The organism is Dinoroseobacter sp. S375 (genome assembly GCF_049800775.1).
GTDB lineage: Bacteria > Pseudomonadota > Alphaproteobacteria > Rhodobacterales > Rhodobacteraceae > Dinoroseobacter.
The window spans coordinates 277397-334809 of record NZ_JBNAFR010000002.1 but is presented as its reverse complement, the minus strand read 5'-3'; the positions used below and the strand labels follow the sequence as shown (position 1 = coordinate 334809).

50 protein-coding genes and 2 tRNA genes (2 of these 52 running past the window's edge) are annotated in these 57413 nt (G+C 65.9%); 24 read left to right on the top strand and 28 right to left on the bottom strand.

Going from position 1 to position 57413, the window contains the following annotated elements; translation table 11 throughout:
* The 8 genes from goxB to ACP150_RS06475 all read right to left on the bottom strand — a co-directional run.
* On the bottom strand, positions 1–61 hold the 5' end (the start) of the coding sequence (gene goxB, locus ACP150_RS06510) for a glycine oxidase maturase GoxB (protein WP_424965752.1). 1022 nt of this gene lie to the left of the window's left edge; only the first 61 of its 1083 coding nucleotides appear in the window; its start codon is at positions 59–61; the stop codon falls past the left edge of the window.
* Positions 58–2085, bottom strand: a complete 2028-nt coding sequence (gene goxA, locus ACP150_RS06505; protein WP_424965751.1) for a CTQ-dependent glycine oxidase GoxA — start codon at positions 2083–2085, stop codon at positions 58–60. The genes goxB and goxA overlap by 4 nt, the downstream gene beginning before the upstream one ends.
* 91 nt (positions 2086–2176) lie before the next feature.
* A complete protein-coding gene (locus ACP150_RS06500; RefSeq protein ID WP_424965750.1) occupies positions 2177–3082 on the bottom strand; it encodes a sugar kinase in 906 nt (301 codons plus the stop codon).
* Positions 3082–4134 (bottom strand): L-idonate 5-dehydrogenase, encoded by a 1053-nt coding sequence (locus ACP150_RS06495; RefSeq protein WP_424965749.1) that lies wholly within the window; start codon positions 4132–4134, stop codon positions 3082–3084. Before ACP150_RS06495 ends, ACP150_RS06500 begins: the two co-directional genes overlap by 1 nt.
* A gap of 10 nt (positions 4135–4144) precedes the next feature.
* Entirely contained in the window at positions 4145–5422 is a 1278-nt protein-coding gene (locus tag ACP150_RS06490; protein WP_424965748.1) for a TRAP transporter large permease, read from the bottom strand.
* A gap of 2 nt (positions 5423–5424) precedes the next feature.
* On the bottom strand, positions 5425–5922 hold the full coding sequence (locus tag ACP150_RS06485; RefSeq protein ID WP_424965747.1) for a TRAP transporter small permease: 498 nt from the start codon (positions 5920–5922) through the stop codon (positions 5425–5427).
* A 116-nt stretch (positions 5923–6038) separates the two neighbouring features.
* Positions 6039–7016 (bottom strand): TRAP transporter substrate-binding protein, encoded by a 978-nt coding sequence (locus ACP150_RS06480; protein WP_424965746.1) that lies wholly within the window; start codon positions 7014–7016, stop codon positions 6039–6041.
* 20 nt (positions 7017–7036) lie between these two features.
* Positions 7037–7750 carry a GntR family transcriptional regulator gene (locus ACP150_RS06475; RefSeq protein ID WP_424965745.1) on the bottom strand — a complete coding sequence of 238 codons (714 nt, stop codon included), beginning with the start codon at positions 7748–7750 and terminating at the stop codon, positions 7037–7039.
* 113 nt (positions 7751–7863) lie between these two features.
* On the opposite strand from ACP150_RS06475, the gene uxuA reads away from it, so the two are divergent.
* Positions 7864–9075 (top strand): mannonate dehydratase, encoded by a 1212-nt coding sequence (gene uxuA, locus ACP150_RS06470; RefSeq protein WP_424965744.1) that lies wholly within the window; start codon positions 7864–7866, stop codon positions 9073–9075.
* Entirely contained in the window at positions 9068–10543 is a 1476-nt protein-coding gene (locus tag ACP150_RS06465; RefSeq protein ID WP_424965743.1) for a mannitol dehydrogenase family protein, read from the top strand. The genes uxuA and ACP150_RS06465 overlap by 8 nt, the downstream gene beginning before the upstream one ends.
* 3 nt (positions 10544–10546) lie before the next feature.
* Here ACP150_RS06465 and murD read toward each other — a convergent pair whose 3' ends face one another.
* The 10 genes from murD to ACP150_RS06415 form a co-directional block, all read right to left on the bottom strand.
* Positions 10547–11941 carry a UDP-N-acetylmuramoyl-L-alanine--D-glutamate ligase gene (murD, locus tag ACP150_RS06460; protein WP_424965742.1) on the bottom strand — a complete coding sequence of 465 codons (1395 nt, stop codon included), beginning with the start codon at positions 11939–11941 and terminating at the stop codon, positions 10547–10549.
* A 169-nt stretch (positions 11942–12110) separates the two neighbouring features.
* On the bottom strand, positions 12111–13196 hold the full coding sequence (gene mraY / locus ACP150_RS06455; protein WP_424965741.1) for a phospho-N-acetylmuramoyl-pentapeptide-transferase: 1086 nt from the start codon (positions 13194–13196) through the stop codon (positions 12111–12113).
* Positions 13197–14651 carry a UDP-N-acetylmuramoyl-tripeptide--D-alanyl-D-alanine ligase gene (locus ACP150_RS06450; RefSeq protein ID WP_424965740.1) on the bottom strand — a complete coding sequence of 485 codons (1455 nt, stop codon included), beginning with the start codon at positions 14649–14651 and terminating at the stop codon, positions 13197–13199.
* On the bottom strand, positions 14648–16153 hold the full coding sequence (locus ACP150_RS06445) for a UDP-N-acetylmuramoyl-L-alanyl-D-glutamate--2,6-diaminopimelate ligase (RefSeq protein ID WP_424965739.1): 1506 nt from the start codon (positions 16151–16153) through the stop codon (positions 14648–14650). Before ACP150_RS06445 ends, ACP150_RS06450 begins: the two co-directional genes overlap by 4 nt.
* A 16-nt stretch (positions 16154–16169) precedes the next feature.
* Positions 16170–17954 (bottom strand): peptidoglycan D,D-transpeptidase FtsI family protein, encoded by a 1785-nt coding sequence (locus ACP150_RS06440; RefSeq protein WP_424965737.1) that lies wholly within the window; start codon positions 17952–17954, stop codon positions 16170–16172.
* Positions 17951–18304: a cell division protein FtsL gene (gene ftsL, locus ACP150_RS06435; protein WP_424965736.1), complete on the bottom strand. Its 354-nt coding sequence runs from the start codon at positions 18302–18304 to the stop codon at positions 17951–17953. The genes ACP150_RS06440 and ftsL overlap by 4 nt, the downstream gene beginning before the upstream one ends.
* A complete protein-coding gene (gene rsmH, locus ACP150_RS06430; RefSeq protein ID WP_424965735.1) occupies positions 18301–19305 on the bottom strand; it encodes a 16S rRNA (cytosine(1402)-N(4))-methyltransferase RsmH in 1005 nt (334 codons plus the stop codon). Before rsmH ends, ftsL begins: the two co-directional genes overlap by 4 nt.
* 2 nt (positions 19306–19307) lie before the next feature.
* Positions 19308–19817 (bottom strand): division/cell wall cluster transcriptional repressor MraZ, encoded by a 510-nt coding sequence (gene mraZ, locus ACP150_RS06425; RefSeq protein ID WP_424965734.1) that lies wholly within the window; start codon positions 19815–19817, stop codon positions 19308–19310.
* 707 nt (positions 19818–20524) lie between these two features.
* Positions 20525–21622, bottom strand: a complete 1098-nt coding sequence (locus ACP150_RS06420) for an Mrp/NBP35 family ATP-binding protein (protein ID WP_424965733.1) — start codon at positions 21620–21622, stop codon at positions 20525–20527.
* A gap of 407 nt (positions 21623–22029) precedes the next feature.
* Entirely contained in the window at positions 22030–22482 is a 453-nt protein-coding gene (locus ACP150_RS06415) for an Lrp/AsnC family transcriptional regulator (protein ID WP_424965732.1), read from the bottom strand.
* Positions 22483–22554: 72 nt separating this feature from the next.
* Here ACP150_RS06415 and ACP150_RS06410 point away from each other — a divergent pair, with 72 nt between their 5' ends.
* Positions 22555–23151: a LysE family translocator gene (locus ACP150_RS06410; protein ID WP_424965731.1), complete on the top strand. Its 597-nt coding sequence runs from the start codon at positions 22555–22557 to the stop codon at positions 23149–23151.
* A 5-nt stretch (positions 23152–23156) separates the two neighbouring features.
* Here the strand turns inward: ACP150_RS06410 and ACP150_RS06405 are convergent, their stop codons facing one another.
* Entirely contained in the window at positions 23157–25547 is a 2391-nt protein-coding gene (locus tag ACP150_RS06405) for an ATP-dependent helicase (protein ID WP_424965730.1), read from the bottom strand.
* A gap of 101 nt (positions 25548–25648) precedes the next feature.
* Here ACP150_RS06405 and ACP150_RS06400 point away from each other — a divergent pair, with 101 nt between their 5' ends.
* The 5 genes from ACP150_RS06400 to ACP150_RS06380 all read left to right on the top strand — a co-directional run bounded on the left by ACP150_RS06400 (position 25649) and on the right by ACP150_RS06380 (position 32634).
* Positions 25649–26797, top strand: coding sequence for an alpha-hydroxy acid oxidase (locus tag ACP150_RS06400; RefSeq protein WP_424965729.1), 1149 nt, complete (start codon positions 25649–25651; stop codon positions 26795–26797).
* 61 nt (positions 26798–26858) lie between these two features.
* Positions 26859–30296, top strand: a complete 3438-nt coding sequence (locus ACP150_RS06395) for a pyruvate carboxylase (protein ID WP_424965728.1) — start codon at positions 26859–26861, stop codon at positions 30294–30296.
* A complete protein-coding gene (locus ACP150_RS06390) occupies positions 30296–30712 on the top strand; it encodes a VOC family protein (RefSeq protein WP_424965727.1) in 417 nt (138 codons plus the stop codon). Before ACP150_RS06395 ends, ACP150_RS06390 begins: the two co-directional genes overlap by 1 nt.
* 146 nt (positions 30713–30858) lie before the next feature.
* A complete protein-coding gene (locus tag ACP150_RS06385; protein ID WP_424965726.1) occupies positions 30859–32373 on the top strand; it encodes a DUF1254 domain-containing protein in 1515 nt (504 codons plus the stop codon).
* Positions 32374–32559: 186 nt separating this feature from the next.
* A tRNA-Gly gene (locus ACP150_RS06380) sits at positions 32560–32634 on the top strand.
* A 63-nt stretch (positions 32635–32697) separates the two neighbouring features.
* Here the strand turns inward: ACP150_RS06380 and ACP150_RS06375 are convergent.
* Complete coding sequence (locus tag ACP150_RS06375) at positions 32698–33723, bottom strand: hypothetical protein (RefSeq protein ID WP_424965725.1); 1026 nt, start codon at positions 33721–33723, stop codon at positions 32698–32700.
* Positions 33724–33835: 112 nt separating this feature from the next.
* Between ACP150_RS06375 and ACP150_RS06370 the strand changes: the two genes are divergently transcribed.
* A complete protein-coding gene (locus ACP150_RS06370) occupies positions 33836–34249 on the top strand; it encodes a hypothetical protein (protein ID WP_424965724.1) in 414 nt (137 codons plus the stop codon).
* Positions 34250–34256: 7 nt separating this feature from the next.
* Here the strand turns inward: ACP150_RS06370 and ACP150_RS06365 are convergent, their stop codons facing one another.
* Complete coding sequence (locus ACP150_RS06365) at positions 34257–37460, bottom strand: reductive dehalogenase (RefSeq protein WP_424965723.1); 3204 nt, start codon at positions 37458–37460, stop codon at positions 34257–34259.
* 185 nt (positions 37461–37645) lie between these two features.
* Positions 37646–37729: transfer RNA gene (locus tag ACP150_RS06360), tRNA-Tyr, on the bottom strand.
* 162 nt (positions 37730–37891) lie between these two features.
* Here ACP150_RS06360 and rlmB point away from each other — a divergent pair.
* From rlmB to ACP150_RS06340, 4 genes are all read left to right on the top strand, one after another.
* Positions 37892–38686 carry a 23S rRNA (guanosine(2251)-2'-O)-methyltransferase RlmB gene (gene rlmB, locus ACP150_RS06355; protein WP_424965722.1) on the top strand — a complete coding sequence of 265 codons (795 nt, stop codon included), beginning with the start codon at positions 37892–37894 and terminating at the stop codon, positions 38684–38686.
* Positions 38687–38753: 67 nt separating this feature from the next.
* Positions 38754–39107: a hypothetical protein gene (locus ACP150_RS06350; protein WP_424965721.1), complete on the top strand. Its 354-nt coding sequence runs from the start codon at positions 38754–38756 to the stop codon at positions 39105–39107.
* A gap of 88 nt (positions 39108–39195) precedes the next feature.
* Positions 39196–39651, top strand: coding sequence for a YHS domain-containing (seleno)protein (locus ACP150_RS06345; RefSeq protein ID WP_424965720.1), 456 nt, complete (start codon positions 39196–39198; stop codon positions 39649–39651).
* A gap of 295 nt (positions 39652–39946) precedes the next feature.
* Positions 39947–40420 (top strand): CoA-binding protein, encoded by a 474-nt coding sequence (locus tag ACP150_RS06340; protein ID WP_424965719.1) that lies wholly within the window; start codon positions 39947–39949, stop codon positions 40418–40420.
* Positions 40421–40495: 75 nt separating this feature from the next.
* On the opposite strand, the gene ACP150_RS06335 is transcribed toward ACP150_RS06340, so the two are convergent.
* Together ACP150_RS06335 and hisF are read right to left on the bottom strand one after the other, a co-directional pair.
* A complete protein-coding gene (locus ACP150_RS06335) occupies positions 40496–40804 on the bottom strand; it encodes a phosphoribosyl-ATP diphosphatase (RefSeq protein ID WP_424965718.1) in 309 nt (102 codons plus the stop codon).
* Positions 40801–41562: an imidazole glycerol phosphate synthase subunit HisF gene (gene hisF, locus ACP150_RS06330; RefSeq protein WP_424965717.1), complete on the bottom strand. Its 762-nt coding sequence runs from the start codon at positions 41560–41562 to the stop codon at positions 40801–40803. The genes ACP150_RS06335 and hisF overlap by 4 nt, the downstream gene beginning before the upstream one ends.
* A gap of 102 nt (positions 41563–41664) precedes the next feature.
* On the opposite strand from hisF, the gene ACP150_RS06325 reads away from it, so the two are divergent.
* Positions 41665–42786: a THUMP domain-containing class I SAM-dependent RNA methyltransferase gene (locus tag ACP150_RS06325; RefSeq protein WP_424965716.1), complete on the top strand. Its 1122-nt coding sequence runs from the start codon at positions 41665–41667 to the stop codon at positions 42784–42786.
* Positions 42787–42864: 78 nt separating this feature from the next.
* Here the strand turns inward: ACP150_RS06325 and hisA are convergent, their stop codons facing one another.
* Entirely contained in the window at positions 42865–43587 is a 723-nt protein-coding gene (gene hisA, locus ACP150_RS06320) for a 1-(5-phosphoribosyl)-5-[(5-phosphoribosylamino)methylideneamino]imidazole-4-carboxamide isomerase (protein WP_424965715.1), read from the bottom strand.
* A gap of 180 nt (positions 43588–43767) precedes the next feature.
* On the opposite strand from hisA, the gene ACP150_RS06315 reads away from it, so the two are divergent.
* A complete protein-coding gene (locus ACP150_RS06315; protein WP_424966025.1) occupies positions 43768–44136 on the top strand; it encodes a DUF2147 domain-containing protein in 369 nt (122 codons plus the stop codon).
* Between the two features lie 98 nt (positions 44137–44234).
* Here ACP150_RS06315 and hrpB read toward each other — a convergent pair whose 3' ends face one another.
* A complete protein-coding gene (gene hrpB / locus ACP150_RS06310) occupies positions 44235–46679 on the bottom strand; it encodes an ATP-dependent helicase HrpB (protein WP_424965714.1) in 2445 nt (814 codons plus the stop codon).
* Between the two features lie 90 nt (positions 46680–46769).
* Entirely contained in the window at positions 46770–47501 is a 732-nt protein-coding gene (locus ACP150_RS06305; RefSeq protein WP_424965713.1) for a DUF3108 domain-containing protein, read from the bottom strand.
* 170 nt (positions 47502–47671) lie between these two features.
* Here ACP150_RS06305 and meaB point away from each other — a divergent pair, with 170 nt between their 5' ends.
* From meaB to ACP150_RS06285, 4 genes are all read left to right on the top strand, one after another.
* The gene (gene meaB / locus ACP150_RS06300; RefSeq protein WP_424966024.1) at positions 47672–48679 is read left to right on the top strand and encodes a methylmalonyl Co-A mutase-associated GTPase MeaB; all 1008 of its coding nucleotides are present in this window, start codon (positions 47672–47674) and stop codon (positions 48677–48679) included.
* A gap of 164 nt (positions 48680–48843) precedes the next feature.
* Positions 48844–49131 (top strand): 50S ribosomal protein L28, encoded by a 288-nt coding sequence (gene rpmB, locus ACP150_RS06295; RefSeq protein WP_424965712.1) that lies wholly within the window; start codon positions 48844–48846, stop codon positions 49129–49131.
* Positions 49132–49348: 217 nt separating this feature from the next.
* Positions 49349–49705 carry a hypothetical protein gene (locus ACP150_RS06290; protein ID WP_424965711.1) on the top strand — a complete coding sequence of 119 codons (357 nt, stop codon included), beginning with the start codon at positions 49349–49351 and terminating at the stop codon, positions 49703–49705.
* 42 nt (positions 49706–49747) lie between these two features.
* Positions 49748–50251: a copper chaperone PCu(A)C gene (locus tag ACP150_RS06285; RefSeq protein ID WP_424965710.1), complete on the top strand. Its 504-nt coding sequence runs from the start codon at positions 49748–49750 to the stop codon at positions 50249–50251.
* A gap of 30 nt (positions 50252–50281) precedes the next feature.
* Here ACP150_RS06285 and ACP150_RS06280 read toward each other — a convergent pair whose 3' ends face one another.
* A complete protein-coding gene (locus ACP150_RS06280) occupies positions 50282–51037 on the bottom strand; it encodes an HpcH/HpaI aldolase family protein (RefSeq protein WP_424965709.1) in 756 nt (251 codons plus the stop codon).
* Positions 51038–51132: 95 nt separating this feature from the next.
* Here ACP150_RS06280 and ACP150_RS06275 point away from each other — a divergent pair, with 95 nt between their 5' ends.
* The 5 genes from ACP150_RS06275 to ACP150_RS06255 all read left to right on the top strand — a co-directional run.
* Positions 51133–52173: a ligase-associated DNA damage response exonuclease gene (locus ACP150_RS06275; protein WP_424965708.1), complete on the top strand. Its 1041-nt coding sequence runs from the start codon at positions 51133–51135 to the stop codon at positions 52171–52173.
* Complete coding sequence (locus tag ACP150_RS06270; RefSeq protein WP_424965707.1) at positions 52170–53081, top strand: alpha/beta hydrolase fold domain-containing protein; 912 nt, start codon at positions 52170–52172, stop codon at positions 53079–53081. Before ACP150_RS06275 ends, ACP150_RS06270 begins: the two co-directional genes overlap by 4 nt.
* A complete protein-coding gene (locus tag ACP150_RS06265; protein WP_424965706.1) occupies positions 53078–54670 on the top strand; it encodes an ATP-dependent DNA ligase in 1593 nt (530 codons plus the stop codon). The genes ACP150_RS06270 and ACP150_RS06265 overlap by 4 nt, the downstream gene beginning before the upstream one ends.
* A gap of 179 nt (positions 54671–54849) precedes the next feature.
* Positions 54850–55638, top strand: coding sequence for a hypothetical protein (locus ACP150_RS06260; RefSeq protein WP_424965705.1), 789 nt, complete (start codon positions 54850–54852; stop codon positions 55636–55638).
* A gap of 174 nt (positions 55639–55812) precedes the next feature.
* Positions 55813–57413, top strand: the 5' portion of a protein-coding gene (locus ACP150_RS06255) for a M3 family oligoendopeptidase (RefSeq protein ID WP_424965704.1). The gene runs 241 nt beyond the window's last position; the window shows 1601 of its 1842 coding nt (coding positions 1–1601); it begins with the start codon at positions 55813–55815; the stop codon falls past the right edge of the window.

Here is a 57413-nt window from a genome sequence, read left to right as displayed (position 1 = left end):
GACGCAGGGCCGCCGCCGCCCCGGCAAGCCCCCCGCCAATCACAGCGACCGGATGGATCAATTGGGCAGCATCCCCTGGCTCGGCGTCCAGTTGAACCGCGCCTCGAGGTTGTTGCCATGCTCCACCTCGACAAACACATCCCCCGAGGGCGACGGTTTGCGCAGGACAAAGCCCATCCGCTCCCACAGGGTGATCATGTTGGTGATCCCGTCCCAATAGCTGGCATTGGCGTGATAACCGATCCCGGCCACGCCGCGCGACCAGCTCACCCGGTTGGCAAAGAACTTGGCGCGGGCCTCGTCGGTCAGGGTCTCGTCCAGCCCGGCGGTGTAATAGGGCTCGGGCAACACATCGATGGGCAGGAGCGCCGGCCACCAGACCGCTGTCGGGAAGTTCTGCTGCATCAGCACCTGCTGACAACTGAACGCATCGCATTGCCAGGGCAGCCCCATCCAACGGGTCAGATCCCCGGGCATCTGTGGCCCGATCGCGGGCGGCGTGCCGTTGAACCCTTCGAAGGCGATCTCAGGGGTCAGCAACCGTCCGAGATCCTGGTTCAGGCTCGGCCGGTCCCCATGGGCAATGCGGAAGGGCTCGGCGGTCGTGTCGTAGTTGCGGGCATACATCTCCTTGAGGCGGAGGTAGTAGGTCAGCTCCACCCCCGGATGGAACGCGCCCCCTGAACAGGGCTCGAGCGCGGCCTGTGTCAGCGCACCGGGCTGCAGCGCCACCGGGATCTCGTCGAAGCTGCTGTAATCGGCGACCACATCCTCGGCGACCTGTCCGGTGTAATCATCGACAAAGTCCCCGGCCGCCCAGGCCCGCAGCATGTCGTATTGCAGCTTGGGAAACTGGAACCATTGCAGGGGGCTGCCGTCGAAATTCACCCCGTCGCCGAGCATATAGGGGATCTTCACCTGCTCTTCGACATAGGCCGTATCGCTGAGATTGTCGGGGTTGCGGAACAGGGCGAAGACACTCTGGCGCAGGGCGGCATTGGCCGGGTCCGGGTTGGCAAGCTGCGCCACATAAGCCGGATCGCCGAGATCGCCGATGGACATCCAGCCCTGCCGCAGATTGGCCGCCTGGGTCACCCATTCCATCAGCGCCACGCGCCGGAAGGTGGGATAGATATGAGTCATGAAGGACAGCGGCAGCGCGGGCGCCGCGGTCCAGCCTTCCTGCACGTTCATATCCGCGATCACATCGTAGAGCGTGGTGATCGGAGGGATCTCGGGGGCGAAATTCGGGCCGACGCAGGCAACCCAGGCCGGTTCGGCCTCGAAGGTCTGACCGTCGATCTCGACCTGCGCGGTCACCGGCCCGTCGCACCAATCGTCATGCCAGGCGTCATTGTCGGCAAAGCTGGTGATCGCCGCATCGCTCGGCGAATCCGACACGCCATCGGGCGGCACCACCAGAAGGCGGCCATCGGGATCCGTCCGCAACTGCCCCAGCCCGACTTGGATCGCATCGGGCTGGCCGCCCCAGAACGTGCCCTCGAACCGGTAGGCCGGATCGCCGCCATCGGCATTGGTGCTGGCGCCGGTGATCTGCCGCGCGCCGCCATCGATCAACAGGTTCTCTTCGCGGTCCGCGTTAGAGACGAAATACTGATTTCGCTTCTTAGACGGCAGCCCGGGGGCCAGATCGCCATTGTCGAGCGGGTTGTTGAACCCGTACCAATTGGCCTTGGTATTGGCGAGATGGACGCCCCAGTTGATCTCGTCGCCGATGACTTCGCCAATCACCTGATCCTCGGCATCAAAGGCATAGACGCGGAAGCGCTGGACCTGCTTCTTGATCCGCTCGCCGCCATCCTTGAACAGCCCATCCTCGGGCATCGGGGGCAGACCGGGCACTTCGGGCGCGAGGAACCAGTTTTCCGAGCCACCCACACGGCAAATACCGATGGCGGGATAGATCCGGACCTTGGCCACGCTGGCCCCCGCCGGGGCGGGTGCATAGGCGGCCTGTGGGTCGAGGCGGGCCATGGCGGGCCACGGGGCGCCCGCGATCAATGCCGCGCTGGACGCCATGCCGAGAAATTGCCGGCGAGAGGGAACTGTTTTTTGGTCTGACACAATGCGCCCCTGAATGAATAAGTGTATCCAGCAACCGTCGGCGCATCAGGCTGAAAAAGCAATACGGAGCTGCGGGATTGAGGCCTGGGTTTCAGGCGTCAGGTGGCAGGATCGCCCCGGGATGCCCGATAATGCGGCAGGCCAGATCATGCCCCGCCTGGAGCGCGGCGGCCTGGGTCGCCCCGGTCAGCCGGGCCGCAAGGTAGCCCCCGTTGAAGCCATCCCCGGCCGCAGTGGTGTCCACGACCGCAGGTGCAGGTGCATAGGCCTGTCGCGACACGGGTCCCCCGATCGGGATCGGGCCTTTCGCCCCCTGCTTCAACGCCCCGGTCTGAGGGCCGTACCCCTCCAGCCGTGCCAATACGTCCTGGGGGGTGAGATCCCCGAAAAGCGCCATCTCGTCATCCACCGAGGGCAGCGCCAGATCGCAGCGCGCCCAGGCGGCTGCCATGGTGTCCCGCGCGACCGCAGCGCTTTCCCACAGGATCGGACGGTAGTTGGAATCGAAAGCCACGCGCCCGCCCCGGCCCCGATATGTGTCGATCCAATCGAACAGCTGCGCGCGGATCTCGGGCGGCAGGATCGCCAGCGTGATACCGGACAGGTAGATCACATCCGCCGTCTCCAGCCGGGCGAGCCCCGCCCCGTCCTGAAAGAGCAGGCGTGCCGCGGAGTCCTTGCGCCAATAGGAAAAGCTCCGCTCTCCGGCCCTGTCCGTGGTGATGGCGTATAGCCCGGGCAAACGCTCCGGGTCTCGCGCGACCAGATCGGTTTCGACACCATGCCCGGCGATGAACCGCAGCATACCCTCGGACAGCCGATCCTGCCCCACGAGGCTGACAAAGCTGACCCGGTGGGGGCTGGGCAGCGCCCGGCGCAGATAGATCGCGGTGTTCAGAACATCTCCGGCGACGCCGATCCGCGCGGGCCCCGGCACTTCTGAGACCAGAAGTTCCAGCATGGCCTCGCCGATACAGGCGATATGCAGCCCGGACATCAGGGGGCCTCGGCGCCAAAGGTCAGGTGCACCTTCACCGCCTGTGTCCGGTCTCCGGCCAGATCGAAGGCCGCGACCGCCTCCACAAGGGGGAAGTCATGGCTGAGGATCGGTGTGACATCGATCTCGCCACTGTCGATCAGGCGCACCGCCTCGGCGAATTCCGGGTGGAAGCGGTGGGTGCCGATCAGACGGATCTCCTTGCTGACCAGCACATTGAGGGGGAGCGGCGTCTCGCCCGCAACGCCCACGAGCACCATGGCGCCGCCCGGGCGCAACATCTCGAGCGCGTCGCGAATGGCGGCTGGTGCGCCGCTGCATTCAAAGACCACATCGACCTGCCCCTTCTCGGCGCGCAGGGGGGCGAGGGCATCGGGCGTGCGGGCGACATTCACCACCCGTCCGGCCCCCATGCGACGTGCGACGCTCAGCGGGTAGTCATGCAGGTCGGTCACGATCAGATCCGCCGCCCCGCGCCGCGCCACCACCGCCGCCATGAGCGACCCGATCGGCCCGGCGCCGGTGATCAGCACCCGCTGATCCGAGAGAGCCACCCCATGCGAGGCCGCATGCAGACAGACCGAAAGCGGCTCGGCGCAGGCCGCCGCCCGGGGCGGGACCGGGTTGGCGAAACGGTGGGCGCGCCGCGCGGGCACCGTGAGGATATCGCGGAACATGCCCTGCTCGTGGGGCATGCGGTAGGCCGAGCCCATGAAGCGCATGGTCAGGCAATGGTTGAACGCCGCCCGGTCGCAGAACCGGCAGGCACCGCAGGGCAGGCTCGGGTTCAGGGCCACGAGGTCCCCGATGGCAAGCCCATGCACCCCCTCGCCCAGCTTACGCACGACCCCCGCCGCCTCATGGCCGACAATGATCGGCTCGCGCACGCGGATCTGCCCGATCCCGCCGTCATGGTAGTAATGCAGATCCGAGCCACAGATCCCGCCCGCGGCGATGGCGACCTGTACCTCCTCGGGGCCGGGCGCGATCATCGGTTCGGTCTCGACCCGCAGGTCATGGGCAGCATGCAAACGGCAAATGCGGGCGGTCATGGGCGGGCTCCTAGGGCAGGATCTGGTTCGGCAGCCAGGTCGCCAGCGCCGGAATGTAGGACACCATCAGCAGAACGATCAGGTTGCTCAGAAGGAAGGGGAAGATCGCACGCACCACGGGGGTCAGGGGCAGCTTGGCAATCCCCGCGCAAACAAACAGGCACACACCCACGGGCGGCGTGGTCAGCCCGATCATCAGGTTCAGCACCGCGAAGGTCGCGAAATGGAGCGGGTCCACCCCGACCGCCGTGGCCAGCGACAAAAGCGGCACGAAGAGGATGATCAGGGCCGCGATCGTCTCCATGAACATGCCGATGAACAGAAGCAGGATATTGATCATCAGGATCACCAGGATCGGGTTGTCGGTGATCGAGAGCACCCCGTCGGCAATGGCCTGGGGGATCCGCTCGGAGACAAGGATCCAGCCGAACACATTGGCAAAGCCCACCAGCGCGAGGATCGCTGCGGCCGAGACCGCGCTGTCAGTGATGATCTTGGGCACAAGGCGCAGAGGCAGTTCGCGGTAGACGAACGCGCCGACGATAAAGGCATAGACACTGGCCACGATGGCGGTCTCGGTTGGCGTGGCGATGCCGCTCAGGAGGCCGTAGAGGATGATCCCTGTCATCGCCAGCGCCCAGAACGCGCCGCCAAAGGCCCGGCCGATCTCGCCCACCCCCTGCCAGGGTTGCTTGGGGAAGTTCTTGCGCACCGAGACCACATAGCAGGTCGCCATCATGCCGAGCCCCATCAGGATCCCCGGCACGGCGCCTGCGAGAAACATCTTGCCCACAGAAATCCCCGAGAGCGCGCCGACAATGATCATCGGCACGCTGGGCGGGATGATCGGCCCGACGGTCGAAGACGCCGCCGTCACCGCCGCCGAGAAATCCGCCGGATAGCCCGCCTTCTTCATGCCCGGGATCATCACGCCGCCGATCGAGGCCGCATCGGCCACCGCCGTGCCCGTGATCCCGCCAAAGAGCATAGAGGCCCCGATATTGGTCAGGCCCAGCCCGCCCCGGACCCAGCCGACCAGCGCATTGGCAAAGCGGATGATCCGCTCGGTGATCCCGCCATTGTTCATCAGGTTCCCGGCCAGGATGAAGCCCGGGATGCTCAGCAGGACAAAGACATCGATCCCGGCATAGATCTTCTGCGGCATCACCACGAGCGGGATGTCCGACAGGAGCAGATAGGCCATGGAGGAGAGGCCAAGGGTGATGGTCACCGGAATGCCGATGAAGAGCCCGGCGATGAACACCGCAAAGAGAACCGCGACATCCATGATCAGTCCTCCTCGCCGGTCATCGGGCGGCGGTACTCGATCTTCGCCCAGTCGAGGCAGAAGCGCAGGATGCCGAAGGCCGCGAGCAGCGCCAGCAGCAACCAGACGCTGAAATGCACGAACTCCATCGGCATCGCCATGGCCGGAGAGTTCTGCAGCGTGCCGATCTGCACGTATTTCCCGGCCCCCGGCAGCAGCGCGAGGCACAGCACCGCCGTCGCTGCGGAGGCAAACATCCGCAAGTAGCGAGGCCATTCACCGGGCAGCGCGTCGCAAAATACGTCGACATTGACCAGATCCCCGGTCAGCAGCGCCACGCCCACGCCAAAGGCAGTCAGGTAAATCAGGGCAAACCGTGTGAGCTCTTCGGTCCAGACGGGCGAGCTCCCGATGGTGCGGCCAACGACCTGCAGCAGCACTGCGAAGATCAGAACAGCGAAGGCCGTCAGAGCGCCTGCACGGCACAGGCCAGTCATGAAGGAATTGAGGCGCCGCAGCACTGGTCCGTGTCCTTGTCTCGGTCGCAATCCGGGCGCGACCCTGGTCTGGAGTATCATCGGGCAGAGGGCGCACCTGCCGCCCGGGAGGGAGGCGGCAGGCGCAGGGTCATCGGGGCCTATTTCTGGCTGTTGAAGAGGCCTTCGACGATGGGCTTGATCTCGTCATTGACGTTGGCGAGCACCGCATCCTTGGCCGCCGCCGCATAGGCCGCGCCGTCCACTTCGACGAAAGTCATGCCATTGGCCTCGAGATGGGCGCGGTCATCGGCAAGGCTTTTGTCGAGCAGCCCGCGTTCAAAAGCCTGCGCCCGAGAGGCGGCCTCCATCACATGGGCCTGATCCTCGGCGCTCAGTTTCTGCCAGGTCGATTCCGCGATGGTCAGATAGATCCAGGAGCGCACATGCTGTGTCAGGTTCACATGGCTCTGCACCTCGTTGAAATTGGCCGAACGGATCAGTGCGAGCGGGTTCTCCTGCGAGTCGATCGTCCCGTTCTGCAGCGAGGTGAAGACCTCGGAAAAGGCCATGGGCGTCGGGCTGGCCCCCAGGGCGTTCCACACATCCACGAAGAGCGGCACATTCGGTACCCGCATCTTCTGACCGTTCAGGTCATCGGGATGGGCAATCGGCCGGTTCGAAGTCAGGTTCCGCGGCCCGCGCGCAAAATAGGCGATGGGGCGGATCTGAGCCTTCTCGACGATCTGGGCCTTGATCTGATCCCCGATCTCGCCGCTGGCGACCTCATCCATATGCTCGGTCGAAGCATAGGCGTAGGGCACCGCCAAAAGGGCGGCCATGGGCGCCCAGTTCTGCAGGCTTTCGCCGGTGATGGTCATATCCACCGTGCCGAGCTGCATCCCGTTGATCAGGTCGATCTCCTTGCCGAGGGACTCGTTGGGGAAGATCTCGACCGCGACGCGGCCCTCGGTCAGCGCCGAAAGCTCTTCGGCGAATTTCACGGAGGCGAGGTGCCATGCATTCTGTTCATTGGCCAGATGGCCGAGTTTCAGGGTGACATCCTGCGCGAAAGCAGCCCCCCCGATCAGTTGCGTCAGAAGCCCTACGGCCACCAGTTTCTTGAACTTGAACACCATCTTATCCTCCTTATTGGTGGTTATGTGTCGATCAGTCCTGGGTCGTACCGATCAAAGAAATCCTCGTGTTCGCGCACGATCTGCGGCAGATCCCCGATCAGGCGCTGCAAATGGGTGCGCATGGCGGCGACTGCCTCGGGCGTCTCCTGCCGTTCGATATGGTCGACCACGCGGGTATGCTCCTCGACGAGCTGATCCACGGGGAACTGCCCAAGACTGAGAAACCGGACCCGGTCCATCTGGCTGTTCAGGCTCTCGATGAACTTCCAGGCGATCTCCTTGCCGGCGGCCTCGGCGAGGGTGCGGTGGAACTTCAGGTCCTCGTTGATGAAATCGAACCGTGAGCTTTGGGCGACCTTGCGCTGGTTTTGCAACTGCTCGCGCAACTCGCGCACCACATCCCCGTCCCCGGCCTCGGCCAGCAACGCGACGATATCGGCCTCCACCGCCTCGCGCACGAAACGCGACTGCATCACGGTCTTGAAGTCGATTTTGGTGACCAACGTCTTGCGCTGGGGCCGGACGATGATCAGCCCTTCTTCGGCCAGCTTGATGAATGTCTCGCGGATCGGCTGGCGGCTCACCTCGTATTGGCGCGCCAGTTCCGGCTCCGACAGCTTGGTCCCGGGCGGCAGGTTATTCTTGATAATCCGCTCGCGCAGAATCCGATAGATCTGCGGCGTGATCGCCGCGTCCCGGTCGAACCTGTCATCAATGAACAGCTGATGTACCAAAATTTCCTCCTTTGGCGTTCTTCTTGCATTCTTCCATACAAGTCAACAAGAATATTGACAGGATGCCCGTGATCACGGACAAGCAGACGCTAAGCGCACAGGAGACAGATGCAATGCAGGAGACGTGGCGATGGTTCGGGCCGAAGGATCAGGTGTCGATTGGCGACGTCGTTCAGGCCGGGGCCCGTGGGATCGTGACCGCATTGCACCACTTGCCTCCGGGTGTTGTCTGGCCGCTTGAAGAGATCCGCGCGCGGCAGGAGGCGATCCGCGCCGGCTCCGGCGGCCTGACCCCGCCGCTGAGCTGGAGCGTTGTCGAAAGCCTGCCGGTCTCGGAGGATATCAAGCGCCAGACCGGCGACTGGCGCAGTCATATCGACGCCTACAAAACCAGTCTCGAAAACATCGCCGCCGCCGGTATCGAGGTGGTGTGCTACAATTTCATGCCCCTGCTCGACTGGACGCGGACCGATCTCGGCCACTGCCTCGATACGGGCGCCACATGCATGCGGTTCGATCTGACCGATTACGTGATGTTCGACGTCTTTGTCCTCACCCGAGCGGGCGCGGCAGATGACTACGACGCTGAACTTCTGGACGCCGCGCAGGCGCGCTTCGCCAGCAGCTCGGATGCCTTCAAACAGCAACTCGTGGACAACATCATTTGTGGCCTGCCCGGGGCTGCCGATCATTTCTCGCTGACCGATATTCAGGACCACCTGGCGCTCTATGCCGATTGCGATCATGAGCAACTGGCCCGGAATCAGGCGGATTTCCTCGAATTGGTGACGCCGCTCGCGCAGGATCTCGGGCTGCGGCTTTGCTGCCACCCGGATGACCCGCCGGTCTCCTTGCTGGGACTGCCGCGGATCATGTCGACCGAGGCCGATTACCAGCGGCTGTTAGCAGCGGTGGATCTGCCCGCGAACGGGATCACCCTGTGTTCCGGTTCGCTCGGGGCGCGCGCGGATAATGACCTGCCGGGGATGATGGAACGGCTGGGCGACCGGGTACATTTCATCCACCTGCGCAATGTCCGGCGCGAGCATGACGCGCTCTTTGGCTCGTTCCACGAATCCGAGCATCTGAACGGCGACGTGGACATGGCCGCCTTGATCGCCGCGATCTTGCGCGAGGAGGCACGGCGCCGCCTCGCCGGTCGCCCAGACCATGCGATCCCGTTCCGGCCCGACCATGGGCAGAACATTCTTGATGACCACACGCGGCAGGCCCAGCCGGGATATCCGGCCATCGGGCGGCTCAAGGGGCTGGCCGAGCTGCGCGGGGTGATCAGCGGCATCACCCACGCCACCGGCCATGGATAAGCGCCTCGCCGCGGCAACGCTGGCGCATGCCAAACCGGGGGTCGCCCATCCACGCTACACCCCATCCGCACATGGAATCGGCATCGTCCATCTGGGGCTCGGGGCGTTTCACCGCGCCCATCAGGCGGTTTACACGGACACGGCGCTCGCCGAGGCGGGCGGGGACTGGCGCATCCTCGGGGTCAGTATGCGGTCCACCGAGACCGCGACACAGCTCGCGGATCAGGACGGGCTGTATACCCTGCTCGAACGCGGCGCAGACGGCGTCCGCCCCCGGTTGATCGCAAGCCTCGCCGCCGCGCGCGCCCTGCGCACGGAGCGCGCTGCAATCCTGAGGCAACTCTGCGCCCCCGCGACCCGGATCATCAGCCTCACCGTGACCGAGAAAGCCTATGGCATCTCGGCGCAATCGGGCGGGCTGGATCCCGATCTGCCCGAGATCGCGGCTGACCTCGCCAACCCTGACGAGCCAGCGACCGTGCCCGGCTTGCTGGTTCAAACGCTGCGCCAACGTCGCGAAACAGGGGCCGGCGGCGTGACCCTGCTGAGCTGCGATAACCTGCCCGAGAATGGCCATGTCTTGCGCAGGGTGGTGCGCGACTTAGCGCAGGAGGCCGCGCCGGATCTGGTGGGATGGATCGATGATCATGTGGCCTTCCCGGCCACCATGGTCGACCGGATCACCCCCCAAACGACCGAAGCTGATCTCGCCGAGGCCCAAACCCTCTGTGGCCTGCGCGACGCCGCCCCGGTGCAATGCGAACCCTTCAGCCAATGGGTCCTCGAAGACGACTTCCCCCATGGCCGCCCCCAGTGGGAGGCGGCGGGCGCGATCTTCGCAAGCCGCGTCACACCGTATGAACACATGAAGTTGCGCATGCTGAACGGATCGCATTCGCTGCTGGCATATGCCGGGCATGTGGCTGGGCTGGAAACCGTGAGCGCTTGCCTCGACACCCCGCCCCTGCGCGCGTGCCTGACGCGGCACCTGACGGCGGTGAGCGCCGGGCTACCCCCCCTGCCCGGGCTGGATTATGGCGACTATGCGCAAGCCCTGATCGCGCGGTTCGACAACCCCAGCATCGCCCATGCGACCTACCAGATCGCCATGGATGGCAGTCAGAAGATGCCCCCGCGGATCTTCGCCCCGGCGGCGGAGGCGCTTGCAAGCGGCGCCCCAATTCAGACCTACGCCTTCGCCACGGCCTGCTGGCTGCGCTACCTGCTTGGCGAGACCGAGACCGGGACGCGCTATCCCCTTCGGGATCCGAAAGAGGCGGAGATTGCGCGAGCGCTCTCCGCTACGCGGTGCGCCGAAGACATCCTAAGCGCGCTCGCAAACCTGCCGGGTCTGCTCCCCCCGGAGCTCTTTGCCGCGCCGGATTGGCGTGACGCGGTGACTGGCCTGCTGAGGTCCATCCTGAGCGACGGTGTGATCCGCACCGCAGAGCGGCTGACCCGGCCCTGAGGCTCAGAGATATCTGGCGACCTCGGCCATGAAATCCTCGCCGCGCTGTTCGAAATTGTCGTATTGATCAAAGCTAGCCGCCGCTGGCGCGAGGAGCACCGTATCGCCCGGCTCCGCCTCCTCCACCGCCTGCGCCACGGCCACGGCCATCGTTTCGCAGATCGCATGGGGGGTTTCGGTGATGCCCAGCGCGAACTCCCGCGCCGAACGCCCGATCAGATAGGCCTTGCGGACGGATCCCAGATGATCCGTAAGCGCCCCCAGACCGCCCTCTTTCTCAAGCCCTCCGGCAATCCATCGGATGGCCCCAAAGGCCTGCAGCGCCTTGGCCGCGCTGTCCACATTGGTGGCCTTGCTGTCATTGACGAAGGTGACGCCGTTGCGGGTGCCGACGATCTGGCTGCGATGGGGCAGACCGGCAAAGGTCTGGAACGCATCCTCGATGATCCGCGGCGCGAGGCCAAGACTGCGACAGGCCGCATAGGCACAAGCCGCGTTCTGGTGGTTATGCGCGCCCGGAAGGCCCGGGGTCGCGCGCAGGTCGATCGACCCGGCCTGTCGCCCCTTGCGATGCTCGGCGAGAAAGCCCTTGCGCGTGCTCACCAGCCAACCGGATCCCGAGGGTTTGGCGGAGGTGATACGGATCACCCGGTCATCGCTGGGCGCCACGGTGAGCTGATTGGCGAGGAACTGGCCCTCGGCCTCATCCACGCCGATGATCGCGCGATCCGGCCCCCCGATGGTGAAAAGCCGCCGCTTGGCCGCGAAATACCCCCCCATCCCTCCATGGCGGTCCAGATGATCCGGGCTGAGATTTGTGAAGACGGCGATGTCCGGGGTCAGCGCGCGGGCAAGCTCGGTCTGGTAGCTTGACAGCTCCAGCACCACGACGCTGCCCTCTTCACCGGGATCGATATCCAGCACGCCGCGCCCGATATTGCCCGCTAGCTGCACCGACCGCCCGGCTTCGCTCAGCACGTGGTGGATCAGGGCGGAGGTGGTGGATTTTCCGTTCGATCCGGTGACCGCGATGACGCGCGGGGGCTGGTCGAAATGATCCCAGTCCGGCGTCGCGAAAGAGCGAAAGAAAAGCCCGATGTCATTGTCCACCGGAATGCCCCGGGCGAGGGCCTGGGCAATCACCGGGTTGGGCGCGGGGTAGAGATGCGGGATACCCGGGGAGGTGATGAGCGCCGTGATCCCGTCCCAGGCGTCCGGGTGTTTGAGGGGCGTGGTCGCGAACCCTTCGGCCTCGGCGCGCCCGCGCGCCTCGGCATTGTCATCCCAACAGAGCGGGATCGCCCCCCCGGCCTTGAGCGCACGGGCCGTTGCAAGCCCGGAGCGGCCCAGCCCGAGCACGGCGACGGACTGGCCGGAATAGCCTCGGACAGGGATCATGGCGGCTCCTTTCGCAGGTTCGGCGGCAAGATGCACCGGGTGCGCCGCGGCGGCAAGATGCGCCCGCCCGGCCCCGTGATCCGCTGGCGTGTTTCTGGCAAATGCGGGAGCCTCCGGCGGGGATATTTGGAGACTTAAGTCAGACGCGGCGCGCCCGGGTGCTCCGGCGTCAACGCACCTTGAGCGTGGCCAGGCCGATCAGGGCGAGGATCAGGGAGATGATCCAGAAGCGGATCACGATCTGGCTTTCCTGCCAGCCCTTCTTTTCAAAATGGTGGTGAATCGGGGCCATGAGAAAGACGCGCTTGCCAGTTTTCTTGAAGTAGGCGACCTGGATGATGACCGAGAGCGCCTCGACCACGAAGAGGCCACCGACCACCACGAGCACGATCTCGTGCTTGGTGGCCACTGCGATGGCGCCCAGGGCACCGCCCAGCGCGAGAGAGCCAGTATCGCCCATGAACACCGCTGCGGGCGGGGCGTTATACCACAAAAAGCCGAGCCCGCCGCCGATCAGAGCCGAGGTGAAGACGAAGATCTCGCCCGTGCCCGGGACGTAATGCACATCCAGATAGGAGGTGAAGTCGACGCGCCCCACGGCGTAGGCGATAACCCCCAGCGTGCCTGCCGCGATCATCACCGGCATGATCGCCAGCCCGTCGAGCCCGTCCGTGAGGTTCACCGCGTTGGCCGAGCCCGCGATGACCAGCATGCAGAACGGAATGAACAGCAAGGACAGGTTGATCAGCGTATCCTTGAACACAGGAAGCGCCAGCTGCCCCGAAAGCTCATCCGGATGCAGGAACAGGGCCGCGACCCCGGCCACCCCGGCGATGCCGAACCCGATGGCCAGTCGCACCCGCCCCGAGACCCCGGCATGGGTGTTCTTGGTCACTTTCTGGAAGTCGTCCATGAAGCCGATCAGCCCGAAGCTTACGGTGACGAACAGGACCAGCCAGACATAGCCATTGTCCCAGCGCGCCCAGAGCAGGGTCGCAAGGGTCAGCGCCGAAAGGATCAGCAGACCGCCCATGGTCGGCGTGCCCTGCTTGGTCTCCAGATGGCTTTGCGGCCCGTCCTCGCGGATCGGCTGGCCGAATCGCTGCCGTTTGCGGAGCAGGTTGATCAGCGGGCGCCCGAAGATGAAGCCGAAGATCAGCGCCGTGAAAAACGCGCCCCCCGCCCGAAAGGTGATGTAGCGAAAGAGGTTGAAGGCGTCCCCGCCATCGGAAATCGAGGTCAGCCAATACAACATCTATGGGGATCCTTCGTTCTCATGCCGCGATGTGGGATGCCCAAGTTTGCGCAGGGCGTCAACAACAAGGCTGACGCGGCTGCCCTTGGAGCCTTTGACCAGCACCACGTCCCCCGCATCGATCAGGGTATGGGCGCGCGCGGCAAGCTCGGGAGCGGTCTCGACCCAGTTGCCCTGACGGCTGGCCGGGAGGACGTCATAGAGCGCGCGCATGCGGGGGCCGACGCAATGGACGAGGTCCACGCGCTCCATGGCCTCATGATCGGCCAGGGCCGCATGTTCGGCGCGCTCCTCGGGGCCCAGCTCAAGCATGTCGCCGAGGATCGCGATCCGACGCCCCTTGGCGATGCGTCCGATATCATGGGCGGGCTGGCTGGCAGCCAGCATGGTGAGCGCTGCGCCCATGGAGGTCGGATTGGCGTTGAACGCGTCATCGATGAGATCAGCCGTCAGCGTCTCGATCGCCGGGTCGAGCTGCAGCGCCTCGCGCGTGCCGCGCCCTGCCGGTGGGGCCCATTGCGCCAATCCGAGCAGTGCCTCGGCCGGGTCGGCACCGATCCCGGCGGCAATCGCCAGTACCCCCAGTGCGGTTTCCAGAAAATGGGTGCCCGGTGTCGCAATTTTCAGGGCGAGCGGCATCCCCGCCAGCTGCGCCCGCGCCACTGCGCACTCGCCCGCCACGTGCGGGTCCTGAAGGATATGGGAATTCCCCGTACCGGCGCCAAAGCTTTCGATCCGCGCCCCGGCGGCTTCGGCCGCCGCGCGCAGGATCGGTGTTTGCGCCAGATCGCCGGGGATCATCGCGAGCCCTGCATCCGTGAGCCCCTCGAAGATCGTCGCCTTTTCCTCGGCAATCCCTTCGAGGGAGCCCAACGCCTCAAGATGGGCGGCGGCGATTGTCGTGATCAGCGCGGCATGGGGGCGGGCCATGCGCGCCAGTGGTGCGATCTCGCCGGGATGGTTCATGCCGATCTCGATCACCGCATAGTCGGTCTCCACCGGCATCCGGGCGAGCGTGAGCGGAACGCCCCAGTGATTGTTGAAACTGCGCACGGCCGCGTGCACGCGGCCCTGCGAGGACAGCGCGGCCCGGAGCATTTCCTTTGCCGATGTCTTGCCCACAGAGCCGGTGATCGCGACCACGCGGGCCCGCGTGCGGGACCGCGCCACGCGGCCCAGATCCTCAAGCGCAGCCTGAACATCCGCAACCAGCAGCAGCGGCGCGTCCGAAGGGACCCCATCGGGGATGCGCGACACCAAAGCCGCCCCTGCCCCGGCCTCGAGAGCCGCCGCAACGAAGTCATGCCCGTCCCGCACGGCCCTTAGCGCGACGAACAGATCCCCCGGCGCCATTTCGCGCGTGTCGATGGAGACGCCCGAAACGGTCCAATCCCCATGGGCCGTGCCCCCCGTGGCGGCAGCGGCCTCGGCGGCGGTCCAAAGCGGCGCGGTCATGCGAGCCGGCCTTCCAGAGCGGCCACGGCAACGCTGGCCTGTTCCGCATCATCAAAGGGATAGACCGTATCGCCGACGGTCTGGCCCGTCTCATGCCCCTTGCCCGCAATCAACAGGACATCCCCGGGGCCAAGCGCATCGACCCCGCGCAGGATCGCCTCGGCCCGGTCGCCCACCTCGGTCGCCTCGGGACAGCCCGCCTTGACCTGCGCGCGGATCAGGGCCGGATCCTCGGAGCGGGGATTGTCATCGGTCACGAAGATCACATCCGCCTCATCCGCCGCCGCCTGCCCCATCAAGGGGCGTTTGCTTGCATCCCGGTCTCCGCCCGCGCCAAAGACGACGACCAGGCGGCCCAGCACATGGGGCCGCAGCGCGCGCAACGCGGTCTTCAGGGCATCCGGCGTATGGGCGTAATCGACAAAGACCGTCGCCCCGTTGGCCCGGCGCGCCACCTTCTGCATCCGCCCGCGCACGGTCTTCAACCGCGGCAGCAGCGGGACCAGATCGCTCACCTGCGCGCCTGTCGCCATCACCAGCCCCATGGCCACGAGCACATTCGCCGCCTGAAACCCGCCCACGAGCTCCAACCGGGCCTGATGCGCGCTGCCCTTCCAGGTAAAGCGCATTTCCTGCCCATCGGCATCGTAACGCTGCGCGGTCAGGCGCAGCATGGCGTCCTTGTGCTGGCCCACGGTCAGAAGATCCGCGCCCGAGGTATGGGCCAGAGCCATCATATCCGCCCCGCGCGGGTCATCGAGATTGATCACCGCCATGCCCGTATCCCCGAGCACCCGGGTAAAGAGCCCGGCCTTGGCGGCAAAATAGGCCGCGAAGGTCTCGTGATAGTCCAGATGATCCTGCGTGAAATTCGTGAACCCCGCCGCCGAGAGCCGCACCCCGTCGAGACGCCGCTGGTCAAGGCCGTGGGACGAGGCTTCCATCGCCGCATGGGTGATCCCGGCTGCGGCCATCTCGGCCAGCGCCCGATGCAGGGTCAGCGGGTCCGGCGTAGTATGGGCGAGCTCGGCTGCGAAATCTCCTTCGATCCCGGTGGTGCCGATATTGGCCGAAGCATGACCCAGCCCCTGCCAGAGCTGTCGGGTAAAACTGGACACCGACGTCTTGCCGTTCGTGCCCGTGACACCGACCATGATGCCGGGCTGCGCGCCGAACCACAGGGCGGCAGCGGCAGAAAAGGCCTGCCGCGGGTCCTCGGCCACGATCAGCCGCGCCTCCGAGGCCGCAAGCGCCTCCCTCGCGATCTCGGCCCCTTCCGCATCGGTCAGGATCGCGCCCGCCCCCATGCGCAGGGCATATTGGATGAACTCGCCGCCATGGACACGGCTGCCCGGCAGCGCGGCAAAGAGGTAGCCGTCGCGCACCTCGCGGCTGTCCAGCGCAAGCCCGGTCACCGGCTTGCCGCCTCCGGGAAAGCCCAGCTCGGTCAGCGATTTCGGCCCGTATTCCGCGTCGCGTCCGCCGTCTTGCCGGTCCCCCATGACCCGCACCCCCTGCTTAGTTGCGTGCGAGCGTTATCTCAGGATCTCCGAGATATTCAACGCTTGGGCGCAGCCCCAGAAGCGGAACGATCCGGCGTGTGATTTCTGCCGAAACGGGCACAGCCGTCCAACCGGCCGTGCGGCGCGGCTCGGTGCCCGAGGTTTCCACCGGCTCATCCAGCGTCACGATCAGGATGTATTCCGGATCATCCGCCGGAAAGACCGAGGCGAAGGTGGCGATCACCTTGTCCTCGTAATACCCGCCCCCGGCGGCGCGAGGCTTGTCCGCCGTGCCGGTCTTGCCGCCGATCGCATAGCCCGGGATGCGGCCAAAGCTGGCCGTGCCCCGCTCGACCACCTGATGCAGCATGTCCCGCGCCGCAGCAGAAGTTGCCTCAGACACAAGGCGCGGCCCGACCACGGGCGCGCCCTGCCGCAAAAGCGTGGGCGTCACCTTGGTCCCGCCATTGAGGAGCGACGCGTAACCCGCCGCCAGATGCAGCGGCGAGGTCGAGATCCCATGGCCATAGCTGATGGTCATGGTGTGGATATCCGCCCAGCTCTCGGGCCAGAGCGGCCGCGCACCGGGCGCTTCGATCATCTCAACCGGCGTTGGCGCGAGAAAGCCCAGCGCGTCGAGGAATTCCCGCTGCCGCTTGCCGCCGATCTCCAGCGCGAGCCGGGCCGTGCCCACATTCGAGCTTTTGACGATGACATCCGTCAGGCTCAGCTCGGGCCCGTAATTCCGGAAATCACCGATCTTGTGACGCCCCCAGCGCATGGGGCTGGTCGTGTCGATCATCGTGTTCGGGTTCGCGAGCCCCAGCTCAAGCGCCTGAGCGGCCGTGAAAATCTTGAAGGACGAGCCGAGCTCGTAGACCCCCTGCACAGCGCGGTTGAAGAGCGGGCTGTCCCCGGCCTCCCCCTCGACCAGCGGTTGCGGGCGGGTGTTGGGATCGAAATCCGGCAACGAGGCCATGGCGCGGATCTCGCCCGTATGGGCATGCATCAGCACCGCCGCCGCGCCCTTGGCATTCATCAGGCGCATGCCTGAGCCCAGCACATCCTCGATCACCGCCTGAATGGTCAGGTCAATCGACAGCGCGAGCGGGGTGCCCGCCGTCGCCGGATCGCTGAGCCGGGCATTCATCGCCTTCTCGACCCCGGCCACGCCCAGAAGCTCTGCGGATTGCACGCCCTCGCGCCCAAACCCGGTGCCCCCGAGGATATGCGCAGCCAGCGCGCCATTGGGATAGAGCCGCATCTCGCGCGGGCCGAATTGCAGCCCGGGATCGCCGATGTCATGGACCGCCTGCATCTGCTCGGGCGAGATCCGCCGCTTCAGCCAGATGAACTTGCGATCACCGGTAAACCAGCCGCGCAGGCGCGCACTGTCCATATCCGGAAACAGCGTGGCTAGCGCCTCGGCCGAACCCTCGGGATCGGTCATCAGATGGGGCTGAGCATAGAGCGAATGGGTCACCAGATTGGTCGCCAGCACGCGCCCGTTCCGGTCCACGATATCCGCCCGCGTCGCGTCGATCCGCGCATCGCTGACGGCGGCAACCGGCTCGGCCACGGGGGTCGAGGCGATCGCCCACATCCGCGCGCCGACAAAGCCGAAGACAAGCAGACAGCAAAACGCCGCCAGAAGCAGCCGCTGCTCGGCCATCACGCGCCACTCGTCGCGCATCACCTCGTGGCGACGGCGGATATTCTCGCGCTCGATCAGGTCGGGATTGCCCCCGGTCTCGCGGGCATGGAGGATCCGGGCCAAGGGGCGCAGGGGGGTGCGGGTCATGGCCGGCCTCCTGCGGTGGCGCTGACCTCGATGGTCTCGGCCAGCTCACCCTCCAACGAGGGGTTGGGCGGATAGGCCACCTGATCCAGCGCGCCGAAATGGCCCGGGGTCAGCGGCAAGAGCTCCAACCCCTTGAAGTTCATCTCCACCAGATCGTCGAGCCGGTCCGGGCGGTTCAGATAGGCCCATTCCGCGCGCTGCACGGCCAGCGCCTCGCGGGTGTCGCCGATCTGGGCCTGCACCGCGCGCAGACGTTTGAGCGCTTGCTGTGTCTCGAAGTTTTCTTCGTATGCCCAATAGGCCAGACCGACCACCGAGCCAATGGCGAGGGTGTAGAGCAACGTCCTCATGGTGTCTCCGTCAACGAATAGAAACGGGGCAGGCCGAGGCCTGTGTAATCTGCGGGGCGGGCCTCGACCTCGGTCCGGCGCGCAAGCCGCAACCGGGCAGACCGGGCGCGCGGATTGGCGGCCAGCTCTGTGGCGTCGGGCGCGATGGCCTTGCGCGGGCTGAGCCGGAAGCGCGGCGCGATCTCGGCGGTCTCGGGGGCGTAGCGATTGGCGCGACCGCCACCGCCCGAAGCCTGGGTGAGAAAGCGTTTGACGATCCGGTCCTCGATCGAATGAAAGGTCACGACCGCGAGCCATCCCTCGGGGCGCAGCGCACGCTCGGCGGCCTCCAGCCCCCGGACCAACGCGCCCAGCTCATCATTCACCGCGATGCGGAGCGCCTGAAAACTGCGCGTGGCCGGATGGCTTTGCCCCGGTTTGGGGCGCGGCAGGCAGCCCGAGACGATCTCGGCCAGCTCGGATGTCCGCGTGATCGGTGCGACCTGACGGGACGCCACGATGGCCTTGGCGATCCGACGCGCCGCGCGCTCCTCGCCCAGATGGAACAGGATGTCGGCGAGAACACCTTCTTCGGCCTCCGCCACCAGATCCGCCGCCGATGGCCCCTCCTGCGACATGCGCATGTCGAGCGGCCCGTCGCGCAGAAAGGAAAACCCGCGCTCGGCCAGATCAAGCTGCATGGAGGACACCCCAAGATCGAGCACCACCCCATCAAGCGGCGCGCCCGCCAGCGTATCCAGCTGTTCGAAATTGCCCGCCACGAGGCGCAGTCGCGCACCGTATTCCGCCGCCCATTCCGCCGCCATATCGAGCGCGAGAGGATCCTGATCGACGCCGATCAGCGTCTCCGCCCCGGCATCGAGCAGGGCGCGCCCATATCCACCGGCCCCGAAGGTGCCATCCAGCCATGTGCCTGCAATCGGCGCGCACTGGGACAGGATCGGGCCGAGCAGGACCGGAATATGGGGCGCATCCGACGGATCTGGCGCCGACGCGGCCATGATCAGACCTCGCCGCCGCTGGGACCGGCATCGAGGAAGGTGAGCGGGTCCACATCCTCGTCCAGATCGTCGAGCCAATCGGCCATCTCGCCCATCTTGGCGCCATAGCCCTCGGGCGACAGGATCTGGAACGTATCGCCCGTGGCAATGAAATGCGCCTCGCCTGACAGGCCGATCTTCTTGCGCAGCTTGGCCGGGATCACGAGCCGCCCGGTCTCATCGACCGAGGTTTCATGGGCCTGTCCGGTAAAGAGTGTCTCGAGCATCCGCCGGGGCTTCGACCCGCGCGGCAGACGTGCGATCTTGGCATCGACCTCTTCCATCGCGGCCATGGTGTAACATTCGAGATAATTCTGGCGGTGATCGCCATAGACAATGACCAGTTCCGGGTTGCGGTCCTTGGTCCAGCGCGGGTCGTTATCCTCGAGCACGCGGCGAAAGCCGGCGGGGATCGAGACCCGCCCCTTGCTGTCCACCTTGTGGACACTTTCACCTCGGAACATGCGCGCCAACGGGGGCCGCTCCTCTGCCTGCCCCCCGTGATTGCCTGTGTCCGGTTGCCGATGGCCCGGACGTGAAAACGGCGGATCGTGCTGCTGCCATAGCCCGATCCGCCGCACTCGACCCAGAGACTGGGATGACCGACGCGTCCACCATCTGGGGGGATGTCTGCTCGTGGTGCGTCAATCGTCTTTCGAAATGCGCGGCCTGTATGAAACCTGCTTTTTTGTCGGTCGCGGTCGTTGGGTGCCGCTGATGTCCGTCGCTTTCGATGAGATTTTTATGTCATGGGAATGCCTGGGAAGCAATGCCAAATTACGGGACCAAGACCCATCCAAGCTCTCACAGGGCGGAGTCCGACGCAAGACAGCGATCACCAAGGCCACCACATTTCGCGGGATTTTTGCAACATCTGCGGGGCGCGCCCCTAGATATAGTCGTGCCCATCCCGTCCCATGACGCCCCATTTCGGCCCAAAGTTTTTTCGTCAGAGCGGGTATTTCATGGAAATCTGGAGGTCACAGCGCGCGAATCGCGCCGCATCCCACCAGGCATGCAGCGCCCCGATTCGCCGATTTTAACTGATTTTTAACAAATTCGGCCGAGTTCACGGGGCATACGGGCCCCATTCCCCCAATCGTCCCATGCAATCCCACGACCGTGGCGCAGCATGGGACTGGGTGGGTGCGCCTGACCTCGGCGCACCTCACGAAGTGACCTAGGCCATGCCGCCTTTGACAAGACCTGCGGCGAGCTGGGCATAGGCCGCGGCTTCGGGCCCGTCCCCCGCCGCGATCGGCGTCCCGCCATCCCCGGCGATCCGCACATCAAGGCTCAGCGGCAACTCTCCGAGAAAGGGCAGCCCGAGCTTCTGCGCCTCGTCGCGCACGCCGCCATGGCCAAAGAGATGCGCCTCATGCCCGCATTCCGGACAATGGTAGCTCGACATGTTCTCGATTAGGCCGAGCACCGGGGTTTTGAGCGTGGCGAACATATCGAGCGCCTTGCGCGCATCCAGCAGCGCCACATCCTGCGGCGTGGAGACGACAATGGCCCCTGTGACCGCGCTGCGCTGACACAGCGTCATCTGCACATCGCCCGTCCCCGGGGGAAGATCCACGATCAGCACATCCAGATCACCCCAGGCCACCTGCCCCAGCATTTGCTGCAGCGCGCCCATGAGCATCGGGCCCCGCCAGACCACCGCCTTGGCGGGATCCAGCATCAGGCCGATGGACATCACCGTCACACCATGCGCTGTCAGTGGCAGGATCGTCTTGCCGTCCGGTGAAGCGGGCCGCTTGGACACGCCCATCATGCGCGGCTGGCTGGGACCGTATATATCTGCATCGAGCAAGCCTACGCGCCGCCCCTGCCTGGCCAGCGCAACGGCGAGGTTGGACGAGACCGTGGATTTGCCCACGCCGCCCTTGCCCGACCCGATGGCGAGGATCCGGTCCACACCTGCGATCTTGGCTGGTCCCTTTCCCTGATCCGGGGTCGGATGCCGCCCGACCTTGAGGCTCGGCGGCTCTCCGGCGGGGGCCTTGGCCGCCGCGGGCGCCTTGCCCGCCGGGCCATGGGCCGTCAACACCGCCTGAACACCGGTCACCCCGGGCAAAGCGCGCACGGCCGCTTCGGCCGCGTCACGCAAACCAGCAAAGCTGCGCGCCTCTTCAGCATCCGCCGCCTCGATCACGAAACGAACCTGCCCGCCATCGGTGGCCAGCGCCCGCACCAGATCCCGGGACTTGAGCGTCCCGCCGCCCGGCACCTCAACCTTCGCGAGTGCAGCAAAAATGTCGTCGCGCGTCATGGAACCCCCTAAATCGACCTGCCCTCTAAGTGGGCGTCGGGTCGGCCATGACAAGGTCCAACCCTGCGATACGGTCTGATTTCAACGATTTGGCTGGCCTCAAAGCGCTTGCATTTCGAAAACGATCCGTTTGCAGTTTGCGCAATGCAAGAAATGCATAACTGTTTTGACAAGACGGCTCTTGTTGCAGCGCAGCATACGCCTATATTCAATCTCAACAGAGGGCGACGCAGCACTGCAGACGCCCAGCGAGACAAGGCTTACACAAAGCCGAGCTCGCGCACCAGATCAGAAGACCCCTCCTCCTCCCTGGGTTTTCTGTAATATGCGGCGGCGCTTTCCTCCTCCCTAGCGTCGCCGCTTTTTTTTGCCCAAACCGCTGTGACCACGCCCCGCGACCGCCTTGATCAGGCCCGCTCGTCCTTGGGGCTGCCCATCACCACATAGGAGGTCAGGCTGGAGACCTGCGGCAGGGTGCCCAGAACATCCGTGTGAAAAGTCTTGAAGGCCGCGAGATCGGCCACCTCGACCCGCAAGAGGTATTCCACCGTTCCGGTCACGTTGTGGCATTCGCGGACTTCCGGCGCATTGGCCACCGCCCGTTCAAAGCCGAGCTGGTCTGCCTTGGTATGCTCGGACAGGCCCACGGCCATATAAACCGTGAAGCCCTGCCCCAGCGCCGTGCGGTTCAGGACAGCGCGATAGCCCTGAATGATGCCCGAGCGTTCCAGCTCCTGCACCCGGCGCAGGCAGGCAGAAGGCGAGAGGCCGATCCGTTCGGCGAGATCAAGATTGCTGAGCCGACCATCGCGGCTGAGCTCTTGCAATATCTTTTCGTTGATTGGGTCAAGCTTCGCCATTTGTTGCAAAAGTAGTTCGATCTACCCATTTTTTGCAATCTCATTCGGCTCTGGATGCGGCAGGGTTGCGCCATGACACTTGAAACACTCCTCGCCCTGATGACCTTCGCTCTCGTCTCCTCGATCACGCCGGGGCCGAATAACCTGATGGTGCTGGCCTCCGGCGCGAATTTCGGGATTCGCCGGACGGTGCCCCATCTGCTGGGGATCAGCCTTGGCCACGCCTTCATGGTGCTGCTGCTGGGACTGGGGCTCGGGCAGGTCTTTGTCACGTGGCCAGTGTTCCACACCGTGCTGAAAATCGCGAGCGTGGCCTATATGGGATGGCTCGCCTGGAAAATCGCCAATGCCGCAGCCCCCGAGGGCGCCGAGACCGAGGGGCGACCCTTTACCTTTCTGCAGGCTGCCGCCTTCCAGTGGGTCAATCCCAAGGCCTGGGTGATGGGCGTGACGGCGGTCACCGTCTACACCGCACCCGGGGCCGGGGCGCTCGGCGCCGTGCTCGTGGCGGCGGCGTTCTGCGCGACCAACTTTCCGTCCGTGTCGATCTGGGCCTGGATGGGCACGCAAGTTGCCCGCTGGCTGTCGAGCCCGGGACGGCTGCGCGTCTTCAACTGGTCCATGGCGGTGCTGCTCATGGCCTCGCTCGTGCCGATCCTGCTGGGATAGCGCCCTCAGAAGGGGACATCATCCCCCGCCTGATCCGCAGCAACCACGAATTTCGCGACGAGCTTCTTGACCCCAGCCTTCTCGAAGGCAACCTCGAGCTTGTCGCCCTCGATCCCGGTCACGGCACCATAGCCGAACTTCTGGTGGAACACCCGGTCGCCCAGCGCGTGACTCGAGATCGCCGTGGCGTCGATCACCATGTTGCGGCTCTCGCGCGGCTGGCTCGTTCCGCGCGACGCGCTGCGCGCCTGCATCCGACGCCACCCCGGGGAGTTATAGACATTGGCCTCGGCCGCCTTCTCTTCAAGGTTCGAGCCGTAGCTCACCCCGTCCGGCAAGCCGCCCGGCGCCGCCGCCCCGTAGCCCCCACCATAAAGCCCCGGCGGCGTGAGAACCTCCACATGGGCCTCGGGCAGCTCATCAATGAAGCGCGACGGCAGGGCCGATTGCCATTGACCAAAGATCCGTCGATTGCCCACGAATGAGATCGTGCAGAGCTCTTCAGCCCGCGTGATGCCCACATAGGCCAGACGGCGCTCCTCCTCGAGGCCCTTGAGACCCGACTCGTCCATGGAGCGTTGGGACGGAAACAGCCCATCCTCCCAGCCTGGCAGGAAGACCGCCGGAAACTCGAGCCCCTTGGCCGCGTGGAGCGTCATGATCGACACCTGCGGGCCTGACGCGCCTGTGTCGTTGTCCATCACGAGGCTGACATGTTCGAGGAAGCCCTGCAGGTTTTCGAACCCCTCCAGCGCCTTGACCAGTTCCTTGAGGTTTTCGAGCCGCCCCGGGGCCTCGGGCGTCTTGTCGTTCTGCCAATGGGCGGTGTAGCCGCTTTCATCCAGAATGACCTGCGCCAGCTCTACGTGGGAGGTCCGGTCCTCGCGCGCCGTGGCGGTCCAGCGGTCCAGCCCGTCGATCAGCAGCCCCAGCTCCTTGGCGCCCTTCCCGGTCAGCCCCTTGGCCGCCAGCAGGATCCGCGCGCCTTCCTTGAGGGACACGCCATTGGCGCGCGCGCTCATCTGGATTTTCTGCTGGGCCTTGTCGCCTAGCCCCCGTTTCGGCGTGTTCACGATCCGCTCGAAGGCCAGATCATCCTCGGGGCTGGTCACGACGCGGAAATAGGCCATGGCATCGCGGATCTCCATCCGCTCGTAAAAGCGCGGGCCGCCGATGACTTTGTAAGGCAGCCCGATGGTCAGGAACCGGTCCTCGAAGGCGCGCATCTGGTGCGAGGCACGGACGAGAATCGCGATCTGGTCCAGCTCGAAGGGGCGCATCCCCCTTGTGCCGCCCTGCATCGATTCGATCTCTTCGCCGATCCAGCGCGCCTCTTCATCGCCGTCCCAATGACCGATCAGGCGGACCTTCTCGCCCTCCTGCGCCTCGGTCCAGAGGGTCTTGCCAAGCCGCCCCTTGTTGCCATCGATCACGCCCGAGGCCGCGGCGAGGATATGGGGGGTGGAGCGGTAATTCTGTTCCAACCGGATCACGAGCGCGCCGGGAAAATCCTTTTCAAAGCGCAGGATGTTGCCCACCTCGGCCCCGCGCCAGCCATAGATCGACTGGTCATCATCGCCGACGCAGCAGATATTCTTGTGCCCGCCCGCAAGGAGGCGCAGCCAGAGATACTGGGCGACATTGGTATCCTGATACTCGTCCACGAGGATATAGCGGAACCAGCGCTGATACTGGGCCAGCACGTCCTCGTGCTTCTGGAAGATCCCCACCACATGCAGCAGGAGATCCCCGAAATCCGTGGCATTCAGGGTGCGCAACCGCTCCTGATACGCGGCATAGAGCTCGACACCGCGCGAGTTGAAGGCCGAGGCCTCGGCGGCAGGCACCGCATCCGGCGCCCAGGCGCGGTTCTTCCAGCCATCGATGATATGGGCGAGCTGGCGTGCGGGCCAGCGCTTCTCGTCGATGTTCTCGGCGATGATGAGCTGCTTGAGCAGGCGGATCTGGTCATCCGTATCCAGGATGGTGAAATTCGACTTCAGCCCGACCAGCTCCGCATGGCGGCGCAGCAGCTTCACGCCAATCGCGTGGAACGTGCCGAGCCACGGCATCCCCTCGACCGCCTGCCCCATGAGGTTGGCAACCCGATCCTTCATCTCGCGCGCGGCCTTGTTTGTGAAGGTCACCGCCAGAATCTCGTTCGGGCGCGCAGTCCCGGTGGTCAGCAGATGCGCGATCCGGCAGGTCAGCGCCTTGGTCTTGCCCGTCCCGGCCCCGGCGAGCATCAGGACCGGCCCCTCCAACGCCTCGACCGCCTGGCGCTGCGCGGGGTTCAACGTGTCGAGATAGGGCGTCGGGCGCGCCCCCATGGCACGTGCCGAGAGCGAAAGATTGGCGCCCGCCTCAAAGGCGTCGGTATCGTCGAAACTGTTCATGCGGCAAACATAGCGCGAAGCAGGACGGGGGGAAAGCTATGTTCCACATCTGTTCGCGACTCCTCTATTGCGCAATCAGATGAAATGCTTAGCAAGGGCCCATGGATCTGGACACGACCCATCCGGCGATTTCTGACCTGCGGCGGGCTGCACGCCGACGCATTCCCGGCTTCGTCTTCGAGTATCTCGACAGCGCGACCGGCGATCGCGAGGTGGGGGTGCGCACGACCCGGGCCGCGCTCGATGCGATCCACCTGCTGCCGAGCGTTCTGCATGGCGAGATCGACCCAGTTCTCGAAACACCTCTGCTGGGCCGCAGCTATGCCCGCCCCTTCGGGATTGCCCCCGTGGGCATGTCCGGGCTGATCTGGCCCGACGCGGAACGGCTGCTGGCCGCCGCGGCTGCAGCGGCGCGCATTCCCTATGGCCTGTCGACCGTCGCCACCCAGGTGCCTGAACGTGTCGGCCCCAAGGCGGGGGGGATGGGCTGGTTCCAGCTCTATCCACCGGCGGACCCGGTGATCCGCGACGATATTATGGCCCGGGCCAAGGCCTCGGGGTTCGAGACGCTGGTTCTGACCGTGGATGTGCCCGCCGACAGCCGCCGCGAGCGGCAGCGCCGCGCAAACCTGACCATCCCGCCCAAGATCACACCGCGCATGGTCGCGCAGATGGCCCTGCACCCGCGATGGGCGCTTGGCATGGCGCAGCATGGGCGCCCCTCTCTGAAGCTGGCCGAAAGCTATGTCGAGAAATCCGGCGCGGCGAGTTACATGGCCCATGCGGGCAAGGCGATCCGGGGCGCGCCCGACTGGGCCTATCTCGACGCGCTGCGCGCTGGATGGGACGGCCCTCTGGTGATCAAGGGCGTGCTGCGACCCGAGGATGCGACGCGGCTGCAAGCCGCTGGCGTGGACGGGATCTGGGTGTCGGATCACTCTGCGCGCCAGTTCGAGGGCGGGCCGGGCGCGATCACGCAGCTGCCGGTGATCCGCGCCGCGGTTGGCCCCGACTACCCGCTGATCTATGATAGCGGGATCGAAGGCGGGCTCGACATTCTCCGCGCGGTGGGAATGGGCGCGGATTTCGTCATGCTGGGGCGCGCCTGGCACTTCGCCCTGGCCGGTCTGGGGCCGCGCGGCGTGCGCCACCTGATCCATCTGCTGACCCAGGACCTGATCACGAACATGCAAATGTGCGGCCTTGCCACCCTTGCCGATTTCCGCGACGAATTGGCCCCGAGACGCTAGGGGCTTCCGGTTTGGAACGGTTTGCCGTACATGGACAATAAAGTTTACCAATGAGGACCCGATGACTGACTTCAAAAAGATCCTGATTGCCAATCGCGGCGAAATTGCCATCCGGGTGATGCGGGCCGCCAACGAGCTCGGCAAGAAGACGGTTGCGGTCTACGCGGAGGAAGACAAGCTCAGCCTGCACCGTTTCAAGGCGGATGAGGCCTATAAGATCGGCGAGGGGATGGGCCCCGTGGCCGCCTATCTGAGCATCGACGAAATCATCCGGGTCGCCAAGCTCTGCGGTGCGGATGCGATCCACCCGGGCTATGGCCTGCTGTCTGAGAACCCGGATTTCGTGGATGCCTGTGCAGCCAACGGCATCACCTTCATCGGGCCCAAGGCCGAAACCATGCGCGCCCTTGGTGACAAGGCGTCGGCGCGCAAGGTGGCGATTGCCGCTGGCGTGCCGGTCATCCCCGCGACCGAGGTGCTCGGTGATGATATGGAGGCGATCAAAGCCGAGGCGGAAACCATCGGCTATCCCCTGATGCTCAAGGCGTCCTGGGGCGGCGGCGGTCGCGGCATGCGCCCGATCTTCGGCGCCGATGAGGTCGCCGAGAAGGTCCGGGAAGGCCGCCGCGAAGCCGAAGCCGCCTTTGGCAATGGCGAAGGCTATCTCGAGAAGATGATCACCCGCGCCCGCCATGTGGAGGTTCAGATCCTCGGCGACACGATGGGCAATATCTATCACCTGTGGGAGCGGGACTGCTCGGTCCAGCGCCGCAACCAGAAGGTCGTGGAGCGCGCGCCCGCGCCCTATCTTTCCTCCGCTCAGCGCGAGCAGATTTGCGAGCTCGGTCGCAAGATCTGCGCCCATGTGAACTACGAATGCGCGGGCACGGTCGAATTCCTGATGGATATGGACACCGGGTCTTTCTACTTCATCGAGGTGAACCCCCGCGTTCAGGTCGAGCATACGGTGACCGAAGAGATCACCGGCATCGACATCGTGCGCGCCCAGATCCTGATCGCCGAGGGCAAGTCCCTGATCGAGGCCACCGGCGTGGCAAGCCAGTACGATGTGCCCCTGAGCGGTCACGCGATCCAGTGCCGGGTCACGACCGAGGATCCGCAGAACAACTTCATCCCCGATTATGGCCGCATCACCGCCTATCGCGGGGCCACGGGCATGGGCATCCGCCTTGATGGCGGCACGGCCTATTCCGGCGCGGTCATCACCCGCTACTATGACAGCCTGCTGGAAAAGGTCACCGCCTGGGCCCCGACCCCCGAGGCCGCGATTGCGCGGATGGACCGTGCCCTGCGCGAGTTCCGGATCCGCGGTGTCAGCACGAATATCGCCTTTGTCGAGAACCTGCTTAAGCACCCGACCTTCCTGAACAACCAGTACACCACGAAATTCATCGACGAGACGGCGGAGCTTTTTGAGTTCCCCAAGCGGCGCGACCGCGCCACGCGGATCCTGCGCTATATCGCGGATATCTCGGTCAACGGACATCCCGAGACCGAAGGCCGCGCCATGCCGCCCGCCACGCCCCGCGCGCTCAAGGCCCCTGCCCCCAAGGCCGCACCGGCGCCGGGCACGCGCACCCTGCTGGAGGAAAAAGGCCCCCAGGCGGTTGCGGATTGGATGTCGGAGCAGAAGCAGCTGCTGATCACCGACACCACCATGCGCGATGGGCACCAGTCTCTGCTGGCCACGCGGATGCGGTCCATCGACATGATCCGGGTCGCGCCCAGCTATGCCGCGAACCTGCCGCAACTCTTTTCGGTTGAATGCTGGGGCGGGGCGACCTTCGATGTGGCCTACCGCTTCTTGCAGGAATGCCCCTGGCAGCGCCTGCGCGACATCCGTGCCGGTCTGCCCAATGTGATGACGCAGATGCTGCTGCGCGGCTCGAACGGGGTCGGCTACACCAACTACCCCGACAACGTGGTGCAGGAATTCACCCGCCAGGCCGCCGCCTCGGGTGTCGACGTGTTCCGCGTCTTTGACAGCCTGAACTGGGTCGAGAACATGCGCGTCGCCATGGATGCGGTGCTCGAGAGTGGCAAGGTCTGCGAAGGGACGGTCTGCTATACAGGCGACATCCTGAACCCCGAGCGGGCGAAGTATGACCTCAAATACTATGTGGATATGGGGCTGGAGCTGAAGGCCGCGGGCGCCCATGTGCTCGGCCTGAAGGATATGGCGGGCCTGCTGAAACCGGCCTCGGCCCGGATCCTGATCAAGGCCCTGAAAGAAGAGGTCGGCCTGCCGATCCACTTCCACACCCACGATACCGCCGGCATCGCCTGCGCGACGATCGTCGCGGCGGCAGAATCCGGCGTGGATGCGGTGGATTGCGCCATGGATGCGCTATCGGGCAATACCAGCCAGGCGACCCTCGGCACGGTCGTGGAATCCCTGCGTCACACGGATCGCGACACCGGGCTCGACATCAAGGCTGTGCGCGAGATCTCGGATTACTGGGAAGCGGTGCGCGAGGAATATGCCGCCTTCGAGACCGGCCAGCAGGCCCCCTCCTCGGAGGTGTATCTGCACGAGATGCCCGGTGGCCAGTTCACCAACCTCAAGGCGCAGGCCCGGTCCCTCGGGCTTGAGGAGCGTTGGCACGAGGTCGCCCAGACCTATGCGGATGTGAACCAGATGTTCGGTGACATCGTGAAGGTGACGCCCTCCTCCAAGGTCGTGGGCGACATGGCGCTCCTGATGGTGAGCCAGGGCCTGAGCCGCGCGGATGTCGAAGACCCCAACCGCGACTTGGCCTTCCCGGATTCGGTCGTCGATATGATGCGCGGCAATCTCGGCCAGCCTGCGGGCGGCTTCCCGGAAAAGATCATGTCCAAGATCCTCAAGGGTGAGAAGCCGAGCACAGCACGCCCGGGCAAGCACCTCCCGCCCGTGGATCTCGAGGCGACGCGCAAGGACCTGGAAGCCCAGACCGGCACCACTGCGGATGACGAGGATCTCAACGGCTACCTGATGTATCCCAAGGTCTACACCGATTACATGGCCCGCCACAGCGAGTATGGCCCGGTTCGGACCCTGCCCACGCGCACGTTCTTTTATGGGATGCAGCCCGGTGACGAGATCGAGGCCGAAATCGATCCGGGCAAAACCCTCGAGATCCGGATGCAGACCGCCTCCGAGACCAATGAGGATGGCGAGGTGAAGGTCTTCTTCGAGCTGAACGGCCAGCCCCGCGTCGTGCGGGTGCCGAACCGCAAGGCAGCGGCCACGGTCGCGAAGATGCCCAAGGCCGAGCTGGGCAACCCGAACCATATCGGGGCACCCATGCCCGGTGTCGTGGCCTCGGTCGCAGTGCAGCCGGGGGCCAAGGTCAAGGAGGGTGATCTTCTGCTGACCATCGAAGCCATGAAGATGGAAACCGGCATTCATGCGGAACGCGACGCGGTGGTCGCCGCAGTGCATGTGAGCCCGGCGGCACAGATCGACGCCAAGGACCTGCTGATCGAGCTCAGCTGATGCCGCGCAGGCTCGCCGCCCTCAGCCTGGTCGTGGATGACTACGACCGGGCGATCGCCTTTTTCACCCAGACGCTGGGTTTCGAGTTGCGCGAGGATACGCGCCTGTCGGACACCAAGCGCTGGGTGCGCGTCGCCCCGCCCGGGGCAGAGACCGAATTTCTGCTGGCGCGCGCCGCCACACCCAGCCAGGTGGCCGTTATCGGACAGCAGGGTGGCGGGCGCGTCTGGCTGTTTCTCGAGACCGAAGATTTCGGCGCGGATTTCGCACGGCTGAGCGCCGCAGGCGTCCCGTTCGAGAGCCCGCCTCGCGACGAACCCTACGGCACGGTCGCCGTGTTTGCCGACCCCTGGGGCAATCGCTGGGACCTGATCCAATATGCCGATCCCGAAGGCCGCAGCGGCACGCAAGCCTGACACGCGGGTCTGGCGCCCCCTTCTTACAAGGCTGCGGCGCCATCCCGATGGCGAAACGTCCCGACGCCCACCGGATGCAACCCGGCACAGATTTGCTCTGCACACGACTCCTGCGTAGGCTTCCCGCAACGAGGGGGAGGACAAGCATGTCAAAATTAGCACCAGGAGTTGTATCCATCGGGCTGGTCATGGGGGGCGTCGCGCTCGCGCAGGACCCGCCGCAGATGGCCATGAGCACCACGATCCCGGACGGGATCACCACCCCCGACAATATCGAGACGCAGCTGGGCGCTCTCAACTTCTTTGACGGGGTGCCGGACGCCGAGACCGCAGACAAAATCTACAATCTGCTCGACTTCACCCATGCGTACCAAGCCTATCTGGACGGTGTGAAGATCGCCTCGATGGACGCCATGCGGCGCGGGATCGAGGCCTTTGGACCGGCCAACACCACCGTCTTGCAGTTTGCGGATCTGATGGATTCCAAGGCGCTGTTCCTGACGCCGAACACGACCAGCGTCTATCAGACCGCGTGGCTCCAGTTGGGCGACGAGCCGATGGTGATCGATACGCCGCCCAACGTGCTCGGGTTTCTGAACAATGCCTGGTTCAAATACGTCATGGATTTCGGCAATCTCGGCCCGGATGAGGGGAAAGGCGGGAAGTTCCTGATACTTCCCCCGGGATATGAGGGCCCGGTGCCCACCGAAGGCTACACCGATGTCGTGCCATCGGACACCTATGGTCACTGGGTGCTCTGGCGGGGCTATCTCAAGGACGGCTCTACGGCGGAGGCGGTGCAAGCCACCCAGGACAGGTTCCGGATGTACCCCCTCTCGGCAGCGGACGCGCCGCCGGAGATGACCTTCGTGAACGTCTCGGGCCAAGAGTTCAACACGATCCATGTGATGGACGAGCGGATGTACGACGAGATCAACACCGTGGTGCAATCCGAACCCCTCCAGGGCGAAGAGCCGGAGCTTTTGGGTCATCTGGCGGCAATCGGCATTCAGAAGGGTCATCCCTTTGCGCCCGATGACAGGATGCAGGCCATTCTGAAACGCGCGGCAGCCGCCGGTGCCGTGACAGTCAAGACGCTGGTCTCCAAGCCGCGTGACCCGCGCGTCTACTGGTATCCGGGCGAGAGCTATTGGCAGACGGCCTTTCCCGGCGGGGCCTATACCTGGGTGCTGGACGGGGCCACTTTGCAGGATTTCCGCAGTGCCTTTCACTTCTATGCTACGGGCGTCACGCCGGCCATGGCGTTGAAAGTGGTGGGCAAGGGATCGCAATACGCCTTCACCTACCGGGATGCGGAGGGCAACGCGCTCGACGGTGGCAAAACCTACAAGCTCACGGTGCCCGCCGATCCGCCTGCCAAGGATTTCTGGTCCTTCACGCTCTATGACAACCAGACCCGCTCGATGCTTCAGACGGACAAGCAGTTTCCCGCCCTGGGCAGCAATGATGCCGGGCTGGTGCAGAATGCGGATGGCTCGACAGACATCTATTTCGGCCCCGTGGCGCCGGAAGGATTCGAGAGCAACTGGCTCCAGACCGTGCAGGGAAAAGGGTGGAACACGATCATGCGGCTCTATGGACCGCTCGAGCCCTGGTTCGACCAGACTTGGCGCCCGGGAGAGATCACGCTCCTCCCCTAGCGGCCCCGCGAACAGAGCGCCGACGCGTCGCCCGTTCCCTGTGGCGGCGCGTCCAAGCGGTGCGAATCGCCGCCGCTTGGATCCGGCCGACCTGCGACCGGCGGGCGCAGCAAAAAATCGCAAATCCATGCTTTTTTCACTTGCAGCCAAGGGGGCCGCTGGATACATCAGCGTCACTCAACTGATGCGGGCGTAGCTCAGGGGTAGAGCATAACCTTGCCAAGGTTAGGGTCGGGCGTTCGAATCGCCTCGCCCGCTCCAGTTGAAGTCCTCCGACCAGACATGATTGAATTTACCCCACCCCGGGGGACGCGGTGTTGCGCGCTAGCGCAGCCAGAGCTTGTTGCGTTTCAAGGTGTTGCGGATGGTCTGCTCCTTGGGGGGCAAAGCCGCCCGATCAAAGAGCGCGCGCGCCTTGGCCCCCTTGCCCTGATAGATCATCCGCTTGGCGGCCTCGGACCCCTTGAGCAGCTTCTTGATCCGGTTCGGGGCCGTTACCCTTTCCAGCACCTCGACCACCGCATCCGCCTCTCGCGCATAGAGCAAAGGCAGAAGCCGGTAGTGGCAGGTGATCCGCCCGTCGAGCAATCCGGGCGGCACCGCGTCCCGCCCACCGCCGAGCCCGTGAAGAACCAAGGGCAGCGCGATCTGGTCGAGCCACGGCTCCAGCGGCTGACAGATCAGCTCGGGCGGCGGGTCATCCCAGATGCTGCGCGCAATCTCGAGATAGCGGCGATGGAAGGCCAGCGGACAGCCGCCAAAGAACCAGCCAGCGTTGAAATAGAGGTAACGCTCCCAATACTCATCCGGATGGCTCAGATCGAGGGAGCTGTCGAAATCCAGCCCGAACCGGTCATAGAGCGCCTTCCATGTCTGGGTATAGCCCGGCCCGTAGAGCTCAATCACCGGCCATGTCCCGGTCCGCCGCATGGACGCCCCGGGATAGGCGTCGTCAAAGGGCACCTCCGAGAGCGGGCCGAGAAACAGTGTGTCGGTGTCGAAGAACACGAAAGGCCGGTCGCGGTCGAGCACCTTGAGCGCCTCGATCTTGTTGCCATGGGGATAGCGCGCACCGAAGGCCTCGGAGGCGAAGGGCCGGATCTCGGCCCCGTATTCCGTCCCCAGAAACTGGCGGATCTCGGAAGGCGCCGTCGGATCGGTGTCGCCCCAGAGCGGCCCGGGCTGCGGCTCGGCGAAGATCAGACGCCCGTCATATTCCGGGTTCGCCGCCCGAAACGAGGCCGCAAAGATCAACGCCTCATAGGCCAGACGCCCGCCCTGCAGCACGGCCAGCACGTCTCGCCCCGGCGCTTCGCCCTCCGCTACGGGCAAGGCATCAGGCGCATCCATGCGCGGGAGTTCGAAGGAAGTCGGTCATCTCTGGGCCTGCCCGGTTTTTTGCAGTATGCCGGGTTCATGCGGCGGGACAACCCGTTCCCGTCCAGAGATTTCGGAGTGCCCTATGCCGCGTCCCCTGATGCTCTGTCTTGGCCTGCTGGCAGCGACACCAGCCATGGCCACCGGTTTCACCACCGCCGAGGAGGTCAAGCCGATCCTCATGGCCACCCAGTCGAGCTGGGTCGCGGTGCGCAAGTTCAATGGTCAGGACCTGCTGTATTTCACCCAGATCGAGAGCTGGCGCTGCGGCGTGCAACAGATTGCCTTCCGGGTGAATGGCAATGCCGAGCAGCTCTTCAAGTTCATGGAACCCTGTTATGAGGGCACGCCTGCACCCAATGCCTTCAAGCTCGACAGCCACCTGCCCTATGTGGCCTTCCCGCTGGACACACTGACCAGCGTCGAGGTGACCGTGACCTTCGAGGACGGCTCCTCGCAGACAGCAAGCTTCGAGCGCAGCGAAATCGAGCTGCAATAGGTACGTCTCAAAGGTCGATCTCGATCACCCCGTCCTTTTCGGCGGCGCGGGACTGGCACAGGATCACCGCGCTCTCGCGCTGCGCCTTGGACAGCACGAAGTCCCGATGCTCCACAGCGCCGGAAACCAGCCCGCATTTGCAGACCCCGCAGATCCCGTCCGAGCATTTCACATCGATCTTGATCCCCGCCTCGGTGAGGACATCCGTCGCGGTCTTGTCTGCGGGGATCTCGAATTCGCGCCCGGAGCGCACGAGGCGCAGGGTGAAAGGGTGGTTCTCGTAGTCGGGCGTCTCGGGCACCGAGAAAAACTCCAGATGCTGCGCCTCCTCGGGCACGCCCTGTCGCGCGGCGGCCTCCATGACGGCGCTCATGTACCGCTCCGGCCCGCATGTATAGACATGCGCGCCCTCCGGGTGGCCCGCAAACAGCGCATCGAGATCGGCGCGCGTGCCCTCTTCCGAGATATGCAGATGCAGCTTATCGGCCCAGGGCATCGCCGCGAGATCCGCGAGAAACCCGGCCGCCGCCCGGCTGCGAACCGAATAGTGCAACGCAAAATCCCGTCCCAGCGCGTGGAGCCGGTGTGCCATGGCGATCATCGGTGTCACCCCGATGCCGCCGCCCATGAGATAGGACATAGGCGCATCCTCGGTCAGGGGGAAATGGTTGATAGGTCGCGAAATAAACAACTGCCGCCCCTCGGCAAAGATCCGGTGCATGAGCTTGGATCCGCCGCGCCCGCCCTCTTCGCGCAGCACGCCAATCTGGTATTTCGACCGATCCCCCGGATCGCCGGACATGGAATACTGGCGCAGGAATTCCGGGGCCACCACGATGTCCAGATGCGCCCCCGCCGTCCATTCCGGCAGGTCCCCGCCCGAGGGCAGTCGGAACTCGTATTTCGTCACCTCCGGCGTCATCGCCTCGGCCTTGGTCACCACGACCTGCAAGACCGGGCTCTCGCCAGCCTCGGCGCGCCGGTGGATCACGCCCTCATCGCCCTTTGCCAGCCGGTCGCGATACTCTTCGGCGGTGATCATCGCCTGATAGGCCTCGATCCCGGCCTCGCGATCCATGGGGAACGGGTATGGATAAGGATGCGGCGCAAGCGGGGCCGGGTAGACCGCGAGGGTCTGATCCTCGTAACGCAGGTCGAGATCCCGCTGCAGATCCCGCGCATTCACCGGGTGCCGCGTGGGCCGGTAGCCGCCATCCTCATAGAGCTCCAGATCCCACCACCATTTCTTGACCGGATTGAGCCCGCCATTGCCCGCAGCATCATCCAGCCGGGCCAGCAGCGGCGCGGCCTTGGGAATGTTCATCGCCGCCCAGCGGAAGGGCTTCTCGGCGAACAGCCCTTCGAGGTTCCACGGACAGGTCTTCATGCAGCGCCCGCACATGGCCCCGCCCAGGGTCGTGATCCGGTAGCTGGCGCATTTCTGGCTGTCGGATTTCCAGATCTCGTAGCCGTTAAACATCAGTTTCGGCCCGGCGGTGATCGCCCCCGAGGGGCATTCGCGGGCACATTTGTTGCAGGTCTCGCAGAAGCTCTGCAGTCCGAAATCAATCGGCTTGTCATGGGCCAGCGGCAGATCCGTGGTCACCACCCCCGATTTCAGGCGTGGCCCGAGGAACGGGTTCAGGATCACCTCGCCAATCCGGCTCACCTCGCCCAGCCCGGACAGGAGCAACAAGGGCGGCTGCAGCACCTCGCCATCAAGCACCGTATGGGCCTTGGCCGAATAGCCCAGGTTGCGGATCTGCTTGGCGATGACCCCGCCGAGCAGCGAAAACCGCAGATAGGCCCGCATGGATTGCGCCACCGAGATCCAGTCATCGCCGGACGCACCCTCCATGGTCTCGTAGCCCTGATCGATGATCATGCTGATGGCTTGGTCATGGGGCGGCTCGATCTCTTCGCCGCGCGCATCGTGGGAATACCAGGTCCAATCCGGGCAAGCGCTGATCCCCACGGCGTCCACGCCAAGGAAATAGCTCGCCGCCTTGATCGCCTCCGCATGGGTCTGCGGCTCAGGGACGGCGCGCTCCGTCTCGGACGCGCCATCCTGCAGGAGGACAAAGGCCCCGAGCATCCGCCGCTGCGCCATAGAAGGCGCGGCCTTGCGCGCGTAATAGCCCCCCTTGGCCCCCTCTTGCAGGGGTTTGCCCATATCGCCGAACTGGGCGCGCGCGAACATATCCGTGCGTTTCGGCACCCGCGCCACATTGGGCGCATCGATATAGGTGGTCGGGTTTTCGACCCGTTTGAGCGTCTCGAACGGGTGCGGGCCGTCGCGGAAATCGCGCGCCTTGAATGGGTCCCTGTTCAGGGCCGACTTGGCGGAGGCCGTGCCCAGCCACCAGGCCGGTCCCTTGGTCCGCAACCAGGGCTGTGCGGGCGCGAGCGGCGCATCCACCGCAAGCTCCATCGTCGTGGTCAGAACCGCCACGCCGAACCGGGTCCCGAGATAAGGGTTGGTCAGTGCGCCGTCCTCGACCGTCGCCAGCCCCGCCGCCACAGTGAGCCGGTTGAGCGAGACATCCGTCGAGGTCGCCGTATGCGCCTTGGCATCCCAGCCCAGCAGCCGGATGTAATTGGCCAGCACCACCGCCGTCTCGGAAGCGCGCAGGCAGGCACGATGGGCCTGTGCATCAGCGATCCACGCTGTCCCCGGCTCGCCCGGACGCGGATCCCGGGGCATCTCGTAGAGAAACACCATGGCATGGGTGTGATCCACGATGGTGGAGGGCGGCGCCTCCATGCTCTCCTTGAGATCGGCCATGATCATGTCGATGCCCGAGGCCAGCGTCTTGGTCTGGCGCGTGCGCAGTTCATTGGCGAGCCGGTCGATATCCGGGTTCCGGCGCGGGGCCTCAAGCAGCGCCTCAGACGGCAGAGCGCAGGCCGCAACCATGGCGGCATCGGAGAAATAGCCAAAGGCTTTGAGGTGGTTGGCCCGTGCCACCGGATCGCTCGGACACTCCGCGCGTGCCTTGTTCACGAGCCCGTCCCGGATCGCGTCCATCATGGCCTGGTACTCGCCCATGGCATTGACGATGGAGCTCGGCGCCTCGGGACGCGCGAAGCTGAGTGGGCGATCCTCGGGCACCTGCGCGAGATCGGGCATCGCACCCCGGGCCAGCCGTTCCAGCGGATAGGGGCCCATATGCACAGGCCGCGTCGCGTCCGAGAAGAACCGGATGCTCACCTGCGACCCCGGCCTGCGGGCAGCCTCGTCTTCGACATCACGGCCCCTCCCCGGCGTCAGTCTCGGATGGGGATATGCTAAGCGGCCCCGAACACACCGCAAGGGATAATCCGCCCGACGCGCAAAGGGCGGGATCACAATCGCACGGGCTCGGGTTGGCACCATGTCTGAGGTAACGAGGAAAGTGGTGGGCGACCCTGGAATCGAACCAGGCGTGCGTCTCCGCGAGGGAGTTACAGTCCCCTGCCACACCTTGCGGCCTGTCGCCCAACGGGTGCGTGATTACGCGCGCGGGACTGGGGCGTCAACCGCAAAACTTGAGGGCGGAGGCGGGAAAATCATCGACCTGTGCGGCGCTTGCCCGGCGCAACATTGACCGGGCGTGGCCCCTCGGCTATCCCCGCGCCCTGAGCCGCGCGAAAGGACATGCCATGGCTGGCAAGAAGCCCACATGGGTGATCGACAAGGAACGCGCCAAACGGGCCGCAGCGGCGCAGACATTGTGGCTCTTCGGGCTGCATGCGGTGCGCGATGCCCTGCAGAACCCGGCGCGCAACCGGGTGCGGCTGGTCGTGACGCGGAACGCCGCCGACAAGCTCGCCGATGCCATCGCCGCCTCGGGGATGGAGCCCGAGATCGCCGATCCGCGAAAATTTCCGGTGCCGCTCGACCCCGGATCCGTGCATCAGGGCGCCGCACTCGAGGTCAAACCCCTGAGCTGGGGCCCTGTGGCCGAGGTTTGCCTCGGTGGCCCCACGGAGATGCCGCCCCTCGTCGTGCTGCTCGACCGGGTGACGGATCCCCATAATGTGGGCGCGGTCCTACGCTCTGCCGAGGTGTTCGGCGCGGCCGCCGTCATTGCCACCGCCCGCTCTGCGGCGCCGGAAACCGGCGCGCTGGCCAAGACCGCCTCGGGCGCACTGGAGCGCCAGCCCTATCTGCGGGTCCGAAACCTTGCCGATACGATGGAGGAGCTGCGCGCCATGGGCTTCACCCTGCTCGGGCTCGATGGCGAGGCGGATGAGAGCCTCGATACCGCGCTCGAGCCCCGCCGCGACCGCCCTATCGCGCTGGTCATGGGGGCCGAAGGGCCCGGCCTGCGCGACAAGACCAAGGCCACCTGCGACATGCTGGTGAAGATCCCCTTCGCCCGCGCCTTCGGCTCGCTCAATGTCTCGAACGCGGCGGCTGTCGCGCTTTATGCCTGCCGAACCCCCAAGGGTTAGGCAAAGCCGCGCGGCGCAGATGACAAGCCACCACCCCGCGCCTATCTAGGGGGCAGAGAGGTTTTCCATGCACGAGCACACCAAAGTCGCCACCTGTTCCTATTGCTCTGCGCGCACCATGCTGGTGCCCTCGGCCCGGGACGGGCATGAGCTTGCCTGCGGGTCCTGTGGCGCGCCATTGCATGAGATGAAATGGCTCAAGACCCCGACCGAGCCGGGCAAGAAACCCAAGGGCAAAGGCAAGCGCCGCAAGGAGACCGGCTATATCCCCGGCGTGCACGGACCTGAAACAGGACCCGTCTCGCGCGGCGCCGCATCGCGCGCGGCCCATGGCGGATACCGAAAGAAGAAACGCAAAAAACCTTTGTGGAAAAAGGCTTTGGGCGAGGCGGTCGACCTGATCGAGGACATCTTCGACTGACATCTGCCTCACAAGCGTGTCACTTCTCTTGCTGGTTTTCGCATCGAAGGCCACCTCCTGAGCAGACCAACGCTTGAGGAGATACCCCATGATTTCACGTCGCACCTTCCTGATCGGCACCGGCGCTCTTACCGCGGCTGCCCCCTTCGCCGCCCCGGCCCTCGCCGCCGAACCGGCCATCTATAGCAAGCGCGGTCTGGCCATTCGCGGCTATGACCCCGTGGCCTATTTCAACGACGGCAAACCCGTGCGCGGCGATGCCGCCTTCACCCACACTTGGAACGGCGCGGAATGGCGCTTCGCCTCCGAGGCCCATCGCGCAGCCTTTGCCGCGACCCCCGACGCCTATGCCCCGCAATATGGCGGCTACTGCGCCTGGGCCGTTGCCGAGGGCTATACCGCCTCCACGGATCCGGATGCCTGGAAGATCGTCGATGGCAAGCTCTACATGAACTTCTCCAGACGGGTGCAGCGCCGCTGGGAAAAGGACATCCCCGGCAATATCACCCGGGCCAATGGCAACTGGCCCAAGGTCCTGGGCTGACACCAGCCTTCTGGCCGGGCGTATCGGCCAATATCCGCGCGGCACTGACGGGGATCTGACAGGAGATCACAGAATCGTGATCTCCTCCTTTCAATCCGGATTATGGCCCCTACGTAACATTCATAGAAGCCGGGCTCGGAACTCCTGCGCTTCACTTCACTGTCCCTCGTTCCGTTACTACACGCCCGGCCGTTTCGGCACGGGCGTTTTTTTTGGCACCCCCGTGCATCAACCGAGAGAGGCGCGCGGGCAAAGAGATCTTTCCGCCTCTCTCACCGGGCGCTAGGCTGGCCCTATGAGCCAAGATCCAAGCGACGACCTGCTGCGCGAAATCCTGACCCGAACCCGGGTCGTGGCCTGCGTGGGCGTGTCCATGAACCCGGTGCGTCCGTCCTATTACGTGGCGCGCTATCTCGGGCTGCGCGGCAAGCGGGTGATCCCGGTCAATCCGGTCCATGCGGGCAAGACATTGCTGGGCGAGACCATCCGAGCGGATCTGTCGGAGATCGAAGAGCCCGTGGACATGGTCGATATCTTTCGCCGCCCGGAACATGTGCCCGCGATCGTCGACGCAGCCATGGCCGAACTGCCGAGCTTGCGAACGGTCTGGATGCAAATCGGCGTCACCCATCCGGAGGCCGCCGCCAAGGCCGAAGCCGCCGGCCTGACCGTGATCCAGAACCGCTGCCCCAAGATTGAATACCAACGGCTCTATGGCGAGCTGCGCATGGGCGGGTTTGCCACCGGCGTCATCAGCTCCAAGCTCTGACCCGCGCGCGGCTTTCTTAAGTCTGCCAATATCCTCGCCGAAGGCCCGGTCCGGACCCCGTCCTGAACGGGCCGCTCAGCGCGACGCCTTCTCCGCCAGCCCGGACATCCCCTGCCGTCGCGCCAGCTCCGCCAGAACATCCTCCAGCGCCACATCCCGTGCCGCCAGCATGACCAGCAGGTGATAGAGCACATCGGCCGCCTCGTAGGTCAGGTTCTCACGGTCATCCTTGGCCACGGCGATGATGGCCTCGATCGCCTCCTCGCCGAATTTCTCGGCGCATCTCTCTGGCCCCTTGGACAGAAGTTTGGCCGTCCAGGAACTGTCCGGATCGGCCCCCTTGCGTGCCGCGATCACCGCTTCGAGCTCATGCAGCACGCTCATGACAGGCGCACGGGGATGCCCGCCTCCGCCATATGCTCCTTCGCTTCGCGGATGGTGTACTCCCCGAAGTGGAAGATCGACGCGGCCAACACGGCGCTTGCGCCGCCTTCCGTCACCCCGTCCACAAGGTGATCCAGCGTGCCAACCCCGCCCGAGGCGATGACCGGAACCGAGACCGCATCGGAAATCGCCCGGGTGAGCGGCAGGTTGAACCCCTGCTTCGTGCCATCCCGGTCCATGGAGGTCAGCAGGATCTCTCCGGCCCCCTTGGCCACCACGGTCTTGGCGAATGCGACCGCATCGATCCCCGTGGGTTTGCGCCCGCCATGGGTAAAGATCTCCCATTTGCCCGGGGAAACGGTTTTCGCATCGATGGCGCAGACAATGCACTGGCTGCCGAACTTGTCCGCCGCCCGCGCGATCACGTCCGGATCCGCCACAGCGGCAGAGTTGAACGAGACCTTGTCCGCGCCTGCCAGCAGGAGGTTGCGCACATCCTCGCTCGTCCGCACGCCCCCGCCGATGGTCAGCGGCATGAAACACTGCTCTGCCGTGCGCGTGGCCAGATCATACATCGTACCCCGGTTCTCATGGGTCGCGTGGATGTCGAGAAAGCACAGCTCATCCGCCCCGGCCGCGTCATAGGCCTTGGCGCTCTCGACCGGATCTCCGGCATCGATGAGGTCGACGAAATTCACACCTTTGACGACCCGGCCATCGGCCACGTCGAGACAGGGAATGACACGGGTTTTCAGCATGGGCACGGTCCTGCGATGGGCACAGGGCCTCTTAGCCGCCCAAGCCCCCCGGAACAAGTCTTGGCCCTCGCGCCGGACGGCGATCCGGGGTAAGCCCGCCCCATGACGACACCGCCTTTCGACATTTTTCTCGCGGCCCCACCGGGGCTGGAACCCATACTCGCCGCCGAAGCGGCGGAGTTGGGCTTTGCCGCCCCGCGCGCCGTGCCCGGCGGGGTGGAAACCACGGGCGACTGGCCCGACATCTGGCGCGCGAACCTGCACCTGCGGGGCGCGGCAAGGGTGCTGGTGCGGCTCGGCAGCTTCCGCGCCTTCCATCTGGCGCAGCTCGACAAGCGCGCGCGCAAATTCCCCTGGGCCGAGGTGCTGCGGCCGGACGTGCCTGTGCGGGTCGAGGCGACCTGCCGCCGCTCCAAGATCTATCACGACCGCGCGGCGGCCCAGCGGGTGATGCGGGCCATCACCGAGACCCTCGGCGCGCCCGAGGGCAAGGGAGAGGACGCCCTGCGCCTGCTGGTGCGGATCGAAGACGATCTGGTGCAGATCAGCCTGGATACCTCCGGCGCCCCACTGCACCGGCGCGGACATAAGGAGTTTGTCGGAAAAGCGCCCATGCGCGAAACGCTTGCCGCGCTCTTTCTGCGCCAGATGGGCTATACCGGGACAGAGCCCCTCGTCGACCCGATGTGCGGCTCGGGAACCTTCGTACTGGAAGCCGCCGAGAGTGCCCTCGGTCTCGCCCCCGGGCGCGATCGGTCTTTCGCCTTCGAAAACCTGGCCTCCGCTGTGCCAGAGGCCGTGGCCGCGCAGCGCACGCGCCGCGCGGCAGACGCGCCCGGCACAGCCCCGCTGGCCTTTGGCTTCGACCGGGATGACGGGGCAATCCGGGGCGCGCGCGGCAATGCCGAACGCGCCGGGCTGAGCGCCGTTACCCGGTTCGAACGGCAACCGATCTCCGATCTGATCCCGCCCGTGCCGGGACCGGGGCTCGTGCTTGTAAACCCGCCCTATGGGGCGCGGATCGGCAATCGCAAGCTGCTCTTTGGCCTCTATGGAAGTCTCGGGAAAATGCTTGCAACGGGGTTTTCCGGCTGGCGGGTCGGGGTCATCACCTCCGATGGCGGGCTGGCCAAGGCGACAGGCCTGCCCTTCCTGCCCTCAGGCCCCGCCGTGTCACTGGGCGGGCTCAAGGTCACGCTCTGGCACACCGATCCCCTGCCCTGAGATTGCCTCTCATTGTTCCCGAAATACTCCGGGGGTGCGGGGGCTGGCCCCCGCGACAGACGCCATCCACCCCCTCGCTCAGGCTTTCAGAACCGCCAGGGCCTCCGCCAGATCGATCGCCCCATCATAAAGCGCACGGCCCGAGATTGCCCCGTTCAGCGGCGCGCCCGTTGCCTTCAGCGCGCGCAAATCTTCCAGCGAGGACACTCCGCCCGACGCGATCACCGGGATCGAGGTCGCATGGGCGAGCGCGGCCGTCGCCGTCACATTCGGGCCCTGCATGGCGCCGTCCCGGTCGATATCCGTATAGATGATCGCCGCAACCCCCGCATCTTCGAAGGATTTCGCCAGATCCGTGACCATCAGGTCGGTCTCTTCGGCCCAGCCCCGTGTCGCTACGCGCCCGTTGCGCGCGTCGAGCCCCACGGCCACCTTGCCCGGAAAAGCCTTGGCCGCGGCGCGCACCAGATCGGGATCTTCAACCGCCACGGTGCCGAGAATGACCCGGGCAATCCCCCGTGTCAGCCACATCTCGATCGTCGCCATGTCGCGAATCCCACCGCCCAGCTGCGCCGGCACCGAGGTCGCCGCCAGGATCGCCTCCACCGCCGCCCCGTTGACCGGGGTGCCGGCAAAGGCGCCGTTCAGATCGACCAGATGGAGCCACTCGCAGCCCGCCTCCTGAAACGCCTTTGCTTGTTCGGCAGGGCTGTCATGAAACACGGTCGCCTTGTCCATATCGCCCTTGTAGAGCCGCACGGCCTGGCCATCCTTGAGGTCGATTGCGGGGTAGAGGATCATAGCGCGGGCTCCGGCTGTCTGTGTCTGAGCGGGTCTCTAGCGGGGGTCGCGTCCGATTGCAAAGACGCAACGGCACTTTGCGGGCTGGCGTTACGTCACACTTGCCGCGCGCAGAGAGGATTTGCGAGCGTCCGCCCATCCAAGGAGGAGGACACCCAAGTGAAATCGATCTTCGCGATCATGGCCGCCTGCGCGGCCCTGGCAAGCCCGGCGGCCGCCGATGCGGTCAAGGGCGTGTTCCAGACCGCCCCGAATGACGAGGGCAATGTGGGCCATGTGGAATTCTACGAGTGCAGCGGCAAGATCTGCGGCAAGCTCCTGCGCTCCTTTACCTCGAACGGGACACCCATCGCGTCCGACAATATCGGCAAGAACATCGTCTGGGACATGCAGAACCAGGGCGGTGGCGCCTATGGCAAGGGCAAGATCTGGGATCCGGGCGCGGACAAGACCTATCGCTCGAAAATGTCGCTCGACGGGGATCTGCTGAAGGTATCGGGCTGCATCGGGCCGATCTGTCGGGGCAATACATGGCAACGGGTGCGCTGAGCGCGCCAACAGCCTGACCGTCGGCGCAGCAGGCACGCTGCCTCCGGCGGGGATATTTCCGGACTTAAGACAAAGGGGCGCGCGACACGGCGCGCGTCTCACCTGCGGCGCGGTTTGGCCCGCACGGTCGGATCGGCCTCGGTCGGGTCTTCGGGCCATGGATGTTTCGGATACCGGCCCCGCATGTCCTTGCGCAAATCCGCGTAGCCACCTGCCCAGAAGCCGGGCAGGTCCGAGGTAACCGCCACGGGCTTTTGACCCGGCGATAGCAGCGTGATCCGCAAGGGCACCCGCCCCGGCCCCACGGTCGGATGCCGGGTGACGCCGAAAAACTCCTGCACCCGGGCGGACACTTCGGGCGCGTCGCCGCTGTAATCCACCGGGAGTTTGCGCCCGAGCGGTGTCGTGATGGCGGCGGGCGCCTGCACCTCGATCGCCTGGAGCGCGTCCCAGCCAAGCCAGGTTCTCAGGGGCTCGAGCGGGTCGAGCGCGCGCAGGTCCTCTGCCCCGCGCACCTGCCCGAGATAGGGGAGCAACCAGTCCTCTGCCGCCGCGAGCAGGGCATCGTCGGACATTTCCGGCAGCTCAATCCCCCCGGCCCGGCAGAGCGCGACCCGTGCCCGAAGGCGGGCAAAGCCGGCCTTCCCGCCCAGCGCCTCCAGCCCCAGATCCCGCAGCCCCGCCAAAGCGGCCTCGGCACGCGCGGTCTCGGGCACATCGCGCCAGATCCGGTCCGACAGGACCAGGGCGCCGAACATCTCCTGCTGGCGGGCCTCGACCCGGCGGTGGCGGCGCGACCAGTGGCAGTGATCGCGCCACTGGATCTGATCCCCGTAGAGCGCGCGCAATTCGGCTTCGCTCAACTCCGCCGCCTGCCGGATCCGGGCCTCCCGCGGGTTGCCGTCGAGATCGGTGGCCACGAGCAGCCGCGCGCCCGCAAGGCTAGCCGCCGGATCCATCACCGCCCCCTTGCCCCCCGACAACAGGTAGCGCGGATCATCGCCGGGACGACGCAGCCCGATCCGGTCGGGATAGGCCAGCGCCGCCTGTGCGCCAAGGCTCAGCGTCTCTGCCTTGGGCAGATCCCGCGCGAGGCGCTTGGCCTCGGCCTGCACCCGCGCGCGGGCACCGGGATCCGGACAGGGCGCATCGCCGCGCAAAATGGCCAGCCGTCGCGCGAGATCAACGCCCGCATTGCGATCGAGGTCCCGCTCGGAGAGCAGGGCCGCCAACGGTGCGGCCTGGGCCCCGGCCCGGCGCAGCATATGCGCGAGGCGCGGATGTGTGGGCAGGCGCGCCAGCGCATGTCCGTGATCGGTGATCCGCATCTCAGCGTCCAACGCGCCGAGCGACTGGCAGAGCGCCTGCGCCTCGGCCCAGGCCCCGTCGGGCGGCGGGGTCAACAGCGCCAGATCCGAAGGCCCCGTGCCCCAGATCGCCAGATCCAGCGCCAGCGCGCTCAGGTCCGCGACCGCGATCTCGGGTGGTGCGAAGGCGGCAAAGGCCCCCTCCGCCCCCTTGGTCCAGAGCTTGTAACAGAGGCCCGGGGCGACCCGCCCGGCCCGGCCCGCGCGCTGCGTCGCCTCGGCACGGCTCACCGGATCGGTCACCAGCCGGGACATGCCCGAGGCCGGGTCAAACCGCGCACGCCGCGCCCGCCCGCCATCCACCACGATGCGCACATCCTCGATCGTCAGGGACGTCTCGGCGATCGAGGTGGCCAGCACCACCTTGCGCTGCCCCGCAGGCGCAGGTGCGATTGCCGCGCGCTGCTCGGCGAGTTTCATGGCCCCGTAAAGCGGGCGCAGCACCGTATGCGTGGGCAGATCCTGTTCCAGCAGGCGCGCCACCTGCCGGATCTCCCCCTCGCCCGGCAGAAAGACAAGCGCGCTGCCCTCGGCCTCGGCCAAGGCCTGGCGGGTGAGCCCGGCCACCGCGGCGGGAAAGCGCGTCGTCTTGGGGACCGGGCGCGGCAGGTAGCGGTCCTCCACCGGATAGCTGCGCCCCGCACTCGTGACCACCGGGACATCCCCCATCAGCGCCGCCACGGGCGCGGCATCGAGCGTCGCCGACATGACCAGCAGGCGCAGATCCTCGCGCAGGGCCGCGCGCACCTCGAGACAGAGCGCCAGCCCCAGATCCGCGTTCAGCGAGCGTTCGTGGAACTCGTCGAAGATCACGGTGCCGATCCCGGGCAGCTCCGGATCGGCCTGCAACCAGCGGGTCAGGATGCCTTCGGTGACCACTTCGATCCGGGTGTCAGGACCGGTCTTGGAGGCGCCGCGCATGCGGTAGCCCACAGTCTGCCCCACCGGCTCCCCAAGGGTTGCGGCCATCCGCTCGGCCGCGGCACGCGCCGCGAGACGGCGCGGCTCCAGCATGACGATCCGGCCCGCGGCCCCGGCCTCCAGCAGGGCGAGCGGGACCCGCGTGGTCTTGCCCGCGCCCGGTGGTGCCTGCAATACGGCCGCCCCGCCCCGCGCCATGGCAGCGAGCAGATCAGGCAGGGCCTCATCAATGGGAAGGGCGTCGGCAGCGGGCATGGGGCGCGCGGTCCTTGCTGGCATCGGGCAGGGTTGCGCGGGACCGAACCATTCGGCTGCGGCCGGGTCAAGGGGCGCGCGCCGCCGGGCTCAGCGTCGCTTCAGCACCGCGCGTCCAAAGGTGGTGTCCGTGGTCACCCGCGCGACCTCGTAGATCCCATCGCCACGCGGCGCATAGGTCATCTCGAAGGTGAAGCGCGTCTTCTCGGCCAGCTTGCGGGGCGACCAGCCGGCGATCCGACGATAGAGCCCCTGGCAGGTGATCTCGCCATCCGCCCCGGCGCGACGGTTGGACAGAACCACCTCGCTGCGCCGCTTGCCGTCGAACACCTGCAAGGTCAGATCACAGACCCGGGCCTCGGGCTGATCGCGCAGGGCGGCATAGATCACCGTCATCGGATCCACCGTCCCCGTCTGGGTGGCGGGATCGACCGCATGACGGTCCGCCTCGCGCGGCGGGTCATAGACCTTCACCTGCGGCCGCCCGCCCCGGTAGAGCATCTCGGCCTCCGAGCGTTCGCCACTGGCATCGCGAATCTCCACGAAGGAGCTCGGGCGATAGGCGCTCGGGCCGGTCTGCTGACCGCGCGCCGTCGCCTCGTAGGAGGCTTTCACCACCGCGCCGAGCAGGCCCGTGGTCCGCACCTTGCCAGTCACCGCATAGCGATTGCCATCGGTGTTGGCCGCGTATTGCACCACCGCCGCGCGCACGCCGCCGAGCGAGACATCGAACACCCCCTGCTCGGTCGCCATGGCCGGTGTCGCCGCCAGAGCCAGCCCGATCAGCGCGGATCGCAGGGCATTTCGCAATTTTACTGTCACTTTCGCCTCCTGTCGTCGTGGGCGCGCGCCGCTGTCGTCTGGACAAGACATAGGACGACAAGGCAAGAAAACCGCGAAGCCGTCAATTGCCCTGACGGGAATGTCAGATCGACCCAGCGAAAGACCGCCACGTGCCCACTGACCAGACCACGCCCGCGCCCGCCGACCGGATCAATGCCCGCCTGCCGGATCTGGAAACGCTCGCCACCCGGATCACCGCCGGGGAGCGCCGGGCGCTTGCCCGGGCCATCACCCTGATCGAGAGCACCCGTCCCGCAGACCGCGCCACGGCAACGGCCCTTCTGCAGCGGCTCGCCGGCAGCGGGCGACAGGCGCTCCGCATCGGACTTTCGGGCACGCCGGGGGTGGGCAAGTCCACCTTCATCGAAGCCTTTGGCATGATGCTGATCGAGGCCGGGCTCAAGGTCGCGGTGCTGGCCGTTGATCCGAGCTCGGCGCGCACGGGCGGCTCGATCCTTGGCGACAAGACCCGGATGGAGCGGCTGAGCCGCGCGCCGGGGGCCTTCATCCGCCCCTCGCCGTCCCTGTCGCATCTCGGTGGCGTGTCGCGCCGCACGCGCGAGGCCGTGGCACTGGTCGAGGCGGCGGGGTTCGATGTGGTTTTGATCGAAACCGTCGGCGTCGGACAGTCCGAGACCATGGTGGCCGAGATGTCGGACCTCTTCGTGCTGCTTTTGGCCCCGGCGGGCGGGGACGAATTGCAGGGGGTCAAGCGCGGGATCATGGAGACCGCCGATGTGATCCTGATCAACAAGGCCGATGGCGATCTGAAGGCCACCGCCACGCGGACCTGCGCGGATTACGCCGGGGCGCTCCGGCTCCTGCGCAAACGGCCCGAGGATCCAGAGGACTTCCCCAAGGCGCTGATGGTGTCGGCGGTCACGGGCACCGGCCTGCCCGAGGCCTGGCACGAGATGCAGACTCTGGCCACCTGGCGCAAGGAGAACGCCCATTGGGACCAACGGCGCGCCGCGCAGGCGCGGGGCTGGTTCGAGACCGAGGTGCGCGCCGGGCTGCTGGCGCGCCTGACCGAGGATCAGGCCACCCGCGCGGCCATGGACCGGCTGTCGGATGCGGTCGCCGGTGGACAGCTCTCGGCCAGTCAGGCGGCCGCGGACATCCTCGACAGCCTCGGGGCTGGCCCGTCCGAGGGCTGATATCCCCGGACACGGGCACGGATCCCGCCAGCGCAGTGCTCGTGCCGTGAATGAATCGCTTGACGCCCGCAGGCATTCGTCTTAGACGGCAGCTTCAAGTTTCCGGGGCCCCTTCGAGCGCGCCCCTTTTCGATCCGAACCGCTAGACAACGAGGAGCGAGCCGATGTCGCGCCGCTGCGAACTGACAGGAAAAGGCGTAATGGTTGGCAACAATGTCAGCCACGCCAACAACAAGACCAAGCGGCGCTTCCTGCCGAACCTGAACGATGTGACCCTGATGTCCGAGACTCTGGGCCGCGGCTTCAAGCTGCGCATCTCGGCAGCGGCTCTGCGCACCGTGGACCACCGTGGTGGGCTGGACAGCTTCCTGGCCAAAGCCAAGGATGCCGAGCTGTCCGAGAAGGCGCTCAAGATCAAGAAAGACATCGCAAAGGCTCAGGCCGCCGCCTGATCCCTCTGAGATTTCGACAAAACGCTCCGCCGGTTGATCCGCGCGGGGCGTTTTGCGTTTTCGGCTGTCGTAAGGGCCGCGGCGCGGATGCGGCCCTGCTGTGACAGGCCCGCGCTTTGGGCGACCTGTCGGCCTTCGTCGGACTGTGCGCGCGTGACCCCGGATGCGACAAAGCGACCATTTTCCAAAGCGCGCCGCCCCGCCTACCTCTCTGGGTGTGACGCATCTTCGCCGCCTCCTCGCGATCTGCCTCGCGCTGACCCTTGTGGGGACCAGCGGCGCGATGGCCGTGGCCCGGGGCCAGATGGCGGCGGACCCGGGCATGATCGCGGTGATCTGCGTCGGGTCAGAAACCGAAACCCTGCGGCTCGACGCCGAAGGCAACCCGGTTCAGGCCAGCCATACCTGCCCTGATTGCGCCCTGATCGGACTGGCCGCCGTGACGCTGCGCGCGGAACTTGCGACCGATCCGGCCTTTGGCGCGACCAGCTTCCGTCCGCGTCAGAGCCCCTGTCTCTGGGCGCAACCGCCCGAACCCGGAGGCGCGCCGCGCGCACCGCCTGTGGTGATCTGAACACGCTTCACCTTTCAGATCTCTTTTCTCAGGACCTCAGACATGTCTTTGAAATCTCTCATCCTCGCGGCGGGCCTCGGCTTCGCTGCACTGCCCGCGGTCGCCATGGACACATCCATCATGGTGATGGACCCTTATGCGCGCGCCGCCTCGCCGGTTGCCAAATCCGGGGCCGCCTTCATGGAAATCATGAACCACGGCGCCGAGGACGACCGCCTCGTCTCGGCCAGCTCGCCCACCTCTGCACGGGTCGAGCTGCACACCCATATCGATGACGGCAATGGCGTGATGCTCATGCGCGAGGTCGAAGATGGCTTCACGATCCCCGCAGGCGAGACTTACATGCTCAAGCGCGGCGGTGACCACGTGATGTTCATGGGCCTCAAGGAGAGCTGGTCCCAGGGCGACATGGTGCCGGTCACCCTCGTCTTCGAAAAAGCCGGTGAGCTCACGTTGGAGATCCCCGTGGATCTCGAACGGGCCGCCGAGCATGGTGGGCATGACCACCAGCACGGCCATGGCGACCATAGCGGGCACAAGCACTGACCCAACCGGTCCACCGGGGTTGGCGCGCCGTCAGTCGAGCGCGCTGATCCCCTCGGCGGTGGCCCGGGCCCCTTGCATCATCCAGGCATGCTCGGAGGCCACGAAGAACACCGTGAAGCCGTAGCGCCGCCAGGCCGCGGCTTTCTCCACATTGGCGGCGAAGGTCATATAGGGCTTGCCCGTGGCCGCGCAGGCCTCTCCGACGCGGGCGATGGCCGCCATCAGCTCGTCCGAGCTCTGATCCGTCTTGCCATAGGACACCGACAGATCCGCGGGGCCGAGAAAGACCCCGTCAATGCCCGGGGTCGCCGCGATCCCCTCGCAGGCCTCGACCCCTTCGGCATCCTCGATCTGGGCGATGACGATCGGTGCGTCGCTGCTGCCCAGCACCGCCGCCATGGTTTGGGTGCCGTACCCCGCCGAGCGCGTCGAGCCCGCATAGCCCCGCCCCCCGCCGCCATAACGGCAGGCCTTGGCAATGGCCGCGGCCTTCTCGGCGCTGTCCACATGGGGCACGACCACCCCGGCCGCACCCGCATCCAGCGCCTGCATCAGCGTGGCCGGGGTCGCATCCGGCACCCGCACGAGGCAGGGAAAGCCCAGCGCGCGCCCCACGGCGAGGCAGGCATCGATCCGTCCCCGGTCGAAAGGCGCATGTTCTGCATCAAGGCAGACGAAATCCAGCCCCGAGAGCGCCATCACCTCGACCATCTCGATCGCGGGCGTCTTGAGGAAGGTCCCCGCCAAGAGCGCGCCCGCCTCCATCTTTGTTCTGAACTCCGTCATGTCCCCTCCCCCGGTTCGCAATGGCCGCACTGGACCAGAGCCGGGCAGGCGCTGCAACCCTTGGCGGCGCGCGGCGCGAGCGCTAGGTCTCGGGCATGGCCGCAGACCTTCTGACCTTTACCGAGCACGGGATCTACTGCCCGGTGGGCGATTTCCATATCGACCCCTGGCGCCCGGTGGACCGTGCCCTGATCACCCATGGCCATGCGGATCACGCCCGCCCCGGCCATGCACGCTACCTCGCCACCGAGGCTGCCGCCCCGGTGATGCGCCACCGGCTGGGCGAGATCCGGCTCGACACGATCCGCTATGGCGAAACGCGCCAGATCGGCGGGGTCGAGGTGAGCTTTCATCCTGCGGGCCATGTGCCGGGCTCGGCCCAGATCCGGCTGGCCCATCGCGGTCAGGTCTGGGTGGTTTCGGGCGATTACAAGATCGAGGAGGACGGCCTGTCCGAACCGTTCGAGCCCGTGCCCTGCCATGCTTTCATCACCGAATGCACCTTTGGGCTGCCGGTCTTTCGCTGGGACCCACAACCGGATGTGGTCGCGGCGATCCGCGACTGGTGGGCCGCCTGTGCGGCCACGGGCAAAACCGCCGTGCTCGGCGCCTATGCCCTGGGCAAGGCGCAGCGGATCCTCGCCCAGCTCGACCCGGAGCAGGGGCCGATCCTGACCCATGGCGCGGTCGAGGCCACGAACCGCGTTCTGCGCGATCAGGGCCTGATCCTGCCCCCGACCGTGCAAGTCACCGCCGAGATCACCGCCAAGACCCATCCCGGCGCGCTGGTCATGGCCACGCCCTCGGCCCTCGGCACCCCCTGGATGAAGCGGTTCGGCGCGACCGAGACCGGCTTTGCCTCGGGCTGGATGCGGATGCGCGGCGTGCGGCGGCGGCGCGGGGCGGATCGCGGTTTTGTCATGTCGGACCATGCGGATTGGCCCGGGCTGAACAGCGCCATCGCCGAAACCGGGGCCGAACGCATATTCGTCACCCATGGCTATACCTCGGTCTTTCGCAAATGGCTTGAGGATCAGGGCTACGATGCACAGATCGTCAAAACCCAGTTCGAGGGCGAAAGCGTCGAGACCGACAGCGACGCGCCCGAACCCGGCCCGACGGGAGACGCGCAATGACCCGGCAACAGGGGCCCGAGGGGATGGGCGACCGGCTCTGGCCGCTCTTTGCCCGCTATGTCCAGCGCCCGACCCTCGCCTTCACCCCGTCCCAGACCCTGCTCCGGGCGATCTTCGACGCCACCGTGTTTCTGGGTGAGAAACGATGCAAGGGCGTGGCGCAGGGACGGACGGATCTGGGCGGAGTGCCCACGATGACCCTGCACCCCGAAGATGCGACAGGCGGACGGCTTCTCTACCTGCATGGGGGCGGCTTCACCATCGGCAGTGCGCGCAGTCATCAGCATATGGTCAGCCATATCGCCCGGGCAGCGGGCTGCACCGCCTGGCTGCCGGATTACCGCCTGGCGCCGCAACACCCGTTTCCGGCCGCCCCCGAGGATGTGCTTGCGGCCTATGGCGCGCTGAGCGCCGAGGGTCCGGTCATGGTGGCCGGTGACAGCGCGGGCGGTTGCCTCGCGCTCGGCCTGCTCCACTGGGCGGCCCGGGCCGGTCTGCCCCCACCCGCCGCGCTGGCGCTGTTGTCCCCGATCGGCCATCTGGATCTGGAGGCGGGCGGGTTTCAGACCCGGCTCGAGACCGAGATCCTGATCCCCGAACGCTGGGGCCGCAATACGGTCGCGGCTTATCTCTGCGGGCATGACCCGGGGGATCCCTATGCCTCGCCCCTCGCCGCCCCGCTGCCTGCGGCTCCGCCCACGCTGATCCAGTATGCCGAGGGCGAGGCGCTGGCCCGGGACGCGCTGGCCTCTGCCGAAGCCCTGCGTGCCGCCGGGGCCGATGTTGCGGTCGAGGGCTATCCCGGCATGCCCCATGTCTGGCAAATCCACGCGGGCCGCTCTCGCAGCGCCGACCGCGCCGTGGCCAACCTCGGGGCCTTTCTGCGCGCCCATGGAGGCCCCTCGTGAACCGGTTTGCCGAGCTTTTCACCGCGCTGGATCAGACCACCAAGATCACGCCAAAGGTCGCCGCCCTCGCGGCCTATTTCCGCACGGCCCCCGAGGCTGACAAGCTCTGGACCATCGCGCTCTTGTCCGGGCGGCGGCCCAAGCGCACGGTCACCACGACGCGCCTGCGGGAATGGGCGGCGGAACGCGCAGGCATTCCCCTCTGGCTTTTTGAGGAGGCCTATCCGATCGTCGGCGATCTAGCCGAGACCATCGCCCTTGTCCTGCCGCCCCCCGGCCAGACCAGCACCCGCAGCCTGAGCGCGTGGATCACCGAGATACGCGGCCTCGCCGCGCTGGAAGAACCGGAGCGGCGCGCCTTCATCCTGTCGGCCTGGGACAGCCTGCCGCCCACCGAGGCCTTCGTGTTCAACAAGCTGATCACCGGGGGCTTCCGCATGGGGGTCTCGACCAAGCTGATGACGCGGGCCCTGTCCCAGGCCACCGAGATCCCCGAGGCCGAGCTCGCACATCGCCTGATGGGCGACTGGACGCCGGAAACCACCAGCTTCGAAGCGCTCGTGCTGACCCGGGATCCCGAAGCCGACCTGTCCAAGCCTTATCCGTTCTACCTGGCTTACGGGTTGGAGGACGCGCCCGAGAGCCTTGGCACCCCCGAAGACTGGCAGGCCGAGCACAAATGGGATGGCATCCGGGGCCAGCTTATTCTGCGCGGCGGGCAGCATTTCGTCTGGTCGCGCGGCGAAGAGCTGATGAGCGACCGCTTCCCCGAACTGGCCAGCCTGCGCGACTTCCTGCCCGAGGGCACCGTGCTCGATGGCGAGCTGCTGGCCTGGGGCGATGAGGTGCCGCTGTCCTTCAACGCGCTACAAAAGCGGATCGGGCGCAAGACGGTGCCGAAGAAACTGCTGACCGAGGCGCCGGTGATCCTGCGGGCCTATGACCTGCTGGAAGCCGGGGGCACGGATCTGCGCGACACGCCACTGGCCGAACGCCGCGCGCGGCTGGAAACCATGCTCGATGAGCTGCCCGAGGGGCTGCCCCTGCGCCTCTCCCCCGCGCTGACATTCGACAGCTGGGACGCGCTGGCCGAGATCCGCGCCGGATCCCGCGCGCTCGGGGCCGAGGGCGTGATGCTGAAACGCCGTGCCTCGCCCTATCTGGCCGGGCGCAAGAAGGGGGACTGGTGGAAATGGAAGGTCGATCCGCTGGTGATCGACGCCGTGATGATCTACGCCCAGGCCGGGCATGGGCGGCGCGCGAACCTCTTTACCGACTACACCTTCGCGGTATGGGACGGGAACGAGCTGGTGCCCTTTACCAAGGCCTATTCCGGCCTCACGGATGCGGAGTTCCGCCAGATAACCGCCTGGGTGCGCAAGAACACGCTGGAGCGCTTCGGCCCCGTGCGGCGTGTCACACCCGAGCATGTCTTCGAGATCGCCTTCGAGGGTATCCAAGCCAGCCCCCGCCACAAATCCGGCGTCGCCCTGCGGTTTCCGCGCATGTCCCGCTGGCGCAAGGACAAGCCCCTGCAGGAGGCAAACACGCTGGAGGATCTAAAGGAGATGCTGGCGATATACGGCTGATCTGCCCCGTTTTAGGCACCGCTGCGGCGGGGCAGACTGCGTCTTTCGTCGAGATGTGGCAAATCCCTGCGCTCGCGCGGAAAGGCCCCGCCCCCCATGGCCCCTGAACAAAATAGCGGAAAATTGCCAGATGGCGGCCGTGACGATAGTGTCAGAGCGTCCAGCGCAACGAGGGCAGCATGCATTTTCTCAGGTTTGTTCTAGCAATGGTTTCCATATGCGCCGCATTCGCAGCGCATGCTCAAGATCACTCGAAGCGGTTCAAACCGCATAAATTCAATGGCTCCAAGCCGGTTTACAGCGGCGGGATTTGGTCGTTCGAGCTGAAACCGCAGGGATGCAGCTCCCGAAAGTATGGTGATGGTCGCGGCGAGAGCGATTGCCTAAATGGCAATATCAGGTCGCGGATCGCCGCACCCAAAAACGTAAAGCCGGGCCAACTGGTCGAGTATTCCATGGAGATCCGGATCGCCCCCAATTTCCGCTATGACGGAGGCCCGACACCCGCATGGTCCAAGTTGGAGGTTGCGGAATGGGGCCGGACGAAAGGCATCAAGAACCACATCTATGATTTGCAGCTGGATACGGTCCGCGGGCTGACATTCGAGCGTCAAGTCTGCGTGCCACCCTCCAAACTGTCCCAATGGAACAAGTTTCAGCTCAGGATCAAATGGTCAAAGTCCGGAGACGGCTTTCTGGAGGCTCGCTGCAACGGAAAGGTGATCCTCTCGCGACGGGATCAGCAGACTGTCATCCCGCCGGACTGCGCAGCGAAATACAAACTTCAATGTGACCCGAGCCAGCAAATACCGAGCGCCAGCATCTACTGGCAGGTCGGCCCCAAGCTGTCGGGGTTTGGGCCGAATTTCGCGAAATACGGCTTTTCCAGCCAGTTCGCGCCGTTTCCAAGGAATGGCATCCTGCTGCAAATGCGAAATCTCTATGCCGGGAACCCTCCGCGCTCATAGACCCTGCTGCGGTCTCCTTTGGTCGATCTGACGCTGGGCCCGGATGCGCGACAGGGTCGCCCGGGCTATCTCCATCTGGCCAAAATGCTTTGAAACACCGCAAATTTCGCCTCGCTGCTTGAGCCTCCGCCCCTGCCGCCTTACCTCTTGTCCAACCAGATAAGAGGACGTCCCATGCAGAGCCTGCCGCTTTCCTTCCCCGCCCCGACCCCGCTGCGCGATGCCGCTGCTGAGACCGGGGGCAAGAACCTTGGGGATTTGCCGGATTGGGATCTGAGCGATCTTTATCCGGGCGAGGATGCGGCGGAGCTGAAGCGCGACATGGACTGGCTGGAGGCTGCCTGCCGCGATTTTGCCGCCGATTACGAGGGCAAGCTTGCCGATCTCGACGCGAGCGGGCTGCTCACCTGTGTGCAGCGCTACGAGCGGATCGACACGATTGCCGGGCGGATCATGTCCTTTGCCGGGCTGCGCTATTACCAGAACACCACCGATGCCGAGCGCGCCAAGTTCATGGCCGATGCGCAGGACAAGATCACGACCTTCACCACGCCGCTCGTGTTCTACACGCTCGAGATCAACCGCATCCCCGATGCGCAGCTCGACGGGTTGTTCGACAAGAATCCGGATCTCGCGCGCTACAAGCCGATCTTCGACCGGCTGCGCGCCATGAAGCCCTATCAACTCAGCGACGAGCTGGAGAAATACCTCCACGACACCTCGACCGTGGGGGCGGCCGCGTGGAACCGGCTCTTTGACGAGACCATTGCGGGCATGATGTTCGAGGTCGATGGCGAGGCCTATAACATCGAGGGCACGCTGAACTTCCTCTCCGAGCCCGACCGCGACAAGCGCGAGGCGGCGGCCCGCGAGCTTGCAAGCCAGTTTGCCGGGCAGATCAAGCTTTTCGCCCGGGTGCATAACACTCTGGCCAAGGAAAAAGAGATCAACGACCGCTGGCGCGGATTGCCCAGCCCCCAGGCCGGGCGGCATCTGAGCAACCATGTAGAACCCGAAGTCGTCGAGGCCCTGCGCAATGCCGTCGTCGCCGCCTATCCCAAGCTGAGCCACCGCTACTACGCGCTAAAGGCCAAGTGGATGGGGCTTGAGACGATGCAGGTCTGGGATCGCAACGCCCCCCTGCCGCAAGAGGACACGCGGCTTGTGGATTGGGACGAGGCGAAATCGACCGTGCTTGAGGCCTATGGCGCGTTCGACCCGGAAATGGCACGGATCGCCGAGCCGTTCTTTACCAAGGGATGGATCGATGCGGGCGTGAAGCCGGGCAAGGCGCCCGGGGCCTTTGCGCACCCGACCGTGGCCGAGGTGCATCCATACGTGATGCTCAACTATCTGGGCAAACCGCGCGATGTGATGACGCTGGCCCATGAGCTGGGCCATGGCGTGCATCAGGTCCTCGCCGCAGGTCAGGGCGAGCTGCTGAGCTCGACCCCCCTGACCCTCGCGGAAACCGCGTCGGTCTTCGGCGAGATGCTGACCTTCCGCAAGCTGCTCGACGCCGCGCCGGACAAGGCCACGCGCAAGACGCTGCTGGCGGGCAAGGTCGAGGACATGATCAACACGGTCGTGCGCCAGATCGCGTTCTACGATTTCGAGTGCAAGCTCCACGATGCGCGCAAGAACGGCGAGCTGACGCCGGAGGAGATCGGCGAGCTCTGGATGAGCGTGCAAGGCGAGAGCCTCGGCCCGGTCTTCGAGTTCATGGACGGGTACGAGACCTTCTGGGCCTATATCCCCCATTTCGTCCACTCGCC

What these genes read in the sequence shown, in the direction of transcription:
- ACP150_RS06350 (WP_424965721.1), top strand. Translation starts at nt 38,754, where the DNA reads ATGCACGAGCACACCAAAGTCGCCACCTGTTCCTATTGCTCTGCGCGC.
- ACP150_RS06405 (WP_424965730.1), bottom strand. Translation starts at nt 25,547, where the DNA reads ATGAACAGTTTCGACGATACCGACGCCTTTGAGGCGGGCGCCAATCTT.
- ACP150_RS06375 (WP_424965725.1), bottom strand. Translation starts at nt 33,723, where the DNA reads ATGGATGCGCCTGATGCCTTGCCCGTAGCGGAGGGCGAAGCGCCGGGG.
- ACP150_RS06340 (WP_424965719.1), top strand. Translation starts at nt 39,947, where the DNA reads ATGAGCCAAGATCCAAGCGACGACCTGCTGCGCGAAATCCTGACCCGA.
- ACP150_RS06335 (WP_424965718.1), bottom strand. Translation starts at nt 40,804, where the DNA reads ATGAGCGTGCTGCATGAGCTCGAAGCGGTGATCGCGGCACGCAAGGGG.
- ACP150_RS06465 (WP_424965743.1), top strand. Translation starts at nt 9,068, where the DNA reads ATGGATAAGCGCCTCGCCGCGGCAACGCTGGCGCATGCCAAACCGGGG.
- ACP150_RS06385 (WP_424965726.1), top strand. Translation starts at nt 30,859, where the DNA reads ATGTCAAAATTAGCACCAGGAGTTGTATCCATCGGGCTGGTCATGGGG.
- ACP150_RS06400 (WP_424965729.1), top strand. Translation starts at nt 25,649, where the DNA reads ATGGATCTGGACACGACCCATCCGGCGATTTCTGACCTGCGGCGGGCT.
- ACP150_RS06420 (WP_424965733.1), bottom strand. Translation starts at nt 21,622, where the DNA reads ATGACGCGCGACGACATTTTTGCTGCACTCGCGAAGGTTGAGGTGCCG.
- rlmB (WP_424965722.1), top strand. Translation starts at nt 37,892, where the DNA reads ATGGCTGGCAAGAAGCCCACATGGGTGATCGACAAGGAACGCGCCAAA.
- ACP150_RS06325 (WP_424965716.1), top strand. Translation starts at nt 41,665, where the DNA reads ATGACGACACCGCCTTTCGACATTTTTCTCGCGGCCCCACCGGGGCTG.
- ACP150_RS06280 (WP_424965709.1), bottom strand. Translation starts at nt 51,037, where the DNA reads ATGACGGAGTTCAGAACAAAGATGGAGGCGGGCGCGCTCTTGGCGGGG.
- ftsL (WP_424965736.1), bottom strand. Translation starts at nt 18,304, where the DNA reads ATGAGGACGTTGCTCTACACCCTCGCCATTGGCTCGGTGGTCGGTCTG.
- ACP150_RS06285 (WP_424965710.1), top strand. Translation starts at nt 49,748, where the DNA reads ATGTCTTTGAAATCTCTCATCCTCGCGGCGGGCCTCGGCTTCGCTGCA.
- mraY (WP_424965741.1), bottom strand. Translation starts at nt 13,196, where the DNA reads ATGTTGTATTGGCTGACCTCGATTTCCGATGGCGGGGACGCCTTCAAC.
- ACP150_RS06270 (WP_424965707.1), top strand. Translation starts at nt 52,170, where the DNA reads ATGACCCGGCAACAGGGGCCCGAGGGGATGGGCGACCGGCTCTGGCCG.
- rpmB (WP_424965712.1), top strand. Translation starts at nt 48,844, where the DNA reads ATGTCGCGCCGCTGCGAACTGACAGGAAAAGGCGTAATGGTTGGCAAC.
- ACP150_RS06390 (WP_424965727.1), top strand. Translation starts at nt 30,296, where the DNA reads ATGCCGCGCAGGCTCGCCGCCCTCAGCCTGGTCGTGGATGACTACGAC.
- hisF (WP_424965717.1), bottom strand. Translation starts at nt 41,562, where the DNA reads ATGCTGAAAACCCGTGTCATTCCCTGTCTCGACGTGGCCGATGGCCGG.
- ACP150_RS06315 (WP_424966025.1), top strand. Translation starts at nt 43,768, where the DNA reads ATGGCCGCCTGCGCGGCCCTGGCAAGCCCGGCGGCCGCCGATGCGGTC.
- ACP150_RS06395 (WP_424965728.1), top strand. Translation starts at nt 26,859, where the DNA reads ATGACTGACTTCAAAAAGATCCTGATTGCCAATCGCGGCGAAATTGCC.
- uxuA (WP_424965744.1), top strand. Translation starts at nt 7,864, where the DNA reads ATGCAGGAGACGTGGCGATGGTTCGGGCCGAAGGATCAGGTGTCGATT.
- ACP150_RS06345 (WP_424965720.1), top strand. Translation starts at nt 39,196, where the DNA reads ATGATTTCACGTCGCACCTTCCTGATCGGCACCGGCGCTCTTACCGCG.
- ACP150_RS06480 (WP_424965746.1), bottom strand. Translation starts at nt 7,016, where the DNA reads ATGGTGTTCAAGTTCAAGAAACTGGTGGCCGTAGGGCTTCTGACGCAA.
- hisA (WP_424965715.1), bottom strand. Translation starts at nt 43,587, where the DNA reads ATGATCCTCTACCCCGCAATCGACCTCAAGGATGGCCAGGCCGTGCGG.
- ACP150_RS06275 (WP_424965708.1), top strand. Translation starts at nt 51,133, where the DNA reads ATGGCCGCAGACCTTCTGACCTTTACCGAGCACGGGATCTACTGCCCG.
- ACP150_RS06500 (WP_424965750.1), bottom strand. Translation starts at nt 3,082, where the DNA reads ATGTCCGGGCTGCATATCGCCTGTATCGGCGAGGCCATGCTGGAACTT.
- ACP150_RS06410 (WP_424965731.1), top strand. Translation starts at nt 22,555, where the DNA reads ATGACACTTGAAACACTCCTCGCCCTGATGACCTTCGCTCTCGTCTCC.
- ACP150_RS06415 (WP_424965732.1), bottom strand. Translation starts at nt 22,482, where the DNA reads ATGGCGAAGCTTGACCCAATCAACGAAAAGATATTGCAAGAGCTCAGC.
- ACP150_RS06445 (WP_424965739.1), bottom strand. Translation starts at nt 16,153, where the DNA reads ATGGGGGACCGGCAAGACGGCGGACGCGACGCGGAATACGGGCCGAAA.
- hrpB (WP_424965714.1), bottom strand. Translation starts at nt 46,679, where the DNA reads ATGCCCGCTGCCGACGCCCTTCCCATTGATGAGGCCCTGCCTGATCTG.
- murD (WP_424965742.1), bottom strand. Translation starts at nt 11,941, where the DNA reads ATGATCCCTGTCCGAGGCTATTCCGGCCAGTCCGTCGCCGTGCTCGGG.
- ACP150_RS06440 (WP_424965737.1), bottom strand. Translation starts at nt 17,954, where the DNA reads ATGACCCGCACCCCCCTGCGCCCCTTGGCCCGGATCCTCCATGCCCGC.
- rsmH (WP_424965735.1), bottom strand. Translation starts at nt 19,305, where the DNA reads ATGGCCGCGTCGGCGCCAGATCCGTCGGATGCGCCCCATATTCCGGTC.
- ACP150_RS06260 (WP_424965705.1), top strand. Translation starts at nt 54,850, where the DNA reads ATGCATTTTCTCAGGTTTGTTCTAGCAATGGTTTCCATATGCGCCGCA.
- ACP150_RS06490 (WP_424965748.1), bottom strand. Translation starts at nt 5,422, where the DNA reads ATGGATGTCGCGGTTCTCTTTGCGGTGTTCATCGCCGGGCTCTTCATC.
- ACP150_RS06450 (WP_424965740.1), bottom strand. Translation starts at nt 14,651, where the DNA reads ATGACCGCGCCGCTTTGGACCGCCGCCGAGGCCGCTGCCGCCACGGGG.
- ACP150_RS06370 (WP_424965724.1), top strand. Translation starts at nt 33,836, where the DNA reads ATGCCGCGTCCCCTGATGCTCTGTCTTGGCCTGCTGGCAGCGACACCA.
- ACP150_RS06495 (WP_424965749.1), bottom strand. Translation starts at nt 4,134, where the DNA reads ATGACCGCCCGCATTTGCCGTTTGCATGCTGCCCATGACCTGCGGGTC.